50 protein-coding genes (2 of these 50 cut by a window edge) are annotated in these 57,345 nt (G+C 63.7%); 22 read left to right on the plus strand and 28 right to left on the minus strand.

The genetic code is table 11. The features are described from left to right. Nucleotides 1-1,114, minus strand: partial view of a THUMP domain-containing class I SAM-dependent RNA methyltransferase gene (locus tag AC07WT_RS02390; protein WP_492595224.1) — the 5' portion only. Its footprint begins 179 nt before the window's first position; only the first 1,114 of its 1,293 coding nucleotides appear in the window; the start codon lies at nt 1,112-1,114; the stop codon falls past the left edge of the window. A gap of 30 nt (nt 1,115-1,144) precedes the next feature. Continuing rightward, nucleotides 1,145-3,295: a site-specific recombinase gene (locus AC07WT_RS02395; protein ID WP_494945912.1), complete on the minus strand. Its 2,151-nt coding sequence runs from the start codon at nt 3,293-3,295 to the stop codon at nt 1,145-1,147. On the opposite strand from AC07WT_RS02395, the gene AC07WT_RS02400 reads away from it, so the two are divergent. Beyond that, a complete protein-coding gene (locus AC07WT_RS02400; RefSeq protein ID WP_494948458.1) occupies nt 3,236-3,712 on the plus strand; it encodes a hypothetical protein in 477 nt (158 codons plus the stop codon). The genes AC07WT_RS02395 and AC07WT_RS02400 overlap by 60 nt on opposite strands. Before the next feature lie 534 nt (nt 3,713-4,246). On the opposite strand, the gene AC07WT_RS02405 is transcribed toward AC07WT_RS02400, so the two are convergent. From AC07WT_RS02405 to AC07WT_RS02425, 5 genes are read right to left on the minus strand one after another with little or no spacing between them, the layout of a single operon-like run. After that, the gene (locus AC07WT_RS02405; RefSeq protein WP_494945913.1) at nt 4,247-4,462 is read right to left on the minus strand and encodes a hypothetical protein; all 216 of its coding nucleotides are present in this window, start codon (nt 4,460-4,462) and stop codon (nt 4,247-4,249) included. A 9-nt stretch (nt 4,463-4,471) separates the two neighbouring features. Continuing rightward, the gene (locus AC07WT_RS02410; RefSeq protein ID WP_494945914.1) at nt 4,472-5,242 is read right to left on the minus strand and encodes a PqiC family protein; all 771 of its coding nucleotides are present in this window, start codon (nt 5,240-5,242) and stop codon (nt 4,472-4,474) included. Next, complete coding sequence (locus tag AC07WT_RS02415; protein WP_494945915.1) at nt 5,239-6,897, minus strand: PqiB family protein; 1,659 nt, start codon at nt 6,895-6,897, stop codon at nt 5,239-5,241. The genes AC07WT_RS02410 and AC07WT_RS02415 overlap by 4 nt, the downstream gene beginning before the upstream one ends. Continuing rightward, nucleotides 6,890-7,540 carry a paraquat-inducible protein A gene (locus tag AC07WT_RS02420; protein WP_492594013.1) on the minus strand — a complete coding sequence of 217 codons (651 nt, stop codon included), beginning with the start codon at nt 7,538-7,540 and terminating at the stop codon, nt 6,890-6,892. The genes AC07WT_RS02415 and AC07WT_RS02420 overlap by 8 nt, the downstream gene beginning before the upstream one ends. Nucleotides 7,541-7,547: 7 nt before the next feature. Next, nucleotides 7,548-8,279, minus strand: coding sequence for a paraquat-inducible protein A (locus AC07WT_RS02425; RefSeq protein WP_494945916.1), 732 nt, complete (start codon nt 8,277-8,279; stop codon nt 7,548-7,550). A 404-nt stretch (nt 8,280-8,683) separates the two neighbouring features. On the opposite strand from AC07WT_RS02425, the gene AC07WT_RS02430 reads away from it, so the two are divergent. The 3 genes from AC07WT_RS02430 (at nt 8,684) to AC07WT_RS02440 (ending at nt 10,454) form a co-directional block, all read left to right on the plus strand. Next, nucleotides 8,684-9,244, plus strand: coding sequence for a cytochrome b (locus AC07WT_RS02430; RefSeq protein WP_492594011.1), 561 nt, complete (start codon nt 8,684-8,686; stop codon nt 9,242-9,244). An 8-nt stretch (nt 9,245-9,252) separates the two neighbouring features. Further along, a complete protein-coding gene (locus tag AC07WT_RS02435) occupies nt 9,253-9,816 on the plus strand; it encodes a YceI family protein (protein ID WP_494945917.1) in 564 nt (187 codons plus the stop codon). A 68-nt stretch (nt 9,817-9,884) separates the two neighbouring features. Further along, entirely contained in the window at nt 9,885-10,454 is a 570-nt protein-coding gene (locus AC07WT_RS02440) for a YceI family protein (protein WP_494948366.1), read from the plus strand. A 16-nt stretch (nt 10,455-10,470) separates the two neighbouring features. Here AC07WT_RS02440 and AC07WT_RS02445 read toward each other — a convergent pair whose 3' ends face one another. After that, nucleotides 10,471-10,755: a hypothetical protein gene (locus tag AC07WT_RS02445; protein ID WP_494945918.1), complete on the minus strand. Its 285-nt coding sequence runs from the start codon at nt 10,753-10,755 to the stop codon at nt 10,471-10,473. 11 nt (nt 10,756-10,766) lie between these two features. On the opposite strand from AC07WT_RS02445, the gene AC07WT_RS02450 reads away from it, so the two are divergent. After that, complete coding sequence (locus AC07WT_RS02450; RefSeq protein ID WP_494945919.1) at nt 10,767-12,044, plus strand: MFS transporter; 1,278 nt, start codon at nt 10,767-10,769, stop codon at nt 12,042-12,044. 130 nt (nt 12,045-12,174) lie between these two features. Here AC07WT_RS02450 and secF read toward each other — a convergent pair whose 3' ends face one another. From secF to queA, 5 genes are all read right to left on the minus strand, one after another. After that, nucleotides 12,175-13,125: a protein translocase subunit SecF gene (gene secF / locus AC07WT_RS02455; RefSeq protein ID WP_492594007.1), complete on the minus strand. Its 951-nt coding sequence runs from the start codon at nt 13,123-13,125 to the stop codon at nt 12,175-12,177. Between the two features lie 18 nt (nt 13,126-13,143). Further along, nucleotides 13,144-15,183, minus strand: coding sequence for a protein translocase subunit SecD (secD, locus tag AC07WT_RS02460; protein WP_494945920.1), 2,040 nt, complete (start codon nt 15,181-15,183; stop codon nt 13,144-13,146). A gap of 117 nt (nt 15,184-15,300) precedes the next feature. Continuing rightward, on the minus strand, nt 15,301-15,630 hold the full coding sequence (yajC, locus tag AC07WT_RS02465; protein WP_094780780.1) for a preprotein translocase subunit YajC: 330 nt from the start codon (nt 15,628-15,630) through the stop codon (nt 15,301-15,303). A 208-nt stretch (nt 15,631-15,838) separates the two neighbouring features. Beyond that, nucleotides 15,839-17,038: a tRNA guanosine(34) transglycosylase Tgt gene (tgt, locus tag AC07WT_RS02470; protein WP_494945921.1), complete on the minus strand. Its 1,200-nt coding sequence runs from the start codon at nt 17,036-17,038 to the stop codon at nt 15,839-15,841. A 253-nt stretch (nt 17,039-17,291) separates the two neighbouring features. Then, nucleotides 17,292-18,341 (minus strand): tRNA preQ1(34) S-adenosylmethionine ribosyltransferase-isomerase QueA, encoded by a 1,050-nt coding sequence (queA, locus tag AC07WT_RS02475; protein ID WP_492594004.1) that lies wholly within the window; start codon nt 18,339-18,341, stop codon nt 17,292-17,294. Between the two features lie 148 nt (nt 18,342-18,489). On the opposite strand from queA, the gene recG reads away from it, so the two are divergent. From recG to ubiA, 7 genes are all read left to right on the plus strand, one after another. Next, nucleotides 18,490-20,703, plus strand: a complete 2,214-nt coding sequence (gene recG / locus AC07WT_RS02480; RefSeq protein WP_494945922.1) for an ATP-dependent DNA helicase RecG — start codon at nt 18,490-18,492, stop codon at nt 20,701-20,703. A gap of 170 nt (nt 20,704-20,873) precedes the next feature. After that, on the plus strand, nt 20,874-21,833 hold the full coding sequence (locus AC07WT_RS02485; protein WP_494945923.1) for a LysR substrate-binding domain-containing protein: 960 nt from the start codon (nt 20,874-20,876) through the stop codon (nt 21,831-21,833). A gap of 173 nt (nt 21,834-22,006) precedes the next feature. Further along, nucleotides 22,007-22,156 carry a hypothetical protein gene (locus AC07WT_RS02490; RefSeq protein ID WP_492594002.1) on the plus strand — a complete coding sequence of 50 codons (150 nt, stop codon included), beginning with the start codon at nt 22,007-22,009 and terminating at the stop codon, nt 22,154-22,156. A gap of 69 nt (nt 22,157-22,225) precedes the next feature. Continuing rightward, entirely contained in the window at nt 22,226-23,680 is a 1,455-nt protein-coding gene (locus AC07WT_RS02495) for a catalase (RefSeq protein WP_494945924.1), read from the plus strand. 75 nt (nt 23,681-23,755) lie between these two features. After that, nucleotides 23,756-23,920 (plus strand): hypothetical protein, encoded by a 165-nt coding sequence (locus AC07WT_RS02500; protein WP_494945925.1) that lies wholly within the window; start codon nt 23,756-23,758, stop codon nt 23,918-23,920. Nucleotides 23,921-24,088: 168 nt separating this feature from the next. After that, a complete protein-coding gene (locus tag AC07WT_RS02505) occupies nt 24,089-24,577 on the plus strand; it encodes a Dps family protein (protein ID WP_494945926.1) in 489 nt (162 codons plus the stop codon). 209 nt (nt 24,578-24,786) lie between these two features. Then, complete coding sequence (gene ubiA, locus AC07WT_RS02510; protein ID WP_492593998.1) at nt 24,787-25,650, plus strand: 4-hydroxybenzoate octaprenyltransferase; 864 nt, start codon at nt 24,787-24,789, stop codon at nt 25,648-25,650. Between the two features lie 167 nt (nt 25,651-25,817). Here the strand turns inward: ubiA and proC are convergent, their stop codons facing one another. From proC to AC07WT_RS02540, 6 genes are all read right to left on the minus strand, one after another. Beyond that, nucleotides 25,818-26,633 carry a pyrroline-5-carboxylate reductase gene (gene proC, locus AC07WT_RS02515; RefSeq protein ID WP_492593997.1) on the minus strand — a complete coding sequence of 272 codons (816 nt, stop codon included), beginning with the start codon at nt 26,631-26,633 and terminating at the stop codon, nt 25,818-25,820. Between the two features lie 48 nt (nt 26,634-26,681). Further along, nucleotides 26,682-27,380: a YggS family pyridoxal phosphate-dependent enzyme gene (locus AC07WT_RS02520; RefSeq protein WP_492593996.1), complete on the minus strand. Its 699-nt coding sequence runs from the start codon at nt 27,378-27,380 to the stop codon at nt 26,682-26,684. A 154-nt stretch (nt 27,381-27,534) separates the two neighbouring features. Next, nucleotides 27,535-28,761, minus strand: a complete 1,227-nt coding sequence (glcF, locus tag AC07WT_RS02525) for a glycolate oxidase subunit GlcF (protein ID WP_494945927.1) — start codon at nt 28,759-28,761, stop codon at nt 27,535-27,537. An 8-nt stretch (nt 28,762-28,769) separates the two neighbouring features. Beyond that, a complete protein-coding gene (glcE, locus tag AC07WT_RS02530) occupies nt 28,770-29,858 on the minus strand; it encodes a glycolate oxidase subunit GlcE (protein WP_494945928.1) in 1,089 nt (362 codons plus the stop codon). Between the two features lie 148 nt (nt 29,859-30,006). Further along, nucleotides 30,007-31,500: an FAD-linked oxidase C-terminal domain-containing protein gene (locus AC07WT_RS02535; protein WP_494945929.1), complete on the minus strand. Its 1,494-nt coding sequence runs from the start codon at nt 31,498-31,500 to the stop codon at nt 30,007-30,009. 113 nt (nt 31,501-31,613) lie between these two features. Then, nucleotides 31,614-33,029, minus strand: coding sequence for an FAD-linked oxidase C-terminal domain-containing protein (locus AC07WT_RS02540; RefSeq protein WP_492593992.1), 1,416 nt, complete (start codon nt 33,027-33,029; stop codon nt 31,614-31,616). A 222-nt stretch (nt 33,030-33,251) separates the two neighbouring features. Here AC07WT_RS02540 and AC07WT_RS02545 point away from each other — a divergent pair, with 222 nt between their 5' ends. Next, nucleotides 33,252-33,806 carry a cob(I)yrinic acid a,c-diamide adenosyltransferase gene (locus AC07WT_RS02545; RefSeq protein ID WP_494945930.1) on the plus strand — a complete coding sequence of 185 codons (555 nt, stop codon included), beginning with the start codon at nt 33,252-33,254 and terminating at the stop codon, nt 33,804-33,806. A 98-nt stretch (nt 33,807-33,904) separates the two neighbouring features. Further along, nucleotides 33,905-35,110, plus strand: coding sequence for an NO-inducible flavohemoprotein (gene hmpA, locus AC07WT_RS02550; RefSeq protein WP_494945931.1), 1,206 nt, complete (start codon nt 33,905-33,907; stop codon nt 35,108-35,110). Nucleotides 35,111-35,158: 48 nt separating this feature from the next. On the opposite strand, the gene AC07WT_RS02555 is transcribed toward hmpA, so the two are convergent. From AC07WT_RS02555 to AC07WT_RS02580, 6 genes are all read right to left on the minus strand, one after another. Beyond that, entirely contained in the window at nt 35,159-35,491 is a 333-nt protein-coding gene (locus AC07WT_RS02555) for a helix-turn-helix domain-containing protein (RefSeq protein ID WP_492593989.1), read from the minus strand. Between the two features lie 3 nt (nt 35,492-35,494). Then, complete coding sequence (locus AC07WT_RS02560; RefSeq protein WP_494945932.1) at nt 35,495-35,833, minus strand: type II toxin-antitoxin system RelE/ParE family toxin; 339 nt, start codon at nt 35,831-35,833, stop codon at nt 35,495-35,497. A gap of 177 nt (nt 35,834-36,010) precedes the next feature. Next, complete coding sequence (aroG, locus tag AC07WT_RS02565; RefSeq protein WP_115103789.1) at nt 36,011-37,084, minus strand: 3-deoxy-7-phosphoheptulonate synthase AroG; 1,074 nt, start codon at nt 37,082-37,084, stop codon at nt 36,011-36,013. A 404-nt stretch (nt 37,085-37,488) separates the two neighbouring features. Next, the gene (gene tldD / locus AC07WT_RS02570) at nt 37,489-38,955 is read right to left on the minus strand and encodes a metalloprotease TldD (protein WP_494945933.1); all 1,467 of its coding nucleotides are present in this window, start codon (nt 38,953-38,955) and stop codon (nt 37,489-37,491) included. Nucleotides 38,956-39,057: 102 nt separating this feature from the next. Beyond that, the gene (locus AC07WT_RS02575; RefSeq protein ID WP_492593986.1) at nt 39,058-39,933 is read right to left on the minus strand and encodes a carbon-nitrogen hydrolase family protein; all 876 of its coding nucleotides are present in this window, start codon (nt 39,931-39,933) and stop codon (nt 39,058-39,060) included. 126 nt (nt 39,934-40,059) lie between these two features. Then, on the minus strand, nt 40,060-44,232 hold the full coding sequence (locus tag AC07WT_RS02580; protein ID WP_494945934.1) for a YhdP family protein: 4,173 nt from the start codon (nt 44,230-44,232) through the stop codon (nt 40,060-40,062). A gap of 186 nt (nt 44,233-44,418) precedes the next feature. Here AC07WT_RS02580 and glnE point away from each other — a divergent pair, with 186 nt between their 5' ends. Beyond that, nucleotides 44,419-47,211: a bifunctional [glutamate--ammonia ligase]-adenylyl-L-tyrosine phosphorylase/[glutamate--ammonia-ligase] adenylyltransferase gene (gene glnE / locus AC07WT_RS02585; protein ID WP_494945935.1), complete on the plus strand. Its 2,793-nt coding sequence runs from the start codon at nt 44,419-44,421 to the stop codon at nt 47,209-47,211. 20 nt (nt 47,212-47,231) lie between these two features. Here glnE and recN read toward each other — a convergent pair whose 3' ends face one another. Next, on the minus strand, nt 47,232-48,902 hold the full coding sequence (gene recN / locus AC07WT_RS02590; protein WP_494945936.1) for a DNA repair protein RecN: 1,671 nt from the start codon (nt 48,900-48,902) through the stop codon (nt 47,232-47,234). A gap of 72 nt (nt 48,903-48,974) precedes the next feature. Next, a complete protein-coding gene (locus tag AC07WT_RS02595; RefSeq protein WP_494945937.1) occupies nt 48,975-49,871 on the minus strand; it encodes an NAD kinase in 897 nt (298 codons plus the stop codon). A 336-nt stretch (nt 49,872-50,207) separates the two neighbouring features. Here AC07WT_RS02595 and hrcA point away from each other — a divergent pair, with 336 nt between their 5' ends. The 3 genes from hrcA (at nt 50,208) to AC07WT_RS02610 (ending at nt 52,878) form a co-directional block, all read left to right on the plus strand. Then, nucleotides 50,208-51,227, plus strand: a complete 1,020-nt coding sequence (hrcA, locus tag AC07WT_RS02600; protein WP_492593981.1) for a heat-inducible transcriptional repressor HrcA — start codon at nt 50,208-50,210, stop codon at nt 51,225-51,227. Nucleotides 51,228-51,391: 164 nt separating this feature from the next. Next, nucleotides 51,392-52,474, plus strand: a complete 1,083-nt coding sequence (hemH, locus tag AC07WT_RS02605; protein ID WP_492593980.1) for a ferrochelatase — start codon at nt 51,392-51,394, stop codon at nt 52,472-52,474. Next, complete coding sequence (locus tag AC07WT_RS02610) at nt 52,471-52,878, plus strand: RNA-binding S4 domain-containing protein (RefSeq protein ID WP_494945938.1); 408 nt, start codon at nt 52,471-52,473, stop codon at nt 52,876-52,878. The genes hemH and AC07WT_RS02610 overlap by 4 nt, the downstream gene beginning before the upstream one ends. Here AC07WT_RS02610 and AC07WT_RS02615 read toward each other — a convergent pair. Next, nucleotides 52,850-53,011, minus strand: a complete 162-nt coding sequence (locus AC07WT_RS02615; RefSeq protein WP_165848039.1) for a hypothetical protein — start codon at nt 53,009-53,011, stop codon at nt 52,850-52,852. The genes AC07WT_RS02610 and AC07WT_RS02615 overlap by 29 nt on opposite strands. A gap of 382 nt (nt 53,012-53,393) precedes the next feature. On the opposite strand from AC07WT_RS02615, the gene grpE reads away from it, so the two are divergent. The 4 genes from grpE to dnaJ all read left to right on the plus strand — a co-directional run. Then, nucleotides 53,394-53,984 carry a nucleotide exchange factor GrpE gene (grpE, locus tag AC07WT_RS02620; protein ID WP_492594016.1) on the plus strand — a complete coding sequence of 197 codons (591 nt, stop codon included), beginning with the start codon at nt 53,394-53,396 and terminating at the stop codon, nt 53,982-53,984. 36 nt (nt 53,985-54,020) lie between these two features. Then, nucleotides 54,021-54,458, plus strand: coding sequence for a thioredoxin family protein (locus tag AC07WT_RS02625; protein WP_494945939.1), 438 nt, complete (start codon nt 54,021-54,023; stop codon nt 54,456-54,458). Nucleotides 54,459-54,611: 153 nt separating this feature from the next. Further along, entirely contained in the window at nt 54,612-56,564 is a 1,953-nt protein-coding gene (dnaK, locus tag AC07WT_RS02630) for a molecular chaperone DnaK (protein WP_492593977.1), read from the plus strand. 268 nt (nt 56,565-56,832) lie between these two features. Continuing rightward, a protein-coding gene (dnaJ, locus tag AC07WT_RS02635) for a molecular chaperone DnaJ (protein WP_492593976.1) crosses the window boundary here: on the plus strand, nt 56,833-57,345 show its start. 630 nt of this gene lie beyond the right edge of the window; the window shows 513 of its 1,143 coding nt (coding positions 1-513); it begins with the start codon at nt 56,833-56,835; the stop codon falls past the right edge of the window.

The raw sequence follows: 57,345 nt of genomic DNA on the forward strand, positions 1-57,345 counted from the left end.
AGCGCTGTTTCAGCGCGTCGCCGAACGACTGGAAAAATTCGCTGTCCGGCGCTTCTTCCTGGGCGCGGCGGAAACCGTCGTCTTCGCGGCCTTCACGATTGCCGCGGCCTTCGCGGACTTCGCCGCGCGCGTTGCGGCCACGCACTTCGATCCGCTCGCCATACGGCGGATTCGCGACGAGAATGCCCGGCTCCGGCGACGGCGCGGTCATGCCGCGCGCGTCGACCTGTTTGAGCGGAATGGACGGCAGGCCGGCGCGCTGGAAGTTCGCACGTGCCTTGTCCAGCATGTCGCCGGAAATGTCGCTGCCGAAAATCTGCAGATCGGCGCGCGAACTGCGGGCGGCGTGCTTCGCATCCAGCGCGGCGGCCTTCAGCGTTTGCCACGTCTTCGCTTCGTATTGCTTGAGCTTTTCGAAGCCGAAGCGGCGTTCGGCTCCCGGCGCGATATTCAGCGCGACCTGCGCGGCTTCCGCGAGGAACGTGCCGCTGCCGCACATCGGGTCGTACAGCGGCGTGCCGGCGGTCCAGCCGGTCAGACGCAGGATGCCCGCCGCGAGGTTCTCGCGCAGCGGCGCCGCGCCCTTGTCGAGACGCCAGCCGCGCTTGAAGAGCGGGTCGCCGGAGGTGTCGAGGTAGAGCGTGCAATCGGTGGCGGTCAGGAACGCGAAGACGCGCACGTCGGGCATGCCGGTGTCGATGCTCGGACGCGCGCCGCTGACTTCGCGCAGACGGTCGCAGATCGCGTCCTTGACGCGCAGCGTCGCGAATTCGAGGCTGCGCAGCGGCGATTTGATCGCCGTGACGTCCACGCGCAGCGTTTCGTTTGCGGAGAACCACTGTTCCCAACGCTGTTCGAGCGCGAGCGCGTAGATGTCCTGCTCGCTGCGGTACGGGCGATGCGCGATTTTCAGCAGTACGCGGCTCGCGAGGCGCGAATGCAGGTTGGCGGCCATGCCGGCAGCCCAGCCCCCGCGGAAGTGCACGCCGCCCGGCACTTGTGCGCCGGCCGTGAACGGCGCGCCGTTCAGATGCTTCGCGGCAATTTCGGCGAGTTCGGCGGCGAGCGAGGCTTCAAGTCCGCGCGGACAGGGAAGGAAGAAATCGAAGGACATTGAGGTTGCCGGAAGGCGTTGGATAAGGCGCTATTGTACGCGGTCGAGGTGAGGCGCCCGGGCGCGCACCGGCCACACCAGTTCGAGCGGACGCTGGAACACGCGCTGCCAGATCGCGCCGCGCAGCGAGCGCACCGTATTGCGCCGCAAATCGCGCGATTTCACCGCCATGTAGAAGGCAAGCGCGAAGCTCACGGCCACGTTCAGGATCGCCATGCTGCCGACGCCCGCGACCGCCCACCACAGCTCCGGCAACTTCAACGCGTCTTTGCCGAGCACGCCGAGCGCGACGCCGATCGAGCCGGCGCTGAGCGTGACGTGGCGCACTTCAAAAGCGAACGCGAAGGCGGTGAGGATCGCGGGCACGAGACCGAGCATCAGGCCGAGCGTGATATTGCCCGCGACGCCTGCCACGTTCGAGCGGCAGAACTGCGCGAGACGGGCGGCGCCGGCCGCACCGAGCGTCATGCGCAGCCGCCGGTTGTAGGCGAGCGCATCGGCCACGCGATGCAGGACGAACCAGTTATCCGCCCAGCCTGCGAGCAGGCTCGATGACCAGAGCAGCACGCCGGTCAGCGCCGCGTAGAACGGCGTCGGCCCGAGCAGCGCGAACGAATGCAATGTAGCGTGAGCTTTCTCCGGCGAAATGAGGTTGGCGTGGAACAGCATGTGCCACAGCAATTGCACGCCGAGGCACACGGGGAACACCAGCAGAACGTTGCCGAGCACGGCTGCTGCTTGCGTGCGGATCAGCGCGGTCACCGAACTCACGAAGCTGTCCACGCCTGCAGGCGTGCCGGTCCCGTCGAGTTCGCGGGCGAGGGTGGGCGCCGTCATCGCCGGCTGCTTGGTGGCGAGCGAGAAGTGCAGGAAGTGCATCAGCAGGAAGCTGGCGGCGTAGTTGATGCCGGCCAGCAGGCCTTCGAACATCGATTGCAGATGCGCGCCGGTGATCGCGAACTTCACGCACACCGTGACGACGGTGACGAGTCCGCCGCCGGCTGCCATGCGCAGCATCTTCAGGTACTCGGCGCGATCGCGCGCGATGTAGTGCTCGCCGGTGTCGGCGCTGTATTCGACGACCTTGCGCGCGAGCAGCGAGAAATTGCTGCGCACCAGGTGGGCGACGCTTTGGCTCGCATGATTCGCGTTCACCAGCTCGGCAGTCAGACGCGCGCCGGCGTGCGGATCGTCCTGTGCCATCCATGCGTTGAGCAGAAGCTCGGCGCGCACGATGCGCATGCGCATCCGCTCGACCTGGAACACGATATCGACGCTGACGCCGTTGCGATAGAGGTGTGCGAAGACGTTGTCGGTGGCGCTGCGGCATTCATCGAGCAGCAGCCGCAGATAGTTGACCTCATGCAGCAGCTTGTCTTGCGGCGCGCCTTCGACGACGGCCTGATGCGCGGCTTCGACTGCGAGCATCGCGCGTGTGAGCCCGTAGAAAGGCTGCTTTTCCATGGCGACGCGCACATCGCCGGCATCGCGGACGTCGACTTCGCCGAGGCGGCTGCGTACGGTTTGCGACAGGCCGGTCGAGCTGATCTGGCAGGTGAGGTTGTGCAGCGCGGCCAGCAGGTCGAGTGAGAGCGGCGTGGTTTCGCGCGGCTCGTTTTCGTCTTGCTCGTAGTCGAAGAGGGCGCGGATGCGGGTGAGCAGATCGGTGGGGGTGGCGTCGATCCACTGCGCGTCGCGCTCGGAGTTGAACATCAGCCTGACGATCGCGGTGAGATCGCGCCGGTTGGGCGCGGGCGGAATCAGCGAAGCCTCGAACCGTTCGAACAGCGCGCCGAAGAAGCCTGAGTGGACCGGCATGCCTGCATCGCAGAGGAGCGAGAGGCTGTCGCTTTCGCGCAGCAGCGCGCGGAGGATGCCGGCGACGTTTGCCTTCCACGCGGGGTTGCGGTCGAGGACGTTGAGCAGGTAACGGATTCGGGTGTGCGCTGGGATCGAGCGCGAATCGGAGGCGGCGTCAGAAGCGGTGCCGGATGCGGTGCTGGATGCGGCCGGCTGCACGGCGCCCCCGCGGTGGATCCAATGCGCGAGTTCTATCAGCCACTCGCTGCGGTCAGGGTAAGGCGCGGTCTTGTCAGCGATCGCTAGCAGCGCATCTAGCTGGTGGCCGCTGTCGCGGGAAGCGCGCCATTTTTTTATGAATCTTTGGATAGAAGTGAACATTCTTTTTTGCCTGCGGCGCTCTGGTGGTCGTTAGATGGAAGGATATGGCATGTTATTTTTCTTCTGGTTGAGGTTTTGCATAATTTTTCTGATTTGCCTTTGGCGGCGGCAATTTGTGGCTTGCATGCAGTGGTCTTGATTTTTTTGCCTTCGCGGCGCTTCTTGTGTCTGTTTGCCTACGGCGTTGGTCTTGGCTTTTTTGCCTGTGCGGCGCTTTCTGGTTGTGTTTTTTCCTACGGCAGTGCCTTTCGCTGTTCTGACTTCTTTGGCCTTTCCTTGTTTTCTTTGTGGTCTATTAGCTTTCCCCCTGTGCGGGGGAGCACCTACTTTTCTTTGTCCCCCAAGGGGACTTCCTTCGGGGCGCCGGCCGCAAAGAAAAGTAGGCAAAAGAAAGCGGCTTCACACCGCAAGTACTAAGCGGGCACCTCTATGATCGACGGGGAGTGGAGGCCACCTGATCTGTGCCAGTGCACCTTCACGCCCTGGTGACAAGGCAGTCATCCACCCCTTCTCGCGCTGCGCGCTCGCCGGAAAGGTACTTCATCCAACCACCCACTACGTTTGGCGCCCGCGTTTTGCGCGGGGCGTAGCTCGCCATTTCACGCGTAGGCGCAGCGCCGTTACGCTCAAGTTCTGCTCAACACAGCAATCCAGATCTGCACCCCGCCGAGGCGAAGCCGATGGCCCCTGCTCGCGCAAAACGAAGCGGGAGGTTTGGGATGGACCTTGCCGGCGAGCGCGCAGCGCGAGAAGGGGTGGATGACTGCTTTGTCACAGGCATTCATGGACCACGGTGTGGTCCGGCAGGTTTCCACTACCGGTGGCTGACCGAGGTGCCCGCTTCAGAATTAGCGGTTTGAGCCGCTTTCTTTTGCCTACTTTTCTTTGCGGCCGGCAAAGAAAAGTAGGTGCTCCCCCGCACAGGGGGAAAGCTAATAGACCAATACCAAATCAAGGAAAGGCCAACGCCGCAGGCAGCACGAACATAAGCGCCGCGTAGGCAAAAATCAAGAAAGGACCACTGCCGCAGACACACAGAACAATGCCACCGCCAAAGGCAAAAAAACCAAGACCAACGCCGTAGGCAAACAGACACAAGAAGCGCCGCGTAGGCAAAAAAATCAAGACCACTGCATGCAAACCACAAAATGCCGCCGCCAAAGGCAAAAGAAAACCTTAACCAGTAGTGCCAACAACAGAAGGACAAGTAGGCACAGCCGGAGCAACAACAGTCCCCTTGCCAGTGGAACTGGCCTTCCCCTGCGAGGCAGAAGCAGCCATCACCTTCACCCCAGCAGCAATCTGCAAAGAAATCTGCTGCAATGCCAACCGATGCCCATTAACCAGAGCGTCATAGCCGCCGCCAACCGGCTCACTAACAACACTCCGGCAAGTCATCACAGCTGTACTGCGTACGGCCCGTACGCTCCAGACAGCGTCGATCAACGCATGCGCCCCAGGCCATGACTCGAACCGTTGCACATTCATGCTGACCCGATAGACAGGCACGGTATCCGGATAAGCGGTGCCATACACGTCGATCGTGCCCAACTGCTGCGTGAGGCCAGTCGACAACGCACGACGAATCTCATCGCCGGGCAGCGAGGCCCAACGCTCCTGCTCCAGCACCTGGACCTGCGTTGGTCCCGTCTGCACGACGAACTGAGTCTTGGCCACTTGAGACGGCACGTCGATCGGCGCGACTTCGATCAGCCACGCCGGCGCCGCCGAAGTCCGCGCGCTAACCGGCGCTGCAGCAGAAGCAGCAGAAGCAGCAGAAGCAGCAGAAGCAGCAGAAGCAGCAGAAGCACCACCATCGCTGAGCGTATAAAACCGGCTAGCCGGCGACGAACACGCCGCCATCGCCACCAGTCCGGCCAGAGCGCCAACATAAGCAGCGCCGCGCACGAGCCCGCGCGGCGGGCGGGGGAGCCGGGCAAACATCATGGTTTATCTCCTGATTTACCGCGCAACAGCGATTCCGGATGACGCTCCAGATAGTCCGACAGCGCATTCAACGACTGCAACGTGCGCGTCAATTCCTGCAACGCCTGATGAACATCCGACTGCAACGGCGAATCCTGCTGCAAGGCCGCCTCGGCCGAACCGAAGGTCTGCTTCGCCGCCGCCAGAGTGTCGCGCGCCTGCGGCACGACTTCCTTGTCGAGCCGCGCGAACAGCTGGTCGGCGTTCTTCAGCGCGCTGTTCAGGTTCGTCCCGATCTGGTCGAACGGCACCTTGTCGAGCTTCTTCGCAATATCGGCGACTTGCAGTTGCAGTTCGTCGAGCGTGTTCGGAATCGTCGGCAACTCGAGCGGATCGCCCGTCACGTCGACCGTGGCCGGCGGCGCCTTCGGGAAAATATCCAGCGCCACGTACAACTGGCTCGTGATCAGGTTGCCGGTACGCAACTGGCCACGCAGACCATGCTTGACGAGCTGTTGCAACAAGTTCTGCCCAGCCAGCGTGCCCGGCGTCGGCGCCGATTCGCGGAAGCGCCTGCCGAGGCGGTCGGGGTACAGGTTCATCGTCACCGGCATCGTGAAGGTACGCGTCTTCGGATCGTAGTCGATGCCGATGTTGGTCACCTGGCCGAGCACGATGCCGCGGAAATCGACCGGCGCGCCAACGGATAGCCCGCGCAGCGACTGGTTGAAGTTCATCACCACGCGTAACGGCACGCCGTCCGGTTCGCGCATCGCGTCCGTTTCGTCGGAGCCGAGGCGGAAGGTCGTGTTGTTCGGCGCCTGCGCGCCCACGCCCTGGCCCGCCGGCGACTGGAACGACAGGCCGCCGACGATCACGGTCGCGAGCGACTGGGTGTTCAGCTTGAAGCCGCTCGAATCGAGCCGCAAGTCGACGCCGCTCGCATGCCACCAGCGCGAGTTGGTGCCGACGTACTGGTCGAACGGCGCAGCCACGAACACCTGCATCGTCACGCCGGTGCCGTCCTTGTCGAGCGAGAAACCGACCACCTGGCCGACCTGCACGCGCCGGTAGAAAATCGGCGAGCCGATGTCGATCGAGCCGAGCGAATCGCCGCGCAGGATGAACTGATGGCCTTTCTGGCCGCCGGTAATGGGCGGCGGCGTTTCGAGCCCGACGAAGCGCGACTCGCTGTCCGGCGAATGGCCGGCGTCCGCGCCGATGTACGCGCCCGACAGCAGTGTGCTGAGCCCCGACACACCGCTCGCGCCGATCCGCGGCCGCACCACCCAGAAGCGCGAATCTTTCACCGCGAAGTCTTCAGCTTCCTTCGTAAGCAGTACCTGGACCAGCACGTGCGACAGATCCTTCGACAGCATGATGGTCTTCACCGAGCCGACGTCGACGTCCTTGTACTTGACCTTGGTCTTGCCGGGCTCGAGCCCTTCGGCGCTGACGAAACTGATGGTGATGGTCGGGCCTCTTTCGGTCACCGACTTGATCACGAGCGCGACGCCGATCAGCGCGGCGATCAGCGGAATCACCCAGACCAGCGAAGGCAGCCAGCGGCTGTTCGGCTCAATGTCGGGGTCTGGCAATTGGGGCGGTAGCCTGGGTCCGTTCGAATCGTTGCGCGGCGCATCGGAGGCGGGCGTCGGTCCTTGCGGGCTAGTCATGATCGAAGTCCTGAGGTTTTTGAGTACGGCCTTCCACGTTGTCCCAGATGAGCCGTGGATCGAATTGCATGGATGCCATCATGGTCAGAATCACCACCGAACCGAAGGCAATGGCGCCCGGTCCGGCTGTGATCACGGCCAGCGACTTGAAGCGCACCAGCGCGACTGTCAGCGTGACGACGAACACGTCGAGCATCGACCAGCGCCCGATCCGTTCGACCATCCGGTACAGCGTGGTGCGCTGCTCCGGCCGCCAGCGCGAACCGCGCTGCGCCGTGACGGTGAGCAGCACCAGCACGCTGAGCTTGAGCATCGGCACCATGATGCTGGCGACGAACACGATCACCGCTAACGGCCAGTCGCCCGAGGTCCAGAAATAGACGACGCCGCTCATGATGGTGTCGTCTTCGGACCCGAGCAGCGACGAGGTGTGCATCACCGGCAGCAGATTCGCCGGAATATACAGCAAGGCCGCCGCGATCAATAGCGCCCAGGTGCGCATCAGGCTGTCGGGATTGCGCCGGTGCAGCACCGCGCCGCAACGGCTGCAATGCTGCGGCGTGACGGAGCGGATACGCGGCTCGACGCGTCCGCACGCATGGCAGGCGACCAGGCCCGCGCGCTTCGCAGTGACGTATTTCATCGTGCGCTCATTCCTGATGCGGCGCCGGTGGCGCATCGGCCTGGCCCGTGGAGGGCGCGGGCGGCTCCTCCGCGATATTGACGGCGGCCGCCGCGCTATCGGCCTCGGTGCGCGGCAGCGGGCGCCGCTTGTGGCCGTTCATTTCGTCGGCGAGATCCCACAGAATGCGCGGGTCGAAGGTGACGACCACCGCGAACATCAGCGTCAACGCGCCGAACGCGAACAGCGCCGCTTCGGGAATCACGCGCGCGAGACTCACCATCTTCACAATCGTGATCAGCACGCCGAGCATGAACACTTCGATCATGCCCCATGGGCGCACGAATTGAATCGCGCGCAACACCCGGTTGAAGGCGGGCGGCACATACCCGGCGCGCAGCGGGATCAGCACGTAGAGCAGCGCGACCAGTTCGGTCAGCGGAAACAGGATGGTCGAACAGAACACCATGATCGCGACGATCTGCATGTCCTCGGTCCATAGCGCGACGAGCGCGCCGAACAGCGTGGTCTGCGAGGTGATGCCGTTGGTTTCCAGTTCGACGATCGGGAATCCCTGGGCGATCAGAAAGGTGATCAGCGCGCCGAGGGTCATCGCGCAGATGCTGTCGAGCTTGCGGGAGACGCCGCTGTAGAGCGTCGCGCCGCAGCGCGGACAGCGCGCGACCGTACGACCGACAAGCCGTGGCTTGCGGAACAGCGTATCGCACTCATGGCACGCGATCAGGTTGTCATGTTCCATACGGCACAAGGGCTAACGACGTGAGGGGAGGCCTGCAATGCCGGTTGTTAAGGGCGAGTCTGGCGAAAATGTGGAGCCATAGTACCAAACGCGCCTGGCCGCCGCGCTCAATGCGGCTGTGAGCCAGGCTGCGCGGGCATTTGAATCTGTCTTACAGGAAATCTGATTTGGCTCTGACAGCTTCAGGCCCTCATTGTTCAATGCCGGCCTCGTTGGATGAAAATGGGTGGCGACGGTCTGTTCCATACGACGGCAGCCAGCTTTTTCCGCTTGGGGTAGCATGGCGGCCTTGGCGTGTGCCGCGACCCCCCTCGTTAAATTGCATGGCCCGATCCAGGCTGCACAGACATCGGGGAATAGCAGGGCCGGCTGCGCCGTTAACCTCTCTCTAGCGTTGACCTGTCATGGCACTCAATCCTTCTTTCGGTGGCCGGGAGTCGTACACGCGGACCGCCATCGCCTTCCACTGGCTGATCGCGTTGCTGATCGTGTGCGGCTTCGCGCTCGGTTGGGTGATGACGGGCATCCCAGGCTTCACGCCGACCAAGCTGCGCTACTTTTCCTGGCACAAGTGGATCGGCGTGACAGTGTTCGTGCTCGCCGTGCTGCGCATTCTGTGGCGCGCCATATATGGCGCGCCGCCGATGCCGCGCCGCATGCCGGCCTGGCAGCGCGCCGCCGCGCATCTCACGCATCTGCTGCTGTACGTGCTGATGATCGTGATTCCCGTATCGGGCTATCTGTATAGCTCCGCGGCCAATGTGCCGGTGGTGTACCTCGGGCTGATCCCGCTGCCGCGCCTGATCGCACCGGACCCGCATCTCAAGGAACTGTTGAAGAGCGTGCATATCGTGCTGAACTACACGCTTCTCGTACTGGTCGCACTGCATGTGGCGGCGGCGCTCAAGCATCAATGGCTGGACCGCGACGGCCTGTTGTCGCGCATGCTCCCTTTCATCAAATAAGGATAACCATGAAAGTCTCGTTTTATCGCTACATGCTCGCCGCGTTCGCAGCGGCCTCGCTCACCGCGGCCGGCAGCGCGCTCGCACAGGTCGACGTCGCGAAGAGCACGGTGACGGCCACTTCGAAGCAGATGAACGTGCCGGTGGAAGGCAAGTTCGGCAAATTCACCGCGCAAGTGAAGTTCGATCCGGCCAAGCCGGTCGAAGGCAGCGCGCAGATCACGATCGACGTCGCCAGCTACGATCTCGGCGACGAAAGCTACAACGAGCAGGTGCGCGACAAGGACTGGTTCGACGCAAAGACGTATCCGACCGCGACCTTCGTGTCGAGCGCGATTGCACCGGCCGGCGGCAATCAGTTCAAGGTGACCGGCAAGCTGACCATCAAGGGCAAATCGCAGACAGTGGTGGTGCCGGTCACGGTCACCCAGCAGGGCGCGACGCAGACCTTCGACGGTGCACTGCCGATCAAGCGTTCGCAGTTCGATATCGGCACCGGCGAATGGAAAGACACATCGGTGGTCGCCGATGAAGTGACGATCAAGTTTCATGTCGTTGCAGCACGCAAGTGACGTTCGCTGCGCTGTTCGGGCGCGGTTGCTTTTCTTTCAGAACAAAGGAGCATGAGTTGAAAACATCCCTGTTGATCGCCGTCGGCGCGCTGGCTTCTTCCTTCTCGCTCGGCGCGTTCGCCGCCGATACCTATCAGCTCGATCCGGCGCACACCTTTCCGAGCTTCGAGGCGGATCACCTCGGCGGCCTCTCGGTGTGGCGCGGCAAGTTCATCAAGAGTTCGGGCACCGTGACGCTCGACCGTGCGGCCAAAACCGGCACGGTGGAGGTGACCGTCGACCCGGCTTCGATCGAAACCGGCAACACCAAGCTCGACGAGCATCTGAAGACGCCCGAGTTCTTCGACGTGGCCAAGTTTCCTTCGGCGACCTACAAAGGCACTGAAATCAAGTTCGACGGCGACAAGCCTGCTGAAGTGGTCGGCAGCCTGACGATGCATGGCGTGACCAAGCCGCTCAATCTGAAGATCGAATCGTTCAAATGCATGCCGCATCCGGTGCTCAAGCGCGAAGTGTGCGGGGTGGAAGCCAGCGGCCATTTCAGCCGCGCGGAGTACGGCATGGATTTCGGCAGCAAGTACGGCTTCAGCATGGACACCAAGCTGCATATTCAGGCTGAAGGCATCAAGCAGGAGTAAGCGCGTTCACGAATCGTTACGCGTTCACGCATTCGTTTTCGCGTGGTGCGCGTGGTGCGCGCGGCCCGGCCGTTGCGCCGCAACAAAAAACCGCTTCGTTCGCTTTGGCGACGAAGCGGTTTTTTGCTGGCCAGCCCGAAAACGCTGCAAACCTTGCGCGGCGGCGGCCCGGCATTTGCCGCTCGCGCCGTTTTAATTTTTCAGGTACATAGAGCGCTGACGCCGCATTGGTTGTGCGTGCATCCAATGAGGCAGTACCGGACTTGAAGCCTGCATGGCATCGATAATATTTCGCGCGCATCGGAGATCTGCATGAATGCAACGACAGCAGCAAGCGTGGTGGGGAGCCGGCAAAACTCGTGGCGCGCGGTGGTCGCCGCGTCGATCGGCAACGCGCTGGAATGGTTCGATCTGGTGGTGTACGGGTTTTTCGCGCTGATCATCTCGAAGCTGTTTTTTCCAGCGGGCAACGAGACAGTGTCGATGCTGCTCACGCTCGGCACCTTCGGCGTGTCGTTCTTCATGCGCCCGCTCGGTGCGATCGTGATCGGCGCGTATGCGGACCGCGCGGGCCGCAAGGCGGCGCTCACGCTGTCGATCCTGCTGATGATGACGGGCACGCTGATCATCGCGATTTTGCCGACCTATCAAAGCATCGGGATTGCCGCGCCGGTGATCCTCGTGGCGGCGCGTTTGATGCAAGGCTTTTCGGCGGGCGGCGAGTTCGGCAGCGCGACGGCGTTTCTCGCTGAGCACGTGCCGGCGCGGCGCGGCTTCTTCGCGAGCTGGCAGGTAGCGAGCCAGGGGCTCACGACGCTGCTGGCCGCCGGCTTCGGCGCGCTGTTGACCGGCAAGCTGTCGCCGGAGCAGATGGCCTCGTGGGGCTGGCGTGTGCCGTTCTTGTTCGGGCTCCTGATCGGGCCGGTGGCCTGGTACATTCGCACGAGACTCGACGAGACGCCCGAGTTCCTCGCCGCCGAAACGACTACGACGCCGTTGCGCGACACCTTCACGAGCCAGAAGCTGCGCCTTGTGATCGCGATCGGCGTGGTGGTGCTCGGGACGGTGTCGACGTATCTGGTGCTGTTCATGCCGACCTACGGCGTGAAGCAGCTGGGTCTTGCGCCATCGGTCGCGTTCGCGGCGATTGCGCTGACCGGTGTGATCCAGATGCTGTTTTCGCCGCTGGTCGGCCATCTGTCGGACCGGCATGGGCGCACCACGATCATGCTGGCATCGGCGCTGTTGCTTCTCGTGCTGATCAATCCGGCCTTCGTGTATCTGGTCTCGCATCCGACTTTCGGCACACTGATCGCGCTGCAGATCGTGTTCGGCTTCCTGATGACCGGTTATTTCGCAGCGCTGCCGGGCCTGCTCTCCGAGATGTTTCCGGTGCAGACGCGTACGACCGGCATGTCGCTCGCCTACAACATCGCGGTGACGATCTTCGGCGGCTTCGGGCCGTTCATTATCGCGTGGCTGATCAGCTTCACGGGTTCGAAGGCCGCGCCGAGCTACTACATGATTTTCGCCGCGGCGGTGAGTCTGGCGGCGCTGATGGCGGCGCGGCGTAAACTCGGGTTCAGATAGAGCTGCCAGAAGGCCTTTGCACGGCGGGGCAGAGCAGGGCGATGGTCGCGGCGTGCGGGCGGTAGAGCGGTAAACGTAAAAGGCCGGTTCGAGAGAACCGGCCTTTTTTACCGCGAGGTCGACAGCAAGATCAAACTTGCGCGCCCGCGTTCGGGTCGTTCGGATCCGTGCGTTCCTTCTTGTCCTTCACCAGATCTTCGCGCTTCACGCCGAACCACATGGCGAGCGCCGCGGCGACGAACACCGACGAGTAGATGCCGAACAGAATACCGACCGTCAGCGCCAGAGCGAAGTAGTGCAGCGTAGGGCCGCCGAACAGGAACATCGACAGCACCATCATCTGCGTACAGCCGTGGGTGATGATCGTGCGCGACATCGTGCTGGTGATTGCGTGGTTGATCACTTCGATCACGGTCATCTTGCGTTCGCGGCGGAAGGTCTCGCGAATCCGGTCGAAAATAACCACCGATTCGTTCACCGAATAGCCGAGCACCGCGAGCACCGCAGCCAGCACCGACAGCGAGAACTCCCACTGGAAGAACGCGAAGAAGCCGAGAATGATGATCACGTCGTGCAAGTTCGCGATCACGCCGGCCACCGCGTACTTCCATTCGAAGCGGAACGACAGGTAGATCACGATGCCCACCACCACGCAGGCGAGCGCGAGCAGGCCGTCGGTGGCGAGTTCCTTGCCGACCTGCGGACCGACGAACTCGACGCGTTGCAATTGCACCTGCGGCGTTTCCGCCTTCAGCGCGCCCATCACCTGGTCGCTCTGTTGCGCGGACGTCAAGCCTTGCTTGAGCGGCAGGCGGATCAGCACGTCACGCGAGGTGCCGAAGTTCTGCACTTGCGCGTCGGCATAACCGAGCTTGGCCAGGGTGCCGCGCACCGGTTCAAGCGGCGCGGCGCCCGGATACTGCACTTCGATGACGGTGCCGCCGGTGAATTCCACCGACAGGTGCAGCCCGCGATGCAGCAGGAAGAACACAGCGGCGACAAACGTCAGCAGCGAGATCGCGTTGAAGATCAACGCGCGCTGCATGAACGGAATGTCTTTGCGGAAACGGAAAAATTCCATGGTTTAGTTCTCCGGGGTTCAGCGGGACGAACCCGGTTTCTGCGGCGAATTCGGCGCGTTGCGGCGGCGCACGGTCGGCTTGCCGGCACGCGCTTGCGCGGATGCGGCCGCCTTCGGCTTGGCGGTGGCGGCAGCAACGGCCCGTGCGGTGTCGGTGGCGGCGTCCTCGTTGCCGAGATAGGCAGCGGAGCCCGCCGGCGCCGTATCCGGACGCCACACCTGGCCGATCGCCAGCGACTTGAGCTTCTTCTTGCCGCCGTACCAGAGGTTGACCACGCCGCGCGAGAAGAACACGGCCGAGAACATCGACGTCAGAATGCCGATACAGTGGACCATCGCGAAGCCGCGCACCGGGCCGGAGCCGAATGCGAGCAGCGCGAGACCGGCGATCAGCGTGGTGACGTTCGAGTCGAGAATCGTCGCCCATGCATGCGCGTAGCCGTTCTGGATCGCCAGTTGCGGCGGCGCGCCGTGGCGCAGTTCTTCACGCACGCGTTCGTTGATCAGCACGTTCGCGTCGATCGCCATACCGAGCGCGAGCGCGATAGCGGCGATACCCGGCAAGGTGAGTGTGGCCTGCAACATGGACAGCACGGCGATCAGCAGCAGCAGGTTCACCGAGAGGCCGACCATCGAGATCACGCCGAACAGCATGTAGTACGCCATCATGAAGACGGCGATCGCCGCGAAGCCCCACACCACCGAGTGGAAGCCCTTCTTGATGTTGTCCGCGCCGAGGCTCGGGCCGATCGTGCGTTCTTCGATGATGTCCATCGGCGCGGCGAGCGAACCGGCGCGCAGCAGCAGCGCGAGGTCGGCGGCGGCTTGCGGGGTCGGCTGGCCGGTGATCTGGAAGCGGTCGCCCAGTTCCGACTGGATGGTCGCCACCGTCAGCACTTCGCCCTTGCCCTTTTCGAACAGCACCATTGCCATCGGCTTGCCGATGTTGTCGCGCGACACGCTGCGCACCGCGCGGCCACCGGCCGAATCCAGACGGATGTTGACCGACGGACGCTGATGCTCGTCGAAGCCCGCCGACGCGTCGATAATCCGGTCGCCCGTGAAGATGATCTGCTTACGCAGCAGCACCGGCGTCTGGTTGCCTTGCGTGAACAGTTCGTCGCCCGGCGGCACCGGATCGGACGGGTTCGGATGCGTGTTGACCGGGTCGGCGAGACGCGCTTCGAGCGTTGCCGTGCGGCCGATGATGTCCTTCGCCTTCGCCGTGTCCTGCACGCCCGGCAGTTCGACGACGATGCGATCCGCGCCTTGCTGCTGGATCACGGGCTCGGCCACGCCGAGCTCGTTCACGCGGTTATGCAGCGTGGTGATGTTCTGCTTGAGCGCGGCGTCCTGCACGGTTTTCTGCACCACCGGCGTGAACGTGCCGACCAGTTGCACAGTGCCGTCCGTGCCGGTTTGCGACGCCCACTGGAGTTCGCCGATGCTGCGGCTCAGCTGTTTGGCCGCTGCGTCTGCCGTGGCCTGATCGGCGAAGTTGATCACCACCGTCTGGTTGACGCGGTTCACGCCGCCGTCGCGGATGTTGTTGTCGCGCAGGAGCGTGCGAGCGTCCGAGGCGTCGGAGTCGAGTTTCTTGTTCAGCGCGCCGGCCATGTCCACTTGCAGCAGGAAGTGCACGCCGCCGCGCAAGTCGAGACCGAGGTACATCGGCAGCGCATGCAGTGCGGTCAGCCAGCGCGGCGACGCGCTTTGCAGATTCAGCGCGACGATGAACTGCGGATCGGTCGGGTCGCTGTTCAGCGACTTCTGCAGCAGGTCCTTCACGCGCAATTGCGTGTCGGTGTCCAGCAGCCGTACGCGAATGTTCGCGTTGCTCGACGAGTTGTCGAACGTGACGTCTTCAGGCTTGATCTGATTGGACGCAAGCGCCGCTTCGACTTGCGACAGCGTGGTCGAGTCGAGCTTGACCGTTGCCTTGCCGCTCGACACCTGCACCGCCGGCGCTTCGCCGAACAGATTGGGCAGCGTGTACACGAGGCCGATGACCAGAGCCACCAGCATCACGGCGTATTTCCAAAGGGGGTAGCGATTCATGAGTGGTCCAACGGGAAGGTTGGCTTGGAAGCGATGCGTCCGGCGATGAGCGCGGGCGGTGCGCGGTGTTCTGCGTGAACCGCCGGCGAGGCCGCGCCGGACGCGAGAGAGCAGGCCTTACAGCGACTTGATCGTGCCCTTCGGGAGAATCGTCGTGACCGACGCTTTTTGCACCGTGATTTCCGTGCCTTCCGAGATTTCGATGCCGACGTAAGCTTCGCCCACCTTGGTCACCTTACCGACGATACCGCCGTTCGTCACCACTTCGTCGCCCTTGGCCATCGCGGCGAGCATATTGCGATGTTCCTTCTGGCGCTTCATTTGCGGGCGAATCATGATGAAGTACAGCACGCCGAACATCAGGATCAGCGGCAGGAAGCTCATCAGGTTCGATTCAATGCCACCAGTTGCTGTGCCTTGGGCGAAGGCATTGGAAATGAACGACACGTTGGTCTCTCCGTTATAAATCAAAACGATCAAAAAAATCAGCCGGTTATTCTACCACCGGGCTGACAAGGGTCGGCGCGGCGAATCGGCTTTCCAATCAAGCTTCTAAAGTCCTTTTTTGCCGCGAACGAAAGATGATTGTAAGGTTTTCCATGCGACGCCGACGGATTCCTCATGCGAATCCGTCGGCGCTTACTGCGCAAGGCGCCTAATCGACGCCGCGCGCGCGGTTCTCGTGAAAGCGTTTGCGGAAGGGCTCGAACAGCTTCGCGTCGATCGCGTCGCGCATTTCCTGCATCAGTTCGAGGTAGTAGTGCAGGTTATGGATCGTGTTCAACTGCGCGCCGAGAATTTCCCCTACACGATGCAAATGGTGCAGATAGCCGCGAGTGAAATTCCGGCAGGTGTAGCAGCCGCATTGCTCGTCGAGCGGGCGCAGCGAGTTCTTGTGCGTCGCGTTGCGGATCTTGATGTCGCCGAAACGCGTGAACAGCCAACCGTTGCGCGCGTTGCGGGTCGGCATCACGCAGTCGAACATGTCGACGCCGGCGGCCACGCCCGCCACCAGATCTTCCGGTGTGCCGACGCCCATTAGATAGTGCGGCTTGTTGGCCGGCAGCTTCGGGCCGATGTGGTTCAGCACGCGCATCATGTCTTCTTTCGGTTCGCCGACCGAGAGTCCGCCGATCGCGAGGCCGTGGAAATCCATTTCCGCGAGACCCGCCAGCGACTCGTCGCGCAGATCCTCGAACATGCCGCCCTGGACGATGCCAAACAGCGCGTTTGGATTGCCGAGCCGGTTGAATTCGTCGATCGAGCGCTTGGCCCAGCGCATCGACATGCGCATCGAGTCGGCGGCTTCCTTGTGCGAAGTCGGCACGTTATCGGTCGCGTAGGGCGTGCATTCGTCGAACTGCATGACGATGTCCGAGTTCAGCACCTTCTGGATCTGCATCGACACTTCCGGCGACAGGAAGAGCTTGTCGCCGTTGATCGGCGACGCGAAGGTGACGCCATCTTCGGTGATCTTGCGCAGATCGCCGAGCGAAAACACCTGAAAGCCACCCGAGTCGGTCAGGATCGGCTTGTTCCAGCCCATGAAGCCGTGCAGGCCGCCGTGCGCCTCGATCGTCTCCAACCCGGGGCGCAGCCACAGGTGGAACGTGTTGCCGAGGATGATCTGCGCATGCATTTCCTCGAGCTCGCGCGGCTGGACCGCCTTCACCGTGCCGTAAGTGCCGACCGGCATGAAGATCGGCGTTTCGACCACGCCGTGGTTCAGCGTGACGCGGCCGCGCCGCGCCTGGCCGTCGGTGCCGAGCAGTTCGAATTTGAGGCCGTTTTCTGGGCGATCCGTTGGTGTTGATTGCGCGGGCTGCGCTTGCTGCGAATGATGACCCTCGGTCATTGATAACTCCTGTGCTACCGGAAAACAGCTTTGCATGGGACCGGAGTACGTGCTCTGCATGGGGCCGGAGTAAGTGCTGAAGCACTAACTCCGGCCGACAGCTGAAGCGCCAACTCCGGATCGACAGCTTTGCATGGGACCGGAGTAGGCGCTGAAGCGCCAACTCCGGATCGACAGGCGCAAATGATAAACGCCGCCGGAAGATTTCGCGGCGGCTGGGGAACGGCAAATTTTAGATCGGGTGAAGCGCGCTTCAGATGTCGCGGCGCGTCAGCAACATCGCGTCGCCGTAACTAAAGAAGCGGTAGCGTTCCTCGATTGCGTGCCGGTACGCCGCGCGAATCGTCTCGACACCCGCGAACGCCGACACCAGCATCAGCAGCGTCGACTTCGGCAAATGGAAATTGGTGACGAGCCGGTCGACCACGCGGAATTTGTAGCCCGGCGTGATGAAAATATCGGTTTCGGTGCTGGCCGCGCCAAGCGGCCGGCCGGCGGCTTCGGCGTCGCGCGCGGCGGCTTCGAGCGCGCGCATCGAGGTGGTGCCGACCGCGATCACGCGGTTGCCGCGCGCATGCGTTGCCACGATCCTGTCGGCGAGCGACTGCGGCAGGTGATACCACTCGCTGTGCATCTTGTGTTCGGCGAGATTTTCGACCCGCACCGGCTGGAAGGTGCCGGCGCCGACGTGCAGCGTCAGCGTCGCGCGTTCGACGCCTCTGGCGTCGAGTTTGGCGAGCAGCGCGTCGTCGAAATGCAGGCCGGCGGTGGGCGCCGCCACCGCGCCGGGATTTTGCGCGAACACGGTCTGATAGCGGGTTTCGTCGGTCGCGTCGGGGTCGTGCTCGATATACGGCGGCAGCGGCAGGCGGCCGAATTGCTCGATCAGCGTCAGGCAGTCGTCGGGGAAATGCAGCGTGTAGAACGGCTCGACGCGCTCGCCGACCGTGACGTCGAACGCGTCGGCGAGACGAATCGTGGTGCCCGGCTGCGGGCTTTTGCTCGCGCGGATCTGCGCGAGCACGGTGCGCTCGCCGGTCAGACGCTCTACCAGCACTTCGATTTTGCCGCCACTGGCCTTCTGGCCGAGGAAGCGCGCCTTCAGGACTTTGGTATCGTTGAAGACCAGCAGATCGCCGGGCCCGATGCACTCGGGCAACTCGGCAAAGCGGCGATCCGTGAGACGCGCGGGACTCACCGTGTTGTCCACTTCGAGCAGACGGCTGGCGCTGCGCTCGGGCAGCGCAACTTGCGCGATCAGCTCGGGCGGCAGATCGAAATCGAAATCGGAAAGCGTAAACATGCGGACGACTGGAAGCGAATTGAGACTGAATTGAGCCGAAGCCAGAGCCGGGCGGCTATGATTGCGGGACGCCAGAGCGGCCCGCGAGCCCGCGCGCTGTACGGCGGCGACACTTTTGACAGCCGATATTGTACTTGCGAAGCAACCCATGCCTTTGTCCGAACGCCGATTGCCCTCCGCTACCGATGAAGTGAGCGCCGAGCCCACGCGGCGCGTCGCGCGGGGCAAGGCGACAGCGGCGGTGGCGACCGATGTTGGCGCCGGTGCGGCGCCAGAGAAAAAAAAAGCCGCCCCCGCGCCCGTAAAAACCGCCGACAAGCTCGCCAAGCTCGGCCTCACGCGCGACATCGACCTTGTCCTGCATCTGCCGATGCGCTACGAAGACGAAACTTCGCTGACGCCGATCGGCCACCTGCTGCCGGGCGGCATCGCGCAGACCGAAGGTGTGGTGTTCGACAACGAAATCGCGTATCGGCCGCGCCGCCAGTTGCTGGTGAAACTGCGAGACGAGGCCGGCGACGAACTCGTGCTGCGCTTTCTGAATTTCTACGGTTCGCAGGTCAAGCAGATGGCGATCGGCGCGCGGCTGCGGGTGCGCGGCGACGTGCGCGGCGGTTTCTTCGGCATGGAGATGGTGCATCCGGCGGTGCGCGTCGTCGACGAAGACACGCCGCTGCCCCAGGCGCTGACGCCGGTGTATCCGAGCACCGCGGGCGTGACGCAGGCGTATCTGCGCAAATCGATCGATAACGCGTTGTCGCGCACGTCGTTGCCCGAGTTGCTGCCTGAGCCGATCGCGCGAACGTATATGCAGCCGCTCGGCGTGCCGACGCTGATGGACGCGGTGCGCACGCTGCATCACCCGGATATGCAGTCCGACGAAACCGCGTTGATCGACGGCACGCATCCGGCGTGGGTGCGCATCAAGTTCGAGGAATTGCTCGCGCAGCAGATGTCGTTGAAGCGCGCGCACGAGGAGCGCCGCACCCGTGCGGCGCCGGCCATGCCGCGTCGCAAGGCAGGCGATGCGTCGGCGCTGGTCGCGCGCCTGTTGAAGGCGTTGCCGTTTTCGCTAACGGCGGCGCAGGAGCGCGTCGGCGGCGAAATTGCGCTCGATCTGACGCAGCCTCATCCGATGCAGCGGCTGTTGCAGGGCGATGTCGGCAGCGGCAAGACGATCGTGGCGGCGCTGGCCGCGGCGCAAGCGATCGACACCGGCTACCAGGCCGCGCTGATGGCGCCGACCGAAATCCTCGCCGAACAGCACGCGCGCAAACTGCGTGGCTGGCTGGAGCCGCTGGGCGTGAGCGTCGCGTGGCTGGCCGGCAGTCTGAAGACCAGGGAGAAGCGCGCGGCGATCGAAGCCGCGGCGTTCGGCACGGCGCAGCTCGTGATCGGCACGCACGCGATCATTCAGGACGCGGTCGAGTTCGCGCGGCTGGGGCTGGTGATCGTGGATGAACAGCATCGCTTCGGCGTGGCGCAGCGGCTCGCCTTGCGCGCGAAGGCGCAAAACGCCGCTGACGGCGCGCAGGATTTCCAGCCGCATCAACTGATGATGTCCGCGACGCCGATTCCGCGCACGCTCGCCATGACCTATTACGCCGATCTCGACGTCTCGACCATCGACGAGTTGCCGCCCGGGCGCACGCCGATCCTGACCAAGCTGGTATCCGACGCGCGGCGCGAAGAGGTGATCGGCCGCGTGCGTGAGGCCGCATTGACGGGGCGGCAGGTGTACTGGGTGTGTCCGCTGATCGAGGAAAGCGAGACCTTGCAGTTGCAGACCGCGGTGGAGACGTACGAGACGCTGGTGGCCGCGTTGCCCGAGTTGAACGTGGGCCTCGTGCACGGACGTCTTGCGCCGGCGGAGAAGGCTGCGGTGATGGATGCGTTCACGCGCAACGAGGTGCAATTGCTGGTGGCGACGACGGTGATCGAAGTGGGCGTCGACGTGCCGAATGCGTCGTTGATGGTGATCGAGCATGCCGAGCGGTTTGGCTTGGCGCAATTGCACCAGTTGCGGGGACGGGTGGGGCGTGGAAGCGCGGCATCGGTTTGTGTTCTGCTTTATACGGGACCGTTGTCGATGACCGCGCGGGCGCGGTTGCAAACGATGCGGGAGACGACCGACGGCTTCGAAATCGCTCGTAGGGACCTTGAGATTCGCGGTCCAGGCGAGTTTCTGGGCGCGCGGCAGTCGGGCGCGGCGATGCTGAGGTTTGCCGATCTGCAGAACGATCAGTGGCTGATTGAGCCTGCTCGCGAAGCGGCTGCGGTTTTGCTCGAGAAGTACCCGGAGGTGGTGTTGCAGCACCTGGCTCGGTGGCTTGGCGCCCGCGAGCAATATTTGAAGGCTTAGTTTTCTGGCCTTCCGGCGGTTGGGTTGTTTGTCTGCGGCGTGAGTCTTTGCCTGGTTTTTTGCCTGCTTCTTTGCCTGTCCGGGAGGGCAAAAGAACCAAAAAGTTGGCGAACCGACCCCATAGGTGTATAACTATAACCTATCGAATTCATTGCACTGATTGGTCCCCAATGACGCTCACCGAATTGAAATACATCGTCGCAGTAGCCCGCGAGCGGCACTTCGGCCGGGCCGCCGAAGCGTGTTTCGTCAGCCAGCCGACCCTGTCGGTGGCAATCAAAAAGCTCGAAGACGAGCTCAATGTGCAAATCTTCGAGCGCGGCACCAGCGAAGTCAGTGTCACGCCGATCGGCGAACAGATCGTCACGCAAGCGCAACGCGTTCTCGAACAAACGCTCGCCATCAAGGAAATTGCCAAACAAGGCAAAGACCCGCTGGTCGGGCCGCTGCGCCTTGGTGTCATCTATACGATCGGGCCGTATCTGCTGCCCACGCTCGTCAAACAGATGATCAGGCGTGTCCCGCAAATGCCGCTGATGCTGCAGGAAAACTACACGCTCAAGCTGATCGAGCTGCTCAAACAGGGTGAAATCGACGTCGCCATCATGGCGCTGCCGTTCCCGGAAACGGGCCTGATGCTGCGCCCGCTCTACGACGAACCGTTCGTCGTCGCGCTGCCGTCCGGTCATGCCTGGGAAAACCGCCCGAAGATCGGCGCGGACGACCTGAAGCAGGAAACCATGCTCCTGCTCGGCAGCGGCCACTGCTTCCGCGATCATGTGCTGGGCGTTTGCCCCGAACTGATGCGCTTCTCGCAAAACGCGGACGGCATCCAGAAAACCTTCGAAGGTTCGTCGCTGGAAACGATCCGTCATATGGTCGCGAGCGGCGTCGGTATCACCGTGCTGCCGCGCATGTCGGTGCACGAAGTCAAACCGCACGCGGGCGGCATCGATTCGGGCCTGCTCAGCTATGTCCCTTTCGACGAACCCGTGCCGGATCGCCGCGTCGTGCTCGCCTGGCGCAAAAGCTTCACGCGGATGCCCGCGATCGAGGCGATCTGCGACGCCATCAACGCCTGCGACCTGCCGGGCGTGAAAAAACTCGATCTGCCCGTCGCCGTCAATTAAGTCGCCTCCACGCCGGCTCGTCGCCCATCTATCCGCGGCGGGCCGTAGCGCATCCGATGGCGATAGTCGCCGTCCCTATCGAATAGATGAAATTAATCAAACACGATAATTCGATAGAGTTGTTATAGTTTCCTCCATGGATCGCCCGATCCGCACAAGACCCGGAGGAAATCATGACGCAATCGAACCCGCAGCAAGTCCAGGCCGTCACCGCTCAATCGGCTCAATCCGCTCGCACCGCCGCCGGCTCCTTCGCCGCGTCGATGCTTGGCATGCGCACGGTCGCCATGTCCTTGCTGGTCGATCGGGCCTTGTCCGCGTAAGCCGGCACGGTAAGCGCCGCGTCTCTCCCCACATTTTTCTTTCCGATAAAAGCAACCCAGGAGTTCCGCATGTCCGAACGTAAGCTCACCAATGCAGCCGGCGCACCCGTCGCCGACAACCAGAACTCGATGACCGCCGGCGCGCGCGGTCCGGTCGTCCTGCAAGACGTCTGGCTGCTCGAAAAGCTCGCCCATTTCGACCGTGAAGTGATTCCCGAACGCCGCGTTCATGCGAAAGGCTCGGGCGCATTCGGCACGCTGAAAGTCACGCACGACATCTCGCGCTACACGAAGGCCAAAGTGTTCGCCGAAGTCGGCAAGGAAACGCCGCTCTTCATGCGCTTTTCGACCGTGGCAGGCGAACGCGGCGCTGCCGATGCCGAGCGCGACGTGCGCGGCTTCTCGATCAAGTTCTACACGGAAGAGGGCAACTGGGACGTGGTCGGCAACAACACGCCGGTGTTCTTCATCCGCGATCCGCTCAAGTTTCCGGACTTCATTCACACGCAAAAGCGCGATCCGTACACCAACATGCGCAGCAATGTCGCCGCGTGGGATTTCTGGTCGCGTCATCCGGAGTCGCTGCACCAGGTGACGATCCTGATGAGTGATCGCGGCATTCCGAAGAACTACCGGCAGATGCACGGCTTCGGCTCGCACACGTACTCGTTCGTCAACGCGAACAACGAGCGTTTCTGGGTGAAGTTTCACTTCAAGTCGATGCAAGGCATCGAGAACTACACCGACGCGCAAGCGGCGCAAGTCGTCGCGCAGGATCGCGAAAGCGCGCAACGCGATCTGGTCACGAACATCGACGAGGGCAACTTCCCGAAGTGGCGTTTCGCCATTCAGGTGATGCCGGAAGCGGACGCGGCGAGCTATCGCTACAACCCGTTCGACATCACGAAAGTGTGGTCGCAGAAGGACTATCCGTTGATCGACGTCGGCACCATCGAGTTGAATCGCAACGCGGCGAACTATTTCGCGGACGTCGAGCAAGCGGCGTTCACGCCGGCGAACGTGGTGCCGGGTATCGGCTTCTCGCCTGACCGTCTGTTGCAGGGCCGGCTGTTCTCGTACGGCGACACGCAGCGCTATCGTCTCGGCACCAATCACCATCAGATTCCGGTGAATGCGCCGCGCGTGCCGAGCCCGCATTCGTTCCATCGCGACGGCGCGATGCGCACGGACGGCAACCTCGGCGGCAACGTGAACTACGAGCCGAATCGTTTCGGCGACTTCGCACAGGACAGCAACGCGTCGGAACCGCCGCTCGCGGCGGGCGCAGTGGACCGTTACGACCATCGCGCGGACGAGGACTACTACAGCCAGCCGGGCCTGCTGTTCCAGTTGTTCGACGCGGCGCAACGCGAGCGGCTGTTCGGCAACATCGCACGGCATATCAATGGCGTGCCCGAGGACATCGTCGCACGTCAGATCGAGCATTTCCGCCGCGCCGATCCGGCGTATGCGGAAGGCGTGATCGCGGCGATCGCCGCGCTCGCTGAAGGCAGCAGGAAGTAAGCAGTTCAAGTGATGCAGCAAGGCGGGGCGCATCGGCGCCCTGCCGGTTTTGATACGAATCGGGGGAGCACGATCATGATCCAGACGATGATGTCCGCCATTGGCGGCTCAGTGGCCGCACGCCGCGCACAACACCAGCAGCAAGCAGCGATGTTGCGCCGCGCGGCGGGTTTCGCGATCGTCACGAGCGGATTGGCGGTGATCGTCGCGCAAGCGCTGCAACACGCGCTCGGCGGGTGACATACGCGCAGCGTGCGCGCTTCGCCAGTGACCGTGCGTCACACAAGTGGCGCTCATTTTCAAGCTCATTTCTAAGGTAAACTGTCGGGCGTTCCAAGGTTTCCGGCTTGCTCATCCGCAATCCGTCGATCTGCCGACCGGTTCGTATCACTCTTCAAAGGAGTCATCATGGCCAAGAAAGAAGCCGTACAGCACGTCAATATCGGGATCAGCGACAAGGATCGTAAGAAGATCGCAGAAGGTTTGTCGCACCTGCTCGCCGACACCTACACGCTGTACCTGAAGACCCATAACTTTCACTGGAACGTGACGGGTCCGATGTTCAACACGCTGCATCTGATGTTCGAAACGCAGTACAACGAGCTCGCGCTGGCGGTCGATTCGATCGCGGAACGTATCCGCGCGCTGGGCGTGCATGCACCGGGCAGCTACAAGGATTTCGCGAAACTCTCGTCGATTCCGGAAGCGGACGGCGTGCCGGCTGCGGAAGACATGATTCGCCAGCTGGTGGAAGGCCAGGAAGCCGTGGTGCGTACCGCCCGCGCGATCTTCCCGTCGACAGAAGCCGCTAACGACGAGCCTACTGCCGACCTGCTCACGCAGCGCATGCAGACGCATGAAAAGACCGCGTGGATGCTGCGTTCGATGCTGGCTTAAGCATCCTGGGCGTTTCGCCCGGACTCCTCGCGGCTGCATATTGGCATCGGCGTTGGCGTTGAACCGAAACAAAAAGCCTCTCTTCGCGGGAGGCTTTGCTTTTTGTGGCGCCGGATTGCGCGGCGAGCCTGGCCTTGTCCGCCCGGACGCAGCATGCCGCCCGCATCCCGTAAAATAGCGGCACCGTCTGCACTTCACCGAATCCGCACATGTTCGCCCGACTTCCCCTGTATCTGCGCCTCGTGCGCATGGACAAGCCGATCGGCAGCCTGCTGCTGCTGTGGCCCACGCTCAATGCGCTGTGGATCGCGTCTGACGGCCATCCTTCATGGCCGCTGCTCGTGATCTTCACGGTGGGTACGGTGCTGATGCGCTCGGCGGGCTGCGCGATCAACGATTACGCGGATCGCGATTTCGATCGCTATGTGAAGCGCACCGAAAACCGTCCGATCACGTCGGGCAAGATCAAGGCGTGGGAAGCGGTAGCGCTGGCGGCCGGTTTGTCGCTGCTGGCGTTTCTGCTGATTCTGCCGCTCAACACGCTGACAAAAGAGTTGTCGGTGGCGGCGCTGTTTGTCGCCGGCTCGTATCCGTTCACCAAGCGCTTCTTTGCGATTCCGCAGGCCTACCTCGGCATTGCGTTCGGCTTCGGTATTCCGATGGCGTTCGCGGCGGTTCAGGACCACGTGCCGCTGCTCGCGTGGGTGATGCTGCTGGCGAACGTGTTCTGGTCGGTCGCGTACGACACCGAATACGCAATGGTCGATCGCGACGACGACATCAAGATCGGCATCCGCACGTCCGCGCTGACCTTCGGCCGCTTCGACGTGCTGGCGATCATGCTCTGCTATGCGGTCACGTTGGGAATTTACGTCGGCATCGGCGTGATGCTCGGTTTCGGCGTGCTGTACTGGCTGGGATGGGCGGCGGCGGCGGGTTGCGCGATCTATCACTACACGCTGATCCGCAACCGCGAGCGCATGCCGTGTTTCGCAGCGTTCCGCCATAACAACTGGCTCGGCGGCGCGTTGTTCGCGGGTATTGCCGCGCATTACGCGGCGGCTTCGTTCTAGTTTTTCTACACGTCTATTGGGTGGGCGCCATTGCGCATAGGTTTGCGCTGCGGACGCCGCCTCGGCCTGAACCGGGGCACGGCGTCCTTCAGCGGACCGCCTGACTGCTGACTGCTGACTGCTGACTGCTGACTGCTGACTGCTGACTGCTTACTGCGCTGAAACGCTTACTGCTTGCCGAACTCGTCGCCCATTTCCTTGGCGCGCGCGTCGGCGGCGAGCACGCCGCGCACGATCGCATCCTTGATGCCGCTTGCGTCGAACGAGGTCAGCGCCGCAGCGGTGGTGCCGCCCTTGGACGTCACGCGTTCACGCAACAGGCTCGGCGGCTCGTCGGAGTTCGCCGCCAGTTGCGCCGCGCCGGTGAAGGTCGCGACTGCCAGCGCGCGGCCTTGGGCTTCGTCCATGCCGAGCTGGCGCGCGGCTTCCTGCAGCGCTTCGATGAAATAGAACACGTACGCGGGGCCGCTGCCGGAGATCGCGGTGACGGCGTCGATCTTCGCTTCGTCGTCGAACCAGACAGTTTCGCCGACCGCGCCGAGTACCTGCGAGGCGAGCGCGCGGCCCGCTTCATCGACGCTGGCGGTGGCGCTCAGGCCCGCGACGCCCATGCCGATCAGCGCCGGCGTATTCGGCATCACACGCACGATGCGAGTGTGGCCGTTCAGCCAGCGCGACATGTCGTCCATGCGAATGCCCGCAACAATGCTGATCGCCAGTTGCGACGCGTTCAGATGCGCTGCGAGGCTTTGCGCGACGCTCTTCAGAATCTGCGGTTTCACCGCCAGCACGACGGCGTCGTACGAGGCGAGCGCGGCGTCCGCGGCGGCCGCCGTACGAATGCCGAATTGCTGTTCATTGCGCTTGCGCGCGTCTTCGTTGGGGTCGATCGCGCAGAGGTCAGCGGGCGCGACGCCGCGTTTGATGAGGCCGCCGATCAATGCGGCCGCCATGTTGCCGCCGCCGATAAAAGCAATTTTCATGATGTTCCGAAAGAGGTCCCGTGAGGGAGTCCAAAGAGCCCGCAAGGGTCAGTTAGAGTAATCTCGCGCGCCGAAGATAGCGGTGCCGATGCGCACGATCGTCGCGCCTTCCAGCACGGCGGCTTCCAGATCGCTCGACATACCCATCGAGAGCGTGTCGAGTTCGAGTCCGTCTGCGCACAGGCGCTCGAATAGTTCGCGCAACTGCCGATGCGGTACGCGTTGTTCATCGATACCGCCGGCCGGTTCGGGAATCGCCATCAGGCCGCGCAAGCGCAACTTCGGCAGCGCGGCGATTTCCTGTGCGACTTCCATGGCCTCGGGGATGCCGACGCCGCTCTTCGACGCCTCGCCGCTGATGTTCACCTGCAGGCACACGTTCAGCGGCGGCAGCTTGTCCGGCCTTTGCTCGGCCAGACGCTGCGCGATCTTCAGCCGGTCGACCGAATGCACCCAGTCGAAATGCTCGGCGACCGGCCGCGTCTTGTTCGATTGCAATGGTCCGATGAAATGCCATTCGATCGACGCGCGCAGATCGGCCAGCGCCTCGATCTTGGCGATCGCTTCCTGCACGTAGTTCTCGCCGAACGCGCGTTGGCCGGCCGCGTAGGCGGCGCGCACGGCTTCGGCGGGAAACGTCTTCGAGACCGCGAGCAGGGCAATCGAACGCGGGTCGCGTCCGGCGGCTTGCGCGGCGAGGGCGATGCGCTGCCGCACCGCTTCGAGGTTGTGAATCAGATCGGGCATGGAACGAAGCCGGAAGTCCAGCGAAAGACGATGTACCGGATTATACGGACGTCGCCGCGCCGCGCCGCGCCGCGGCTGGAAGCGTCCCGGGAGTGAGAAGAAAAGGCGGCGGCTGCTGCGGCATGCCGCGAGCCACATGCCGTCGGCACGCGCTTCAGGCCGACAGCATGTGTTCCACCAGTTCGATCCAGTGCGCGACCGGCGTGGACGTGCCGCTTTGCAGATGCGCAATGCAGCCGACGTTCGCCGACACGATGACCTGCGGCTCCTGCGCGAGCAGCCGCTCGAGCTTCTGGTCGCGCAGCGCGTACGAGAGCTTCGGCTGCGTCAGCGAATAGGTGCCGGCCGAGCCGCAGCACAGGTGACTGTCCGCGGGCAGGCGCACTTCGATGCCGAGCGCCGCCAGCAGATGCTCGACGTTGCCGCGCAGTTGCTGACCATGCTGCAACGTGCAAGGCGGATGGAATGCGACCGTATGAATCGAGCGGCGGCGCGTGACGGCAACCAGCGTCTCTTCGAATTCCGGCAGGATCTCCGAAATATCGCGTGTCAATTCGACGACGCGGCGAGCCTTCTGCGCATACGCCGGATCGTTGCGCAGCAGATGCGCGTATTCCTTGACCGTCGCGCCGCACCCGGACGCGTTCATCACGATCGCTTCCACACCCGCTTCGATGTACGGCCACCATGCGTCGATGTTGGCGCGCAGGTCGTCGAGCGCTTCGTCGTTGTAGCCCAGATGCAGGCGGATCGCGCCGCAGCAGCCGGCCTCGGGCGCCACCAGCGTTTCGACGCCGAGCGCGTCGAGCACTCGCGCGGTCGCGATGTTGACGTTGGGCATCATCGACGGTTGCACGCAGCCGGCGAGCATCAGCATCTTGCGCTGATGTTTCGCGCTCGGCCATTCGAGCGGACGCTGCCGCGCCGGCACCTTGTCGCGCAGCTTCTTCGGCAGCAGGGGGCGGACGTGCTGGCCGAGGCGCATGACCGGCGTGAACAGTGCACTGTTCGGCACGAAGCTCGCGAGCAGCCGGCGCACCAGCCGCTGACCGAACGGGCGCGTGACCTTCTCTTCGGTGATCTTGCGGCCAATCTCGACCAGCCGGCCGTATTGCACGCCGGACGGGCAGGTGGTCTCGCAGTTGCGGCAGGTCAGGCAGCGGTCGAGGTGGAGCTGGGTGCTGCGCGTCACTTCCGCACCCTCGACCATCTGCTTGATCAGATAGATGCGCCCGCGTGGGCCGTCGAGTTCGTCGCCGAGCAGTTGATAGGTCGGGCAAGTGGCCGTGCAGAAGCCGCAATGCACGCACTTGTGCAGGATGGCGTCGGCTTCGTCGCCGTCGGGCGTATTGCGAATGAAGTCCGCGAGGTTGGTTTGCATCGCGTCGCTCAGAAGTCAGGGTAGAGCCGGCCGCGATTGAAAATGCGGGCGGGGTCGAAGGCGGCTTTCAGACCGCGATGGATCTTCATCAGCGGGGCGGGCAGCGGCGTGAACACACCGGCGCCGCGATCGTAGCCATGACCGGTGCGGAAGATGGTGGCATGACCGCCGGCCTGTTTGGCGCTGATGCGCACGGTTTGCGCGTCGGTGTCGGTGATCCACCAGCGCTGGCCGCCGCCCCATTCCATCAGTTGCGCGCCGGGCAGTTGCAGCGGCTCCGTGATGGGCGGCAGCGCGAGGCGCCACAGCGCGGCTTTCGGCGCGATCACCGAAAAGAACGGGTCGGTCTGTTCGCGCAAGCCGGCCCAGAAGCGCTCGGCTTCGACCGCATCGACCACCTCTCCGCCGAGCGCCGTGCGCGCCGCCTTGACCGCCGCTTCCGCGCCGGCCAGCCGCACGGCCAGCGTGCCGTGACGCCAGGCGCTCGCTGTGATCGGCAAGGGCCGGCCGCCCCATTCGTTGAGCTTGCGGACCGCATCGGTGCCGTTCATGTCGAATTTGAGCGTAGCTTCGGCCTGCGGCAGCGGCAGCACTTTGATGGACAGTTCGAGGATCAATCCCAAGGTGCCGAGCGAGCCGGCCATCAAGCGGGACACGTCATAACCGGCGACGTTCTTCACCACCTGGCCGCCGAAATGCAGCGTTTGCCCATGGCCGTTCATGATCACCGCGCCGAGCACGAAGTCGCGCGCGGCGCCGGCGGCCGGCCGGCGCGGACCAGCGATTCCCGCCGCGATGCAGCCGCCGAAGGTGGCCTGCAAGCCGAAGTGCGGCGGTTCGAAGGCGAGCATCTGATGATGTTCGGCGAGCGCCGCCTCGATTTCCAGCAAAGGCGTGCCTGCGCGCGCGGTAATGACGAGTTCGGCCGGGTCGTAGGCGATGATGCCGCGATAAGCGCGCGTGTCGAGGATGTCACCTTCCAGCGTCTGACCGTACCAGTCTTTGGTGCCGCCGCCACGGATGCGCAACGTGCGCCCTTCGGCGCTGGCCGAACGCACGCGTTCGGACCAAACGGCGACGATGTCGTCCTCTTCCATGGTGTCCCGCTTCGTTGTGTTTCGCTTGATTGTACCGGGCGGGGGCTCGCTGGCAACCCGGAGCGGACCCGCATCGGGTAATCAGGGTGGGACTAGCGAAGAGCCGCCGGCGCAAGGTATGCGCAGTGCGTCGGCGGGTCGAAAATGTTTAAAATCGCGGCAGTTCCGGATGCGGCAGCAAGCCGCCGCGTACGTGCATCTTGCCGTACTCGGCGCAACGCGCGCGCGTCGGGATGCCCTTGTCCGGATTCAGCAAACCGGGCGAATCGAAAGCGCGCTTGACCGCGTGAAACGCGTCGCGCTCTTCGGGTGAAAACTGCACGCACATCGAGTTGATCTTCTCGATGCCGACGCCGTGCTCGCCCGTCACCGTGCCGCCCAGTTCGACGCACGTTTCGAGAATGTCGGCACCGAACGTTTCAGCCCGGTGCCATTCGTCCATGTCATTGCCGTTGAACAGAATCAGCGGGTGCATGTTGCCGTCGCCGGCATGGAACACGTTGATGCAGCGCAGGCCGTATTTCTTTTCCATGACTTCAATGCGTGCGAGCAATGGGCCGATGCTGCGGCGCGGCACCGTGCCGTCCATGCAGTAGTAGTCGGGTGAAATGCGGCCGGCGGCCGGAAAGGCGTTCTTGCGTCCCGACCAGAAGCGCAAGCGCTCGTTTTCCGAGCGCGAAATCTGGATGCGGGTCGCGCCATGTTCGCGCAGCGACGCGGTCATGCGCACGATTTCGTCGGCGACTTCTTCGGGTGTGCCGTCCGATTCGCATAGCAGGATCGCCGCCGCGTCGAGGTCGTAGCCCGCGTTGACGAATTCTTCGACGGCCCGGGTGGCCGCTTTGTCCATCATCTCCAGACCAGCTGGAATGATGCCCGCCGCGATAATGCCGGCAACCGCATCGCCGCCTTTCACGACGTCGTCGAAACTGGCCATGATGACCTGTGCGGTTTGCGGCTTGGGGATCAGCTTGACGGTGACTTCGGTGACGATCGCGAACATGCCTTCGCTGCCGATCAATACCGCGAGCAGATCGAGCCCTGGCGCGTCGGGCGCAAGCGAGCCGAATTCGACGATGTCGCCTTCCATCGTCACGGCGCGCACACGCAACACGTTGTGCACGGTGAGGCCGTACTTGAGGCAGTGCACGCCGCCTGAATTTTCCGCCACATTGCCGCCGATCGTGCAGGCGATCTGCGACGACGGGTCGGGCGCGTAATACAAGCCGTACGGCGCGGCGGCCTCGGAAATCGACAGATTGCGCACGCCCGGCTGCACCGTCGCGGTTCGCGCGTATGGATCGACTTCGACGATCTTCCGGAAGCGCGCGAGCGACACCACCACGCCGTGCCGGATCGGCATTGCGCCGCCCGACAGGCCGGTGCCCGCGCCGCGCGGCACGATCGGCACGTCGAGCCGGTGGCAGATCTGCACAATGCGCTGCACCTGCGATTCCGTCTCCGGCAACGCGACGGCGAGCGGCAGCCGCCGGTAGGCGGCGAGGCCGTCGCACTCGTAGGCCACGGTGTCTTCTTCGCGATACAGCAGACAGTGGGTCGGCAGCACGGCCATCAGCGCCTGCACGACTTCGCGCTGGCGCTGGGCGAGAACTTCGGCCGTCAGTTCAGCGGGTGCGTTCATGTGACTGGTCTCCTCGTGCTTGTCACCCTTCGTGCCGCCTGAATTCAGCGGCGGCGGCGGCTACGGCTACGGCTACGGCGCTTTGACCGCGCTAACCACGCGCCGATGATGCCTCAAGCTGCCCACGAAAAAATCTTGCCCGGGTTCATCAGATTGCGCGGGTCGAGCGCGTGCTTGATCGAGCGCATCGTATCGACGGCGATTTCACCGTGTTCTTCGAGCAGGAAGTTCATCTTGTGCAAGCCGACGCCGTGTTCACCGGTGCAGGTGCCGTCCATGCGCAGCGCGCGCTGGACGATGCGCTCGTTCAGACGCTCGGCTTCGACGAGTTCTTCCGGCTTGTCCGGGTCGATCAGGATCGCGACGTGGAAGTTGCCGTCGCCGACATGGCCGACGATCGGGCAGGGCAGCGGCGACGCCTTCAGATCCTGCTCTGTTTCCACCACGCATTGCGCAAGGCGCGAGATCGGCACGCAGACGTCCGTGGTGACGGCGCGGCAGCCTGGTTTCAGCTGCAGCATCGCGAAATAGGCGTTGTGGCGCGCGTTCCACAGGCGGCTGCGGTCTTCTGGCCGGGTCGCCCATTCGAAACCTTCGCCGGCATTCTGCGCGGCGATCTCCTGCACGAGTTCGGCTTGTTCTTTCACACCGGCCTCGGTGCCGTGAAATTCGAAGAAGAGCGTGGGCGCCTCGCGCAGCGTCAGATTCGAATGACGATTGATCGAGCGGATCGCGAGCGAGTCGACGAACTCGACGCGTGCAATCGGCACGCCGATCTGGATTGTTTCGATGACCGCGCGCACCGCATCGCCCATCGACGGAAATGTGCATACCGCCGCCGAAACCGCTTCCGGCTGCGGATAGAGGCGCACGGTGATTTCCGTGATCACGCCGAGCGTGCCTTCCGAACCGACGAACAGGCGCGTGAGGTCATAGCCCGCCGACGACTTGCGCGCCCGCGTGCCGGTTTTGATCACGCGGCCGTCGGCCAGCACTACGGTCAGCCCGAGCACGTTCTCGCGCATCGTGCCGTAGCGCACGGCGTTGGTGCCCGAGGCGCGCGTGGCCGACATGCCGCCGATGCTCGCGTCCGCGCCCGGATCGATCGGAAAAAACAAGCCCGTGTCGCGCAGCGCTTCGTTCAGTTGCTTGCGCGAGATACCGGGCTCGACGGTGACCGTGAGGTCTTCCGCATTGATCGACAGCACGCGGTTCATTTCCGACAGATCGATCGATACGCCGCCCTGCACCGCCAGCAGATGGCCCTCGAGCGACGAGCCGTTGCCGAAGGGGATGATCGGTACCTCGTACTGGCCGCACAGCCGGACGACGGTTTGCACGTCTTCGGTATTGCGGGCGAACACGACGGCGTCGGGCAGTTGGGGATCGAACGGCGATTCGTCGCGGCCATGATGGGCTCGCACTGCCTCAGCGGTCGACACACGCTCGGCAAAAACAGCTTTGAGCCCGGTTAGCAACTCGGCGGGAAACGGCCGGCGTAGCGGGGCCGGCGGCACGGGATGATTCACGCATGTCTCCAGATATTGGGGCAGATCTGTTGTGCAGCTTCTGCATCATTTTACGCCGATCGCCTGTGGGCCGGCATCGAGGCCGGCTGCCGATCCTATAATGGCGGCGACTTCGCGATGCGCGCAATATGGATAAACGCGGTGGTTATCGCGGTGGCTAACGCGATGCTTAGCGCGGCGTCTTGCGCGGACGCATCGTCACTGAACTGGATGGGAGACATCATGGGCAACCGCTTGAGCAAGATCGCCACCCGTACGGGCGACGACGGCACCACCGGTCTCGGCGACGGCCGCCGCGTGCGCAAGGACAATGCGCGCGTCGCCGCGATCGGCGACGTCGACGAACTCAATTCGAACCTCGGTGTGTTGCTGTGCGAAACACTGCCCGACCCGGTACGGGCGGCGCTGGTCGCGATTCAGCACGACCTGTTCGACCTCGGCGGCGAACTCTGCATCCCCGGCCACACGATGATTACCGACAAACATCTCGGCCAGCTCGATGACTGGCTCGCCGACTACAACGCCACCTTGCCGCCATTGAAGGAGTTCATCCTGCCGGGCGGCTCGCGCGCGGCGGCGCTTGCGCATGTATGCCGCACCGTGTGCCGCCGCGCCGAGCGCGCGATCGTCGCACTGGGCGAGGCGGAGGTGATCAATGCCGCGCCGCGCCAGTATGTGAACCGGCTGTCCGACCTGTTGTTCGTGCTGGCGCGCGTGCTCAATCGCGCGGACGGCGGCAGCGATGTGCTGTGGCAGCACGAGCGCGGCGCCGGCTAGCGGCTTCGCGCATCCACTTTTGAGACTGTGACAATCTGCCCGGGTCAAATTATCTCCTTAAAAGGGTATCGTAAATGCATCTTTAAGGAGAAGTGCCCATGACCGCTCTCACAGCCGACCAGATTGCCCGCGTCAAAGCCACTGTGCCCGTTCTTGCCGAACATGGCACGACCATCACCCGGCATTTCTACAAGCGCATGTTCGCGCACCATCCCGAGTTGAAGAACGTGTTCAACCAGACTCACCAGAAGAGCGGCAGCCAGCCGGAAACGCTGGCGAAGGCGGTGTACGCGTATGCCGCCAATATCGACAATCTCGGCGCGTTGGGCCCGACTGTGTCGCGAATCGCCCATAAGCACGTGAGCCTGAATATCCGGCCGGAGCAATACCCGATCGTGGGGCGTCATCTGCTGGGCGCAATTGTCGATGTGTTGGGCGACGCGGTCGATCAGGAGACGCTCGGCGCGTGGGAAGCCGCGTACGGGCAACTCGCCGGCATTTTCGTCGGCGCGGAGGCGAAGCTTTATGAAGGCGCTGCGTGGAGCGGCTTCCGGCCGTTCAAGGTCGCGCGCAAGGAGGTGGAGAGCGATGAAATCACGTCGTTCTATCTGACTCCCGCCGACGGCTCGCCCGCTTGCGGCTTCGAGCCGGGCCAATATCTGAGCGTGAAGCGCTTCGTGGATGAACTTGGCGTCGATCAGCCGCGGCAATACAGTCTGTCGGATGCGCCGAACGGCAAATGGCTGCGTATCTCGGTGAAGCGCGAAGCAGGCTGCGAAGACACGGCGCCGGGTCACGTGTCCAATCTGCTGCACGACGGTGTCGAAGTGGGCGCGGTGGTGCATGTCAGCGCGCCGATGGGCGACTTCACACTCGACCGCAAGAAAACCACGCCGGTGGTGCTGATGAGCGGCGGCGTGGGCGTGACACCGATGACCTCGATGCTGTCCACGTTGCTCGCCGACCAGAGCGGCCGCAGCGTGACCTTCGTGCATGCGTGCCGCAATGGCCGCGTGCACGCGTTCCGGCAGTGGCTGAACGACAAGGTCGCGGCGCATCCCAACGTCACGCGTGCGGTGTTCTACGAAGCCATTGAAGCGAGCGATCGTGCCGGTATCGACTACGACTTCGAAGGCCGCCTCGACGTGGCGAAAATCGCCGACAAGGTGATCGTGCCCGATGCGGATTACTACATCTGCGGGCCGGTGCCGTTCATGCGCGCGCAGTGCGACGCGCTGGCCGCGCTCGGTGTGGACGCGGCGCGGATTCACACCGAAGTGTTCGGTTCAGGCGCGGTGCAATAAAACGACGAGGCGCATGGAGAAGCGCGCTTCGAGAGTGCGCCATGCGCCTTAACCGACCGCCAGCGTCACCGGCTTGCCGATTCGGCTCATCATTTCGACCAAGGTGTCGATGGTGAATTTGGTGGTCTTCTTGTTGACCACGTCGGACACGCGCGGGCGCGACACCATCAGAATTTCTGCCGCCTCGGCCTGCTTGAGGTGATGCTGCTCGATCCAGTTGGACAGCTCGGTCATCAACTGTTCTTTGAGCAACCGCGTGTCGTTGATCTGCTTTTGCGACGCAGCGTGCAACCGCCTGGCTTCTTCAGCGGAAAAGCCGAGTTCGAGGAACAGGTTCGCACCGGGCTTTGTCACGTGACGGATTTTTGTGTCGATCGTCATTTGCTAAGTTTTCCTATCGTTGACTATGGCGCGATACCGCGTTTCGGCAATGTTCCTGTCGTGCGGCCCCAGCTTCTGTGTCTTTTTCTGAAAGCAGTGCAACACGTACAACGCTTCCACGAACTTTGTCACATACATCACACGATAAATACCGTCCGCTTCCTTGATGCGAATCTCGCGCGTTCCGGCGCCGATCGCATCAAACGGCTTCCAGTCGTCAGGGTCCAGACCCGCCTGAATCTTGCCAGGTTGAAACCCGGCCTGACGGCGCGGCTCTTCGGGAAAGTCCAGTAAATCGCGATAGCTGGAGCCCATCCAGCGAATTTCTTTTTCCTGCGCCATAGCCGCCTTTCATGTACAAAATCTTATACGCAACATCCAGCCGGGTCAAGCCGGCGATGAGTTGTTACGGTACAGAGACGGTTCATGAAGCACCATTAGTCCCGTTTGGCTAACAAAAAACCCGGCTCGGTGAGCCGGGTTTTTTGCTGAACCCATTACAGCAATGGCACAGGACTTTTAGTTGCCGCTGCCGCGCGCCACGCGCCGTTGCTTGACCGCTTCGGCGAGACCTTCCAGTACAGCGACGCTTTCGTCCCAGCCGATGCACGCATCGGTGATGCTCTGGCCGTACGTCAGCGCGCAGCCTTCCTGCAGATCCTGGCGGCCCGCGACCAGATGCGACTCCACCATCACGCCAACAATCCGTTCGTCACCTGACGCAATCTGGCGGCCGATATCCGCGCACACCGGAATCTGATTTTCGTGCTTCTTCGAGCTGTTCGCGTGGCTCGCGTCGATCATCAGACGCGCAGCGAGACCGGCCTTGCCGATGTCGGCACAAGCGGCGTTCACGCTATCCGCGTCGTAGTTCGGCGTCTTGCCGCCGCGCAGGATGATGTGGCAATCCTCATTGCCGGCGGTCGAGACGATCGCGGAGTGACCGCCCTTGGTGACCGACAGGAAATGGTGCGGCTGCGACGCGGCCTTGATCGCGTCGACGGCGATCTTGACGTTGCCGTCCGTGCCGTTCTTGAAGCCGACCGGGCACGACAGCCCCGAAGCCAGTTCACGATGCACTTGCGACTCGGTGGTGCGCGCACCGATCGCGCCCCATGAGATCAGGTCGGCGATATACTGCGGGCTGATCATGTCGAGGTATTCGGTGCCGGCCGGCAGGCCCAGTTCGTTGATGCGCAGCAGCAGCTCGCGCGCGGTGCGCAGGCCGTCATTGATCTTGAAGCTGTTGTCCATGTGCGGGTCGTTGATGAGACCCTTCCAGCCCACGGTGGTGCGCGGCTTTTCGAAGTACACGCGCATCACGACTTCGAGTTCGCCGGCGAAGCGCTTGCGCTGTTCGACCAGACGCCCGGCGTATTCCATCGCTGCCTTCGTGTCGTGAATCGAGCACGGTCCGATAACGACGATCAGACGATCTTCCATGCCGTGCAGGATGCGATGCATCGCCGTGCGCGAGTTGTAGATCACGTCGGACACCGTTTCGTCGCAGGCGAATTCGCGGATCAGGTGGGCGGGCGGCGTGAGTTCTTTCAATTCGCGGATGCGGACATCGTCGGTGTTGTGCGGGGGCATGGTTGTTCTCCTGAATCGGTTCGTAGCGTGTTCGCGCAGGCAACGAAGGCTGCGATCAGAAAGCAATCGGGCAGCGATGCCAGAGCGGACGACAATCAATAAAGTTTCAAAGACAAAATTTCGAAAGCGTGAGGCGAAAAAAAACCGCCAGGCTAGCTGGCGGTTTTTCGGGAATTCCTGGTGTCCTGCATGCACTAACACCCCTCTCGATCCGCCAGCGGTCTGAGATACCAAAAAAAGTAAAAGTAAAACTTGGCGGACATGGCGAAATGAGGTCGCTGGTCAAAAAGGGTGAGTGACTTTATAACCCGCGCAGGCTCGGCTGGCAACCCGAGGGGTGTAAAAATGCGGGAAATCCGCATACTTCGCGCGAGAAATGCACGAAGTATGCGTGAACCTGAAAATCAGGCCGTGCCGCCAACCGTCATCCGGTCGATCCGCAGCGTCGGCTGGCCGACGCCCACCGGCACGCTCTGGCCTTCCTTGCCGCACACGCCGACGCCCGAATCCAGCTTCATGTCGTTGCCGATCATGCTGACGTATTTGAGCGATTCCGGGCCGCTGCCGATCAGCGTGGCGCCCTTGACCGGGTAGGTGACCTTGCCGTTTTCGATCATGTACGCCTCGGAGGCCGAGAACACGAACTTGCCGTTCGTGATGTCGACCTGGCCGCCGCCGAAGTTCACCGCGTACAAACCGTTCTTCACGGACGCGATGATTTCCTGCGGGTCTTTGTCGCCGTTGAGCATGTACGTGTTGGTCATGCGCGGCATCGGCAGCGCGGCGTACGACTCGCGCCGCGCATTGCCCGTGACCGGCATCTTCATCAGACGCGCGTTCAGCGTGTCCTGGATGTAGCCCTTCAGGATGCCGTCTTCGATCAGCGTCGTGCACTGAGTCGGGTTGCCTTCGTCGTCGATATTGAGCGAGCCGCGGCGGTTCGGCAGCGTGCCGTCGTCGACCACGGTGACGCCCTTGGCAGCGACCTGCTCGCCGATGCGCCCAGCAAATGCCGACGAACCCTTGCGGTTGAAGTCGCCTTCCAGACCGTGACCGATCGCTTCGTGCAGCAGCACGCCGGGCCAGCCCGGGCCGAGCACGACGGTCATCGCGCCAGCCGGAGCCGGACGGGCGTCGAGATTGACCAGCGCCGCGTGCACGGCGTCGTCGACATAGCGCGACAGCACTTCGTCGGTGAAGTAACCGTAATCGAAACGGCCACCGCCGCCGCCGCTGCCGATTTCGCGGCGGCCGTTCTGTTCGGCGATCACCGTAACCGACACGCGCACCAGCGGCCGGATGTCGGCCGCAAAGCCGCCGTCGCTGCGCGCCACGAGCACCACGTCGTATTCACCGGCGAGGCCTGCCATCACTTGCTGGATGCGCGGGTCGCGCCCGCGCGCCATCTGTTCGATGCGTTCGAGCAGCTTGACCTTGGCGGTGGCGTCGAGCGAATGCAGCGGATCGGACGGCAGGTACAGGTCACGCCCGGCGATGCCGGTCAGCGACGACGCCACCTTGACCTTCTGCTTGCCGCCCCCTGCCTTGGCGATCGCGCGGGTGGCGATGGCCGCCTGACGGATCGCTTCGGGCGACAGGTCGTCCGAATACGCGAAAGCCGTGCGGTCGCCCGATACGGCGCGCACGCCGACGCCCTGATCGATGCTGAAGCTGCCCGACTTCACGATGCCTTCTTCGAGACTCCACGCTTCGCTGCGCGTCAACTGGAAATACAGGTCCGCGTAGTCGATCTTGTGCGTGAAGATTTCGGCGAGCGTGCGGGTGAGCAGGGATTCGTCGAGACCGTAGGGCGTCAGGAGGATGTCCTTGGCGGTGGCGAGATTACGGATACCGGGTTCGATGATATTCATGCGAAGTATGTTCTGCTCGATACGAAGGGTTCGGTTAGCGCCACGGTCACTATATGAGTGGGCGGCGCCGCAGTTTCAATGTCGGGTTTTAACTTGGATCGGTCAACTCAGCACGCGGTGACGCCAGGCGGGCAGGCTCTGCCGCACTTCGTCGATGCGCGCACGCTCGAGATTGCCGGCCACCACGCCAGCGCCTTCGTCGCGCACCGCGACGATCTCGCCCCACGGGTCGATCAGCATGCTGTGGCCCCATGTCCGGCGGCCGTTCTCATGTTTGCCGCCTTGCGCGGCGGCCAGCACGTAGCACTGGTTTTCGACCGCCCGGGCGCGCAGCAACATGTCCCAATGCGCGCGGCCGGTGGTGTAGGTGAACGCCGACGGCACCACGATCAGCGCGCAGTCGCCCATGCGCCGGTACAGCTCCGGAAAGCGCAGATCGTAGCAGACCGACAGACCGACGCGTCCGAACGGCGCCTCGAAGGTGCGGACTTCGCCGCCGGGGCAGATGGTGCGCGCCTCGTCGAACGATTCGTCGCCCTTTTCGAAGTTGAACAGATGGATCTTGTCGTAGCGCGCGGCCTCGGCGCCTTGCGGGTCGAACACCAGCGTGGTGTTCAGCACGCGCGAGGCTTCCGGCGCCATCAGCGGCAGCGTGCCGCCGATCACCCAGACCTTGTGACGGCGCGCGGCATCGGCGAGAAAGCGCTGGATCGGTCCGTCCTGGTAGGGTTCGCGCACGGCGAGCTTGTCTGTGTCCTTGAAGCCCATGAAGCAGAAGTATTCAGGCAGCAGGACGAGTTGCGCGCCGTCAGCGGCGGCTTCGGCGATCAGCCGTTCCGCTTCGGCAAGATTGCGCTCCCGATCCGGCGTGCTGACCATTTGCAGCGCGGCGACGCGAAATACGCTTGCGGGGGATCCGCTGGACGCCGCGGAGGACGCGGCGGTGGACGAGGTTGAAGAGACGTGTGTTTCGCTCATGAGCGTTTCCAACAACTCCCGGCAAAGGCGGCGGCGTCAACCGCTCGCGCCGCGTACGTCGATCAAGGCTGGCTGGTGCCGCTGGCGCGGCACCGCGCTCTATTCGTCAATCTGGTGAAACAGGGCTCAGTGCGCTTCCACGGTCGAAGCCGGAGCGTCCATCTTACCGCGATCGCTCTTCACCCGCTCGATGTGCGGTTTCGACCACGAACCGGTAATCGCGTACTCGCGCGCAAACGCCGTCGAGACCGACTTGCTGAACGCCAGATCGGCCACCAGCGCGCCCAGACCCAGCAGCGGATTGATCACGGTCGCGGCGATCACCGCGGCGCCCGCGCTGACGGTCGGCACGATCGCCACGTGCAGGTCCTGGGTTTCCTGTGCCAGATCGACCGAACCCTTCATTTCGGCGCGCGCCGGCGCCGTGACCATCTCGAAGTTCTCGGTGCGGCCGATGCCGTTATGGATCTGGCCGGTGCCCGTGACGTGTTCGAACGGCAGCCCCTCGCCGATCACGTCGCGGAAATTCAGCGTGGCGAAGCGCGCGAGGCTTTGCAGGCTCAGCACGCCCAGCAGCTTGGCGACGCCTGGGTCGACCTTGAGAATCTGCCCGTGGCGCAGATCGACGGCCAGATTGCCGTTGAGCGTCGGATAGTCGATTGCGGTCGGGCCGCCGCGCCACACCATCTTGCCCGACAGCGTGCCGCTGCCGGCCTTGAGCGTGCGCGGCTGGCCGAAGCGCTCGAGCAGCGCGCCGGCGTCCTTGATGTCGAGTTTGAAATCGAACACGGTACGGCGCGGTGTCGCTTCGTCGGCGGTATTGCCCAAGCCCGTCGAGGTGCGCCAGTTGGCCGTGGCGGTCAGCGTGGCGGCGGGGTTGCTGATGTCGAGCTTGTCGAGTTGCCAGACCGGCACGCCGTCTTCGTCGAAATTGTGCGCGTCGACTTCGAGGCGGCCGATATTGTGATCGCGCACGATCAGTTCGTTGACCACCAGATCGATCGACGGCATGTTCTGCGCCGGCGCCGACATCGCCTGGCCGAGCAGATCCTTGTCCGTGGCCGAGGGAATCACCACGCGGGCGAAGCGCGCCTGTAGCGTGCCCGGCGATTCCTTGTTGGCGCCCGGCAGCCAGGAAACGTGACCGGACACCTGGTTCGACGCAATATTGGCCTGCCATTTGCCTTCGGCATGCGACGCGCCGACGATCACGCTGTCCCAGTGGCGCTTGAGCAGCGTCAGCGTGCCGATGTGCAGCGCGAAGCGGCTCGGCAGGAATTGCGCGACAGTGCTGTTCGGCGTGGCGGCGGGCGCCTCCTTATTGCGCATCTGCGTGACGAGCGCGCGCCACGCGTCGGCGTCGAACGCTTCGACGTCGACGGCGGCGATCACACCTTCGGACGGCAACTCGGCAGGGCGGTTCACGCCGACCGCGCCCAGCACGACGGCCGGCGGCGTGTTCGGCCGGTAGCGCAGCAGATAGGCGGCGGCGATCGGGCCGAAGGTCAGGTCGGCGCGTTCCAGACCGGATTCGCTCGCCGTGGCCGCAGGGCTGATGGCGAAGCGCAGCGGCATCGGCGTGCCGACCGGCTTGTTGAACGGGGCGGGGAAGTCGAGCGCGAGGCCGGTCAGATCGGAGTTCGCCGTGACTTCCGGCAGCCGGCCCCTCGCGCCGCGCACGTTGAGCGCGTAGGGCGCGCTGCCGCTCATGCGCGTCAGCACCTGCTCGGCCGGGCCATGCAGATTGAGACCGCGCGCCGCGTCGACGGCGATATGGCCGCCGACATCGAGCGCATACGTGCCGTCCTGCTTCAATCCGCCTTTCGCGTGCACGTCGCCGCCCATGAACTGGCCGGAGAGCCGGTCGGTCTGCGCGGTATGCTCGGTGAAGCGCACCTTGCCGTTCAGTTGCGACAGCGGCGGCACGTTCTCGACCGTCAGGCGGTTGTTCTGAAAGCCGACTGCGCCTTCCACGGCGATATGCGGTTTCGGCGTGCGCGGCACCGTCAGCTTGAGCGCCAGCGCGGCGGGTCCTTCGGCGCGCACCTTCGCGGTCGCGTGTCTGGACATGATGCCGAGCGAGCTTTCGTTGACGTAGTCGAGCATGTCGGCGAGCGGCCCGCGCCCGTCGCCGTCGATGACGAGGTTCGACGCCTTGGTGCCGAGGTCGTCGATCTTGCCGCTCACCCTGGTCAGCGCGACGCGCTTGTAATGCGCGCGGTCGATATCGAAACGCAGCACGTTCTGCTTGAGCTCGAACACGCCGTCGATGCCGTCCAGCGGCGGCCACACGTTCGGTGTGCCGTTCTTCATCTTGCGCGGCGGGTACGGCGAGGGGTCGAACTTGCCGCCCTTGAACGGCGCGACGATATGGAAAAGCCCCGCGGTCGGCTCGCGCGAATACGGGAATTGGGTCAGGTCGCCGTGCACTTCGATGGTCGCGCCGTGCGACATGCCGGCTTGCAGCCCGTGGCCCAGATAGATGCGCAGTTTTTCGCTGATGCTGGTCGGCAGATAGCGGACGATGCGCGTCACCTGCGCGCGCTGGAAGTCCGCTTTCAGATCGAGCGAGCCGCGCCCATGGCCGGGATTGCTGTAACTGGCCGTGGCGATGGCCGCGACGTCCGTGTTGGAGACGCCGAAGTCGGCCACTTTCACAGCGAACGCCCGGTGGTTCTCACCTGGCGCTTTCGGCGTGATGGTCCAGTCGGCGCGGCCATGCAGGTGGTCGAGCTTCAGGCGCGGATCGTCGAATACGCCTGGCAGCGTGAGCGCGACGTTCGACGTGTTGAGAAGCGCCGAGCCGTGGTTTTCGTCGGCATCGACGTGGCCCCACAGGTTTTCGATGCCCGGTATGCCGGCGCGCGGGTGATTTCGCGCCGTCAGCCCGGGCGGCGGTTCCTGCGCGGCGACGCTGATGCCTTGCAGATCGCCCTTGAAGCGATAGCGCTCGATCGGCTCGGCGCCGCTCGGCCGGTGGTCGCTGCCCGCTTCGCCGGACTCCGGTTTGCCGCGCTCGACTTCGATCACATAGTTCGCGACCAGTCCGCGTGGATTGAAGCGCACAAGGCTGTTCAGGAGACGCGTCGGCAACGGCAGCGCGCGGCTGAATTCGGCGAGGATGCCCAGATCGACGCGGTCGCCGCTGACGCTGACGAGTTGCCCATGCTGCAGCGTGGCGGTCCGGTAGCGGCCGTTCAGCGTCGTTAGCGCGAGGATGCGGGTGAGCGGCGTGCCGTCGTCGAGCGCCGGCTGGCCGAGTTCGGCGTGCAAATCGCTCAGTTGCAGCCTGTAGTCGCCCTGGTCGGCTTCGAGGCGCCACGAGAAATTGGCGACCGGCACGACCAGCCTGGGCTGGGTAGGGCGCACCCGCATCGCGACCTCCGTGCCGGCAAGCTGGCCGCCCGCCGACTTCATGCGGCCATCGGCGAAGTCGACCCAGATCGCATTGTCGATGCGGCCTGCAAACGTCTCGATCGGGAAATTGACGTAGCGCGCGAGCGTCGGCAGATCGACCGGTCCGGTCGATACGTAGACCTGGCCGGTCCAGTTGACCGGCTTGCCAATTGCGGAGAGCGGCGCATGTTTGAAATGCGCGCGGAAATCAAGCGGGCCGTGCAGGACCTGGCCTTCGGCGGGCGCCTGCAGCGCGAGCCGGTGATCGTAGCCGTCGTTGAGAATCGCAAGGCGGATGTCGTGCAGCGCGAGCTCCGGCGCATCGTGTTGCGCGTCGCGCCAGCGCAGGACCCCGCCGCGCAGCACGATTGCCTGCTGGCGCAATAGCCAGGTGGACAATGTGTCGTTGCCGCTGTGCTGGGTCGGCACCGGCACGCCCGCCACCGAAAGCACGCCGTCGCTGGTGCGCGACACCAGCACGTCAGGCTGATCGACGATCAGGCTGGAAAGCGCCGGATGAAACTGCCAGAGCGACTTCCATGACAGCGTCGCGGTAGCGTGCGGAATGGTCAGCGCGGCCTTGCCTTCGTGATCGCGGATGACGATATCGGTGACGTCGAGGCCCGGCTGAAAGCCGCTCCAATGCGGCGCCAGCTTGCCGATGGTGAATTGAGTGTGCAGCTTGTCGGAGACGGTGGCTTCGATCTGCGGCCGGAACGAATCGATGCGCGGCAGCAGCACGTACCGCAAACCGAGAAACAGACCCGCCGCGATGAAGTAGAGGGCGAGTGCGAGCGCCAGCACCACGTGGGACGTCCGATGCAGCAAGACGTGTGCGCTTCCGCTCGCGGGCCGGACCTGGCCGGTTTCGTGCGGGTCGGCTGATTCGTTTCGCTCGGACATGCTGCGGCGGGTAGGCGTATGGTAGTTTTGCGAATTAACGACGAAATGTAACACACGGCATAGTGTCGGCGGACTTCCGGCAAACCCTGTCTGCATGCCGTCTTGCGACTTGCGCGAGGCCGGCGGACCCCTGTGCCGCAGCGAACTGAACAACGCAACTAAAGCAACGAGCGAGCCAGACCCTTGATGACTGACGCCACTCTTCTGAGTTCCAGCTATTCACACTACGCGGCACGCGCCGCAGCGGCCCGTCCGCAACTCGTGGCGCATGTGGCGGCGCTGGCGTCCGCGCCGCTCAGCCGTGAACGCATCGACGCGCGTTTCGACATGTTGTGCGCCGAGGCGGCGGAGGCGGCCGGCGGCGCATTGAGCGAGGATGCACTCAAACGGGCTTTGCGCCAGTTGCGAACCGAGGTGTTTTGCGCCGTGATGGAGCGCGACCTGGCCGGCGAGGCGGATGTCGCCGAAGTCACCGGCGCAATGACCGACCTGGCCGAGACGACGATCCGGCGCGCGCTGGCGGTCCTGTGCGCCGAACTCGAAGTGCTGTACGGCGAGCCGCGCGGGCCGCAAGGCGAGCGGCTCGCTCTGGGCGTGGTCGGGATGGGCAAGCTGGGCGGGCGTGAGCTGAACGTGTCGTCGGATATCGACCTGATCTTCATCTATGAGGAAGACGGCGAGACGGCGGGTGGCCAGCGTTCGCCGATCGCCGTGCAGGATTTTTTTACGCGCCTCGGCAAGCGCCTGATCGGCGCTTTGGCGGAAGTGACCGCCGACGGCTACGTGTTTCGCGTCGATATGCGCCTGCGGCCGAATGGCGATTCGGGGCCGCTGGTGTGCAGCATCGGCATGCTCGAAGAGTATTTCTACGTGCAGGGCCGCGAATGGGAGCGCTATGCGTGGATCAAGGGGCGGCTCGTGTCCGAGGGCGTGAGCGATGCCGCGCAGCGCTTGCAGAAGCAGCTCGACGCGATCGTCACGCCGTTCGTCTATCGCCGCTACCTCGACTTCGGCGTGATCAGCGCGATTCGCGCGCTGCATTTGCAGATTCGCCAGGAAGCGCAGCGCCGCGCGTCGATGCGGCCCGACAAGGCCGACGACATCAAGCTGGGCCGCGGCGGCATCCGCGAAATCGAGTTCAGCGCCCAGGTGTTCCAGCTGATCCGCGGCGGCCAGGATGCCGGTTTCCGCGTGCGGCCGACGCTCGCGGTGCTGCGGCACGCGGCAACTCACGGGCTGATCGACACGGCGGTGTGCGTGAAGCTTTCGCAGGCGTACCGCTTCTTGCGCGAGCTCGAACATCGCCTGCAATACCGCAACGACGCGCAGACCCACGCGATGCCGGTCGATCCCGAAGACCGCGCGGCGCTCGCTCATGCGATGGGTTGCGACGACTACGCGGCGCTGATGGCGAAGCTCGACGCCCACCGCGAATTTGTCGAACAGCAGTTCGACCAGATTTTCGCCGACAAGGTGAGCGGCCGCGACGGCTGCGGCGCACCTGAGGACGGCGCGGCAGCGTGGGTCTGGAGCAGCGCGCTCGCCGACGACAGCGCGGACGAAGCCTTGCGGGCCCGTCTGACCGAACTGGGCGTGGCCGAACCGGGCGATCTGCTGGCACGGCTGCGCGCGGTGTGGCAGTCGTCGCGTTACGCGGGGTTGGCCGAGCGCAGCCGGCAACGTTTCGACATCGTCGCGCAGCGCGCGCTGGAAGCCGCGCGTACGCTGGAGCCGGCCGGGCGGCGCGGCGACACGGTGGCGCGCTTTTTCGACCTGCTCGAAGCGGTGAGCCGGCGCGGCGCGTACCTGGCGTTGCTGACCGAATATCCGCAGGCGTTGCATCGGGTGCTGTCGGTGCTGGGCGGTTCGCGCTGGGCGGCCGGCTATCTGATTCGCCACCCGCAATTGCTCGACGAACTGCTCGACGACGAAGCGATCGCCAGTCCGTTCGATTGGCTCGAGTTCAAGCGCACGCTGCGCCTGCGTCTGGCCGCCGCCGACGGCGTCGAACAGCAGATGGACTTGTTGCGCCATGCGCACCAGGCCGAGGTGTTCCGCATCCTGCTCATCGATCTGGCCGGCAAGCTGAGCGTCGAACACGTGAGCGACCGCCTGTCCGAACTCGCCGACGCCGTGCTCGACGTGACGCTCGAAGCCGTCTGGAAGCAGTTGCCCAAACGCCATCGCGAGGTGCCGCGCTTCGCGGTGATCGCCTACGGCAAGCTGGGCGGCAAGGAACTGGGCTACGCGTCCGACCTCGACGTGATCTTCCTCTACGACGATCCCGACGATGCCGCCGCGGACGTCTACGCAACCTACACGCGCCGCCTGATCACCTGGCTGACGACCGCGACCGGCGCCGGCACCCTGTTCGACATCGATTTGCGGCTGCGGCCGAACGGCGAGTCGGGCCTGCTCGTCACCGATCTGGACGCGTTTCGCCGTTATCAGCTGCGCGAAGGCGACGCCGCCAACACCGCGTGGGTCTGGGAGCATCAGGCATTGAGCCGGGCGCGTTACTGCGCAGGCGACGCCGGCATCGGCGCGCAATTCGAAGCAATCCGTGAACAGGTGCTGACGACGCCGCGCGAGGCCGCGCCGCTGGCGGCGGAAATCGTCGAGATGCGCGAGCGCGTCGAGGCCGGACATCCGAACCATACGGCGCTCTTCGACCTGAAGCACGACCGCGGCGGGATGGTCGATATCGAATTCACCGTGCAGTACTGGGTGCTGCTGCACGCGGCGAGCGATCCGGCACTGATCCGCAATACGGGCAATATCACGTTGCTGCGCGAAGTGTCGCGTTTCGGCTTGATGAGCGAGGCGGAAGCGGAGACGGTGGGCGCGGCGTATCGAACCTATCGGAAGTTGCAGCACAGGCTGCGTCTGGATGGGATGGAGAAGGCGCGAGTCGATCCTGCTTCGGTGGCAAGCGAGCGCGAGGCGGTGCTGGCGTTGTGGAAGCGGGTGTTTGGCTGACTTTCCGGCGCGCTTGCCGCCTACGCCGCCAGCATTTCCTTCGCGTGTTTGCGGGTGGTCGCGGTGATCTCCAGGCCGCCGAGCATTCGCGCGACTTCTTCGACACGGCTCGCGCGGTCGAGCGAGGTCACGCTGCTGACCGTGCCGCCCTTGCCGTTGCCCGCTTTCGCCACCTGGAAATGATGGTCGCCGCGCGCGGCCACTTGCGGCAGGTGCGTGACGCACAGCACCTGGCGCGCCCGGCCGAGCTGATGCAGCAAGCGGCCGACGACTTCCGCGACGCCGCCGCCGATCCCCGTATCCACTTCGTCGAAGATCAAGGTTGGCGTTGGGCTTGCCGCGCTGGCGATCACGGCCAACGCAAGGCTGATCCGCGCCAGTTCGCCGCCGGAGGCGACTTTCGCGAGCGGCCGCAACGGCACGCCCGCATGACCGGCGACGCGAAATTCGACCTGTTCGAGACCGTGCGCGCCACCTTCGGGCAGCGGTACCAGCGCGACGTCGAAGCTGCCGCCTTTCATCGACAGTTCCTGCATGCCGGTGGTCACCGCCGCGCCCAAAGCCTTGCCGGCCTTGGCGCGCGCCTTCGACAGCCTGGCGGCTTCGGTGAGGAAGGCTTCCTTGGCCTTGGCTTCGGCCGCGTGCAGGCTGTCGAGATCGGCGGCGGCGTCGAGCGCGGCCAGTTGCTTGCGACGCGCTTCGTGTTCTTCGGGCAGCGTTTCCGGCTGCAAACGGAATTTGCGTGCGGCCGAGTGCAACGCGTCAAGGCGCTTTTCGATCTGCGCGAGCCGGTCCGGATCGAGTTCGAGCTTTTGCGCGTAGTGGCTGAGCGAATACGCCGCTTCCTGCAGCTGGATCTCGGCCGGTTCGAGTGCGGCCAGCACGTCGTTCAACGCCGGGTCGATCTCCGCGAGATCGCGCACCTTCGAGACAATCGACGAGAGATGCGTGATCATCGCCTCATCCGATTCGGACAGCGCACTGAGCGCGCCCTGCACGCCGTCGATCAGGTTGGCCGAATGCGATAAGCGCCGATGCTCGCTGTTGACCTCTTCCCACTCGCCCGGCTGCGGCGCGAGCTTGTCCAGTTCGGTGAGCTGCCAGGCGAGCCGCTCGCGTTCGAGTTGCAACTCGCGGTCGCGGGTTTGCGCGTGCTCGACGGCCTGGATCTTTTCGCGCCACGCGCGCCACGCACGCGTCACGGCTGCCGCGGTTTCGGTGAGACCGGCGTGCGTGTCGAACAGCTCGCGTTGCGCGTCCGGGCGCATCAGCAACTGGTGCGCGTGCTGCCCGTGAATATCCACCAGCATCTCGCCGACTTCGCGCAACTGCGCGAGCGTGGCCGCCGTGCCATTGATGAACGCCCGCGAGCGCCCGTTGGCATCCACCACGCGCCGCAGCATCACGGTGCCGCCGTGCTGGCCATCGTCCGCCGTTGCGCCGAACGCCTGCTCGTCGAGCCATTGCTCGACCTGCGCATGCGTCTCGAACTCGGCGGTGATGTCCGCCCGGCTCTCGCCGGTGCGCACCACGCTCGCATCGGCGCGGGCGCCAAGCGCGAGCGCCAGCGCGTCGATCAGGATCGACTTGCCGGCGCCGGTTTCGCCGGAGAAAACGGTAAAGCCGCCGTCGAATTCGAGATCGAGCGCGGCGACGATGACGAAGTCGCGTATCGAGAGGTGGCGAAGCATGGAGGTCGTCTGATGAGCTTAAAGTTTCGGGCCGCGGCGGTCGTACCGGTTCGTTCGGGTCCGCTCAGGGCTTTATATATCTTCTTCGTGCGACGGGTATTCGTTCCAGTGCAGTTTCTTGCGCAGCGTCGCGTAGTGGCTGTAGCCGACCGGATGCAGCATCGGCACCGTATGGCGCGAACGGCGCACTTCGATCGTGTCGCCCAGTTCAAGCGAGGTGAACGATTGCATGTCGAAATTGACGTTCACTTCGCGGCCCGAGACGATCTGGATGCTGACCTTGGAGTCGTCCGGCAGCACGATCGGCCGGTTCGACAGCGCGTGCGGCGCGATCGGCACCAGCACGATGCCTTGCAGTTGCGGATGCAGGATCGGTCCTTGCGAGGACAGCGCGTACGCAGTCGAGCCGGTCGGCGTGGCGACGATCAGGCCGTCCGAGCGCTGGTTGTACATGAAGCGGCCGTCCACCGACACATGCAGCTCCGCCATCCCCGAAAAGCCGCTGCGGTTGACCACCACGTCGTTGAAGGCCAGCGCGTGATAGATCGGGTTGCCGCCGCGCATGATGCGCGCCTCGAGCAGCATGCGCTCTTCGCGCTCGAAGTTGCCGGACAGCATCTGCGGCACGATCTCGCTCATGTCGGAGATCGGGATGTCCGTAATGAAGCCGAGCCGCCCGTGGTTGATGCCGATCAGCGGCGTGCGGTATGGCGCGAGCTGGCGGCCGATGCCGAGCATCGTGCCGTCGCCGCCGAGCACCACCGCGACGTCGGCGCGCGCGCCGATTTCGGCGGGACGCAGCGCCGGATAGTCGGCAATGCCGATTTCGGCGGCGGTCTCCGCTTCGAATACGACCTCGAAGCCACGCTTCGCGATGCACGAGGCGAGCGCGGTCAGCGGCTCGCCGATGCCCGGCGTATTGTTGCGCCCGACGAGCGCGACGGTCTTGAACTGGCTGGTCACTTGCATGCCGGCATTACACCATAGGTAGGGCCTGAAAAGAACCGCAGACAGACCCGGGAGCAGACCGGCCAACGCAGCCTGCCAGCGCGTTGCACGATTATCGTTAGAATGGTGAAGTCTTGATGACACGCGCGTGGGCTACGGCCGGTCGGCGCGCCACCGATGGATTCGCCGGGCAGGGCGCCGGCGAAGTGCGGGGCAAAGCGCGGGATCAATTGCAAAGCGCCGCCCCGCCGACCGCGGGCTCGATGGTTAGTGCCTCGCGCAGTGCCTGACGCGGTTGGCGCCGTTAGCACCGTTAGCGCTCGCGATAGTCGCGGCGTTGAGCTAAAATTTTTCGTCATGCTAGATCCTCGCGCACAAACCCTCCTCAAAACGCTGATCGAGCGCTATATCGCCGAAGGTCAGCCGGTCGGCTCGCGCACGTTGTCACGCTATTCCGGGCTCGAATTGAGCCCGGCTACGATCCGCAACGTGATGTCCGACCTCGAGGACCTGGGGCTCGTGATCAGTCCGCACACTTCCGCGGGCCGCATTCCTACGCCACGCGGCTACCGGCTGTTCGTCGATACGATGCTCACCGTCGAATCCGCCGCCGAGGAGGAAGCCGTCACCCGTACCGTCAAGACTACGCTGCAGGCCGGCGAGCCGCAGAAAATCGTCGCGGCGGCGGCCAGCGTGCTGTCCAACCTGTCGCAGTTCGCCGGCGTGGTGCTGACGCCGCGGCGCAGCCACGTGTTCAAGCAGATCGAATTCATGCGCCTGTCCGACAAGCGCATCCTGCTGATCATCGTGACGCCCGAGGGCGACGTGCAGAACCGCATCATGGCGACCCAGCGCGACTTCTCCCCGTCGCAACTGGTTGAAGCCTCCAATTACATCAATGCGCACTTCGCGGGCCTGTCGTTCGACGACGTGCGCCGGCGCCTGCGCGAAGAGATCGACGAACTGCGCGGCGACATGACCACGCTGATGCACGCCGCCGTCACGGCCAGTACCGACGAATCCGACACCGGCGAGACCGTGCTGATCTCCGGCGAGCGCAATCTGCTCGAGGTCGCCGACCTGTCGTCGGACATGGCGCGGCTGCGCAAGCTGTTCGATGTGTTCGACCAAAAGACCAGTCTCCTTCAGTTGCTCGATGTTTCGAGCCACGCCCAGGGCGTGCAGATTTTCATCGGCGGCGAGTCGAATCTCGTGCCGATCGAGGAAATGAGCGTCGTCACCGCGCCGTACGAGGTGAACGGCAAGATTGTCGGCACGCTCGGCGTGATCGGGCCCACTCGCATGGCCTACAACCGGGTGATACCGATTGTCGACATCACCGCCCGCCTGCTTTCGCTGACTCTCAGCCAGCAGTAAGCATTGGCCGCGGCGTTTCATGCTGCAAATGATGCGTGACGGCGCGCAGCTTGCCAATCGGCCGAATGGCCAGGGGGCGAGGCGGACCCCGCAATGGACCACGCCGCTATAATGAATCCCACCTGAAACCGACTCTCCGCCTTGCGCGGTACTCCCTGTTGCCTATGCGCTTCGACCTCGAGCGGCCTTCGCAGAACGCCACGTCGCACCGTGTCGCCGTGTTGCTGATCAATCTCGGCACGCCCGACGCACCGACGCCGCGCGCGGTTCGCCGCTATCTGGCGCAGTTCCTGTCCGATCCGCGAGTGGTCGAAATTCCCGCTTTGATCTGGCAGGTGATCCTGCGGCTGTTGATTCTGCCGTCCCGCGGCCGTGCGTCGGCAAAGAAGTACGCGGCTGTCTGGATGCCTGAAGGCTCGCCGCTGCGCGTGTATACGGAGAAGCAGGTGGAGGGTTTGCGCCATTTGCTGCAATTGAACGACTACACGGTGCTGGTCGACTATGCGATGCGCTACGGCACGCCAGGTATTCCGGCCATGCTGAACCAGCTGAAACTGGCGGGCGCCGAGCGCGTGCTGCTGATGCCGATGTATCCGCAATACTCGTCGTCGACCACGGCCACGGCTTTCGACGACGCATTTTCGGCACTCAAGCGGATGCGCAATCAACCGGAAATCCGCACGGTGCGCCAGTATGCCGATCATCCGGCGTACATCGCCGCACTGGCCGCGCAGGTGCACCACTACTGGCATCAGCACGGCCGCCCGGACTTCGCGGCGGGCGACAAGCTGGTGCTCAGTTTTCACGGCGTGCCCAAGCGCACGCTCGATCTCGGCGATCCGTACCACGAGCAGTGCCAGCAAACCGGCGCGTTGTTGATGCATGCGCTGGAACTGACGCAGGTGGAATGCCGGATTACCTTCCAGTCGCGTTTTGGTCAAGCCGAATGGCTGCAGCCGTACACCGCGCCGACGCTGAAGGAGTTGGGCGCGGCGGGCGTGCGGCGGGCCGACGTGTTCTGTCCGGGCTTCACCGCCGACTGCCTTGAAACGATTGAGGAAATCGGCATGGAAGTGCGCGACGAGTTTCTGCATGCCGGCGGCAAGGAGTTTCACCGGATTCCCTGCGTCAATGCCTCGCAGGCGTGGATTGCCGCGCTTGGCGAGATCGTTGCGCAGAATTTGCAGGGCTGGCCGGTGCAGGCGGTGCCTGTGCCGAATACGGCGGGGGCGCAGGCAGGCTCATGAATTACAAGGTTTCAACCGAACCGGGCGCAAAGCTGCGCATCGACAAATGGCTCTGGGCAGCGCGTTTCTTCAAGACGCGCTCGCTGGCGGCGGATGCGGTCGACAAAGGCCACGTCCGCATCGGCGGCGCCAGCGTCAAGCCGGCGAAGGACGTACGTGTCGGCGACCTGGTCGAAATCGAGATCGAGCGGATTGTCTGGCAGGTGGAAGTGCTGGGCGTGTGCGACGTGCGCGGCCCGGCGAGCGTTGCGCAGACGCTTTATGCGGAAACCGGGGAGAGCAGGGCGAAGCGGCAGGTCGAGCAGGAGCGGCGCAAGACGTATCGCGAGCCGGCCGCCGCTTTGCACGGCCGGCCGACCAAGCGTGACCGGCGCATCATCGACAAATTTTCAGGTGGGGATTGAACAGCTGTTCCATCGTCGCGTGCACACCGCCATATTCGGTGGTGTGATCGTTGACGGCCCCGGACATGCAGATGGTCGTGGTGCCCGCGATCAGTACCAATGCGACCACCGATATTGCAAAGGTCAGTTTCACGGTACTCCCCTTGGGAAGATGGTGCAGGACGGAAACAGGCTAATCGGTTGGAATTGCAAAATGTCGGAAAGGCTTACGTCAGATTAGGGTTAACGCGTCTTTTCCGATGCTTTAATGGAGCATAGGCCACTTGTCGTGCGTACTCAATCTCAATCTGATTGCGGCGCGATAATGGTTGTAACCGGGCATTTCCACGGTAAGTCTGTCGTGCGAAAAGTTCCGGGAGATGCGCTTGAAATGGGTCTTTCAGGCCCCATCTGCCGTTTCGATACGCGGTAACGCGTCCCCCAGTTGTTGTCGCAATTTTGCAACGCACAAACTGCGCCAGCTTTGGGGCGCTGCCGCCACCGTTGGTTTTTACTTTTTATCGACTTTCAGCGACATGGAAAACACGCAAGAGAACCCGACGAGCCAGAATCCCACGCCCGCCGACGAAACCGCGCGCCAGGCCGCCGAGGCCGCAGCACCCCAGCAGGACGCGGTCGCGGCCGAAGCCGTTGCCACCGATTCGCCGGTTGCCGGCGTCGAGGCCGAGCTGGCTGAAGCCCAAGCCAGGATCGCCGAACTGCAGGAGAGCTTCCTGCGGGCGAAGGCCGAGACCGAAAACGTGCGCCGCCGTGCCCAGGAGGATGTGGCCAAGGCTCATAAATTCGCGATCGAAAGCTTCGCCGAGCATTTGCTGCCGGTAGTCGACAGTCTGGAAGCGGCGGTCGCTCACTCGTCCGACGATCTGCAGAAGGTGCGCGAAGGCGTCGAACTGACGCTGCGCCAACTTACCGGCGCGCTGGAAAAGGGCCGCGTCGTCGCCCTGAACCCGGTCGGCGAGAAGTTCGATCCGCACCGCCATCAGGCCATTTCGATGGTGCCGGCCGAGCAGGAGCCGAACACGGTTGTCGCCGTGCTGCAAAAGGGTTTCGTGATCGCCGACCGCGTGCTGCGTCCGGCGCTCGTGACCGTCGCGCAGCCGAAGTAAGCGCCACAGGCCGTCTCGCGCCGGCACGCACCCGTCATGGCCAACATTCCCGTCGACGCCACCGCGTTTGCCGCGTTCGACATGCGGGAGCTGAGCGTCGAGTCGTTCGACGCAGGGCTGGCCGAAGCCGGGGATCAACTGGCCGTGGTGTTTTTCTGGGGTCTCGACTGCTTCAACTGCGAGATCGCCAAGAAGGCAATGCTGGCGCAGCCGGACGCGATTCGCGCGCTCGGTCTCAGATGGTTTCACAGCAACGTCTACGAGCACCGCGAACTGGGCCGCCGCTTCTCGCTTCATGGGGTGCCCAAGTGGTTCTTCTTCCATCGTGGCAAACGGCTCGGCCGGGCAACCGGCTGGCACGGCGTTGGGCAGTTCGAGGCGGCCGTCGCGGCTGCACGGGAAAAAATCCGGGTGGCCGACGCGGACGGCGTTGCGCCAGGTGGCGACAAAAGCGGAAAAAGTTCGGCTGATTGAAAAAAATTAAAGACCGTATCGTAAAAGAGGTCTTGAAAACGATGCGGACGCACTTATGTTGAGTGCAGGTATGAATTGAGAGCGGAGTGCCTTGCTGCCGCATGGGCAAAAAAGGCGCTTCCCGCAGCGATCAAAGTTAGGAGATTAGTAAAAATGGGCAAAATTATCGGCATCGACCTCGGCACGACCAACTCGTGCGTGGCGATCATGGAAGGCAATTCGGTCAAGGTGATCGAGAACTCGGAAGGTGCGCGCACCACGCCGTCGATCATCGCTTATATGGAAGACGGCGAGATTCTCGTCGGCGCGCCTGCGAAGCGTCAGTCGGTCACGAATCCGAGGAACACGCTGTACGCGGTCAAGCGCCTGATCGGCCGCCGCTTCGAAGAAAAAGAAGTGCAGAAAGACATCGGCCTGATGCCGTACAAGATCATGAAGGCCGATAACGGCGACGCATGGATCGAAGTGCGCGATCAGAAGCTGGCGCCGCCGCAAATCTCCGCGGAAGTGCTGCGCAAGATGAAGAAGACCGCTGAAGACTACCTCGGCGAGCCGGTCACGGAAGCTGTGATCACGGTTCCGGCGTACTTCAACGACAGCCAGCGCCAGGCTACCAAAGACGCAGGCCGCATCGCCGGTCTGGAAGTGAAGCGGATCATCAACGAACCGACCGCCGCTGCGCTCGCGTTCGGCCTCGACAAGAACGAAAAGGGCGACCGCAAGATCGCGGTGTATGACCTGGGTGGCGGCACCTTCGACATTTCGATCATCGAAATCGCGGATGTCGACGGTGAAAAGCAGTTCGAAGTGCTGTCCACGAACGGCGACACGTTCCTCGGCGGTGAAGACTTCGACCAGCGCATCATCGATTACATCATCGGCGAGTTCAAGAAGGAACAAGGCGTCGATCTGTCGAAAGACGTGCTCGCGCTGCAACGCCTGAAGGAATCGGCTGAAAAGGCGAAGATCGAACTGTCGTCGAGCCAGCAAACCGAAATCAACCTGCCGTACATCACGGCCGACGCGTCGGGTCCGAAGCACTTGAACCTGAAAATTACGCGTGCGAAGCTGGAAGCGCTGGTTGAAGAGCTGATCGAACGCACCATCGAACCGTGCCGCGTGGCCATCAAGGACGCAGGCGTGAAGGTCGGCGAAATCGACGACGTGATTCTGGTCGGCGGTATGACCCGCATGCCGAAGGTGCAGGAAAAGGTCAAGGAATTCTTCGGCAAGGATCCGCGCCGTGACGTGAACCCGGACGAAGCCGTGGCCGTTGGCGCCGCGATTCAAGGCCAGGTTCTGTCGGGCGACCGCAAGGACGTTCTGCTGCTCGACGTGACCCCGCTGTCGCTCGGCATCGAAACGCTCGGCGGCGTGATGACGAAGATGATCAACAAGAACACCACGATCCCGACCAAGCACGCGCAGGTCTACTCGACGGCCGACGACAATCAGGGCGCCGTGACGATCAAGGTGTTCCAGGGCGAACGCGAAATGGCAGCCGGCAACAAGCTGCTGGGCGAGTTCAACCTGGAAGGCATCCCGCCGGCACCGCGCGGCACGCCGCAGATCGAAGTGAGCTTCGACATCGACGCGAACGGCATTCTGCACGTCGGCGCGAAAGACAAGGCGACCGGCAAGGAAAACCGCATCACGATCAAGGCGAACTCGGGTCTGTCCGAAGCCGAGATCGAAAAGATGGTGAAGGACGCCGAAGCGAACGCGGAAGAAGATCACAAGCTGCGTGAGTTGGCCGATGCCCGCAACCAGGGCGACGCGCTGGTTCACAGCACGAAGAAGGCGCTCACCGAATACGGCGACAAGCTGGATGCCGGCGAGAAGGAAAAGATCGAATCCGCGCTGAAGGACCTCGAAGAAGCGCTAAAGAGCGGTTCGAGCGACAAGGCCGCGATCGAAGCCAAGATCGAAGCGGTGGCCACGGCCTCGCAGAAGATGGGCGAGAAGATGTACGCCGACATGCAGGCAGCGCAAGGTGCCGAAGCTGCGGCAGCGGGCGCGGCAGGTGCGGGTGCGTCGGCGGGTGGCGCAAGCCAGCCGGAAGACGACGTGGTCGACGCCGAGTTCAAGGAAGTCAAGAAAAACTAAAGCCGGGTCGTATTTCGACCGTAAAGCCGCACACAGCCCTGTGTGCGGCCCGGCTGCACAAGGGACTGCGCCTATTCGGGCAGCAGAACGTGCAAGAGCGGTTATCGCGCCTGGCGAGCCTTTTCGGCTCTCCGGGCACATTTGTTTTATGGAGGGCGTTGTTTTGAACCGCGGCAAGGCGGCGGAAAACAGCGGCCGGACGAGTCGTGAGACTCCAGCATTCAAGAGGAGCCACTGCGCCCGATTGCGCGAGTGGCGTTGAACCGATATGGCGAAACGGGATTACTACGAGGTTCTGGGCGTCGCAAAGAACGCGAGCGACGACGAAATCAAGAAGGCTTATCGCAAGCTGGCGATGAAGCACCACCCCGACCGCAATCCGGGCAACAAGGATGCGGAAGGGCATTTCAAAGAGGTGAAGGAAGCCTATGAAATGCTGTCGGACTCGCAAAAGCGTGGCGCGTACGATCAGTACGGCCACGCGGGCGTCGATCCGAATATGGGCGGAGCCGGTGCGCAAGGCTTCGGCGGTTTTGCCGATGCGTTCGGCGATATTTTCGGCGACATCTTCGGCCAGGCGGCCGGTGGCGCAGCACGTGGCGGTGGCGGCCGTGCCGGCCCGCAGGTGTATCGCGGCGCCGATCTGCGCTACAGCATGGAAATCACGTTGGAACAGGCCGCACACGGCTACGACACGCAGATTCGCGTGCCGAGCTGGGTGTCGTGCGAAGTCTGTCACGGTTCGGGCGCCAAGCCCGGCACCAAGCCGGAAACCTGCCCG

This window comes from Paraburkholderia sp. GW821-FHT02A12 (assembly GCF_059422005.1).

Bases quoted from the DNA above. Each gene is read 5' to 3' on its own strand.
- AC07WT_RS02395 (WP_494945912.1), bottom strand. From the start codon at position 3,295: ATGTTCACTTCTATCCAAAGATTCATAAAAAAATGGCGCGCTTCCCGC.
- AC07WT_RS02410 (WP_494945914.1), bottom strand. From the start codon at position 5,242: ATGATGTTTGCCCGGCTCCCCCGCCCGCCGCGCGGGCTCGTGCGCGGC.
- AC07WT_RS02415 (WP_494945915.1), bottom strand. From the start codon at position 6,897: ATGACTAGCCCGCAAGGACCGACGCCCGCCTCCGATGCGCCGCGCAAC.
- AC07WT_RS02420 (WP_492594013.1), bottom strand. From the start codon at position 7,540: ATGAAATACGTCACTGCGAAGCGCGCGGGCCTGGTCGCCTGCCATGCG.
- AC07WT_RS02425 (WP_494945916.1), bottom strand. From the start codon at position 8,279: ATGGAACATGACAACCTGATCGCGTGCCATGAGTGCGATACGCTGTTC.
- AC07WT_RS02430 (WP_492594011.1), top strand. From the start codon at position 8,684: ATGGCACTCAATCCTTCTTTCGGTGGCCGGGAGTCGTACACGCGGACC.
- AC07WT_RS02435 (WP_494945917.1), top strand. From the start codon at position 9,253: ATGAAAGTCTCGTTTTATCGCTACATGCTCGCCGCGTTCGCAGCGGCC.
- AC07WT_RS02445 (WP_494945918.1), bottom strand. From the start codon at position 10,755: ATGCGCGCGAAATATTATCGATGCCATGCAGGCTTCAAGTCCGGTACT.
- AC07WT_RS02450 (WP_494945919.1), top strand. From the start codon at position 10,767: ATGAATGCAACGACAGCAGCAAGCGTGGTGGGGAGCCGGCAAAACTCG.
- secF (WP_492594007.1), bottom strand. From the start codon at position 13,125: ATGGAATTTTTCCGTTTCCGCAAAGACATTCCGTTCATGCAGCGCGCG.
- secD (WP_494945920.1), bottom strand. From the start codon at position 15,183: ATGAATCGCTACCCCCTTTGGAAATACGCCGTGATGCTGGTGGCTCTG.
- tgt (WP_494945921.1), bottom strand. From the start codon at position 17,038: ATGACCGAGGGTCATCATTCGCAGCAAGCGCAGCCCGCGCAATCAACA.
- queA (WP_492594004.1), bottom strand. From the start codon at position 18,341: ATGTTTACGCTTTCCGATTTCGATTTCGATCTGCCGCCCGAGCTGATC.
- recG (WP_494945922.1), top strand. From the start codon at position 18,490: ATGCCTTTGTCCGAACGCCGATTGCCCTCCGCTACCGATGAAGTGAGC.
- AC07WT_RS02485 (WP_494945923.1), top strand. From the start codon at position 20,874: ATGACGCTCACCGAATTGAAATACATCGTCGCAGTAGCCCGCGAGCGG.
- AC07WT_RS02490 (WP_492594002.1), top strand. From the start codon at position 22,007: ATGACGCAATCGAACCCGCAGCAAGTCCAGGCCGTCACCGCTCAATCG.
- AC07WT_RS02495 (WP_494945924.1), top strand. From the start codon at position 22,226: ATGTCCGAACGTAAGCTCACCAATGCAGCCGGCGCACCCGTCGCCGAC.
- AC07WT_RS02500 (WP_494945925.1), top strand. From the start codon at position 23,756: ATGATCCAGACGATGATGTCCGCCATTGGCGGCTCAGTGGCCGCACGC.
- AC07WT_RS02505 (WP_494945926.1), top strand. From the start codon at position 24,089: ATGGCCAAGAAAGAAGCCGTACAGCACGTCAATATCGGGATCAGCGAC.
- ubiA (WP_492593998.1), top strand. From the start codon at position 24,787: ATGTTCGCCCGACTTCCCCTGTATCTGCGCCTCGTGCGCATGGACAAG.
- proC (WP_492593997.1), bottom strand. From the start codon at position 26,633: ATGAAAATTGCTTTTATCGGCGGCGGCAACATGGCGGCCGCATTGATC.
- AC07WT_RS02520 (WP_492593996.1), bottom strand. From the start codon at position 27,380: ATGCCCGATCTGATTCACAACCTCGAAGCGGTGCGGCAGCGCATCGCC.
- glcF (WP_494945927.1), bottom strand. From the start codon at position 28,761: ATGCAAACCAACCTCGCGGACTTCATTCGCAATACGCCCGACGGCGAC.
- glcE (WP_494945928.1), bottom strand. From the start codon at position 29,858: ATGGAAGAGGACGACATCGTCGCCGTTTGGTCCGAACGCGTGCGTTCG.
- AC07WT_RS02535 (WP_494945929.1), bottom strand. From the start codon at position 31,500: ATGAACGCACCCGCTGAACTGACGGCCGAAGTTCTCGCCCAGCGCCAG.
- AC07WT_RS02545 (WP_494945930.1), top strand. From the start codon at position 33,252: ATGGGCAACCGCTTGAGCAAGATCGCCACCCGTACGGGCGACGACGGC.
- hmpA (WP_494945931.1), top strand. From the start codon at position 33,905: ATGACCGCTCTCACAGCCGACCAGATTGCCCGCGTCAAAGCCACTGTG.
- AC07WT_RS02555 (WP_492593989.1), bottom strand. From the start codon at position 35,491: ATGACGATCGACACAAAAATCCGTCACGTGACAAAGCCCGGTGCGAAC.
- AC07WT_RS02560 (WP_494945932.1), bottom strand. From the start codon at position 35,833: ATGGCGCAGGAAAAAGAAATTCGCTGGATGGGCTCCAGCTATCGCGAT.
- aroG (WP_115103789.1), bottom strand. From the start codon at position 37,084: ATGCCCCCGCACAACACCGACGATGTCCGCATCCGCGAATTGAAAGAA.
- tldD (WP_494945933.1), bottom strand. From the start codon at position 38,955: ATGAATATCATCGAACCCGGTATCCGTAATCTCGCCACCGCCAAGGAC.
- AC07WT_RS02575 (WP_492593986.1), bottom strand. From the start codon at position 39,933: ATGAGCGAAACACACGTCTCTTCAACCTCGTCCACCGCCGCGTCCTCC.
- AC07WT_RS02580 (WP_494945934.1), bottom strand. From the start codon at position 44,232: ATGTCCGAGCGAAACGAATCAGCCGACCCGCACGAAACCGGCCAGGTC.
- glnE (WP_494945935.1), top strand. From the start codon at position 44,419: ATGACTGACGCCACTCTTCTGAGTTCCAGCTATTCACACTACGCGGCA.
- recN (WP_494945936.1), bottom strand. From the start codon at position 48,902: ATGCTTCGCCACCTCTCGATACGCGACTTCGTCATCGTCGCCGCGCTC.
- AC07WT_RS02595 (WP_494945937.1), bottom strand. From the start codon at position 49,871: ATGCAAGTGACCAGCCAGTTCAAGACCGTCGCGCTCGTCGGGCGCAAC.
- hrcA (WP_492593981.1), top strand. From the start codon at position 50,208: ATGCTAGATCCTCGCGCACAAACCCTCCTCAAAACGCTGATCGAGCGC.
- hemH (WP_492593980.1), top strand. From the start codon at position 51,392: ATGCGCTTCGACCTCGAGCGGCCTTCGCAGAACGCCACGTCGCACCGT.
- AC07WT_RS02610 (WP_494945938.1), top strand. From the start codon at position 52,471: ATGAATTACAAGGTTTCAACCGAACCGGGCGCAAAGCTGCGCATCGAC.
- grpE (WP_492594016.1), top strand. From the start codon at position 53,394: ATGGAAAACACGCAAGAGAACCCGACGAGCCAGAATCCCACGCCCGCC.
- AC07WT_RS02625 (WP_494945939.1), top strand. From the start codon at position 54,021: ATGGCCAACATTCCCGTCGACGCCACCGCGTTTGCCGCGTTCGACATG.
- dnaK (WP_492593977.1), top strand. From the start codon at position 54,612: ATGGGCAAAATTATCGGCATCGACCTCGGCACGACCAACTCGTGCGTG.